This is a genomic window from Photobacterium profundum (assembly GCF_003026285.1).
In the GTDB taxonomy this organism is placed as follows: domain Bacteria; phylum Pseudomonadota; class Gammaproteobacteria; order Enterobacterales; family Vibrionaceae; genus Photobacterium; species Photobacterium profundum.
In genome coordinates this window covers 518829-561276 of record NZ_PYOD01000003.1, presented here as the reverse complement: position 1 = coordinate 561276, position 42448 = coordinate 518829, and the positions used below count along the sequence as shown (strand labels likewise).

Below are 42448 nucleotides of genomic sequence, written 5' to 3'. Positions count from 1 at the left end.
ACTATATAGGATTTTGTACCAAAGTTTCTTGTATAAACGGTATAACAAAACATTGCTATCGCGATGATTGTAATCATAAGTTCTTTATCTCGCGTTTACTTAATTTTTCAAATTATCTAACATGTTAAACGATGGCATTTATTGAAAGCTCTTACAAGCTTTGCTGGTGATAGTATACAGCGCTATCATTTTCTCACCTATGTATATAAGTGATACTAACTAAAGTTAGTAACTTTTCATCAAGCATGCTAGCTACTTGTAACGCATGCATAACAAGGCAATGAAATGGACACTATTACTCGGCAGTTTGGGTTCAAATTGGTTTAATGATTACGGTTATTAGTTTAAGAGTGGCGTAAAATAGTGCCACTTATTGCAGGCGTTATGTTTTTATCAGGTTTCGTAAATTTAACCAAATTATTAAATAGCGAGTAGTGAGGAATTATATCGATGGGGATTTTTTCAAAAGATCACGTAGGAGCTCTGACTTGGGAGTCAATTAAGTCGAAAGGGAACAATGGTGGGCCACAATATACTTATCGAGCCAAAATTCATGGCGGTTGGTTAGTTGAAACTGAAAACTATACAGGTCAATGTGGGGGGCTTACTTTCGTGCCTGACCCTAATCATGATTGGCAACTTGAAAGACTATAAATTATAAATAGGTTGAGTGGTGGGAGCTGTCTCCTATATTCCAGCCCTCAAACATAACAATGCTATCAAGGTGATGCATTACACTCGGCAGTTTTGGTTTGAAGTTCGGTGTACTTGGCTAGTTCAGTGTGGCACACCTTATTGCAGGCGTTAGCCCTCTATTCATCTCATCATTGAGGTATATTATGAAAACAATTCTTTCAATTATAGGTATCCTTTTTTTGGTTCTTATTGTTGTTGTCGCCAGTTTTATCGGTTATGCAGCGTATCAAGGAGCCGGGCTAGATAAGGCTAGTAAAATATATGTGGAAAACAACGTTCCACTAATTATTTCTACGTGGTCTAAAGACGAATTATTAAACCATTCATCACCACAGTTATTGAGAAAAATAAACGAAGATCCAGAGCGGTTTAGTCAATTGTTCGAGTTGTATTCAAAGCTTGGTAAAATACGGAGTTTTGGCAATGTAGAGGGGGATTCAAATATTTCTTACTCGTCTGAAAATGGTAAGGTCACGACCGCAGGATATATGGTTACTGCAATATTTGAAAATGGAGACGCGCAAATTTCCGTTAAATTAATTCAGTTATCGGATCAGTGGCAGTTCTTGTCATTCTATGTTGATTCGCCATTGTTTCTTCAAGGGAAAGAGAGCTAACAAAAACATGAAGTTGACACGTTTTACTCCGCAGTTTTGGTATGGAGTTCGGCGCGCTTGGTGAATTAGCCGTGGTGCAACTTATGTTAGACGTTATACATTATTTTATAGTATCGAGGGTATATGAAAAAAATTATTATGGCAGTGTGTTTAGCATCACTATGGGGGTGTGCTGATTCACATAGTTTAAATGTTACTGAATCGAATATAACGACAACAATCAATTCAACACAATCCGTTTATATTGCTCTGTCGAAAGATGGTTCATATGGTAACCATCATTATAATGGTTCTGGAATGATGTTAAGTCAGACTATTCAAACTAGCTTAATTAAAAGGTTACATAACGTTGAGATTGCAGGGAAGCCAGAGTTATTCCCTGAGGCTTTAAATTCAGCAAAGCGTGGTGGATACGATTATTTATTTTATCCCACAATAATGCATTGGGAAGATCGAGCAACAGAATGGTCAGCTAAACCTGATAAGGTAACGGTCAAAATTGCAGTCATAGATGTAGATACTCAAACCGAGATTAAATCAGCTGTTGTTGATGGAAAAAGTGGGATAGTAACATTTGGTGGTGATCACCCGCAGGATCTTCTTCCTGAACCAGTTGAAAAATTCACAGCACAATTGTTTAACTAACCATATAAATTAATTCATAACAAAAAACATGAGGTTGACGCATTTTACTCCGCAGTTTTGGTATGGAGTCTAGTGTGTTTGGTTAGTTAGTTGGTCCTGGCGCAACTTATGTTAGACGTTAGGCCTTCTAGTTACATCATCAAAAGGTATTTTATGAAATATATTTTTCTGTTTTTTATATCGTTCCCAATATTTGCTCAAGTTCAAGTTCAAGATCAAGTTCACTTTTCTTTTGGCTATAAAGCTAATACGAAAACAACAATTGAAACGGAAACTTTAGCAGATATGGAAATGAGTATACGAGGTGACTTCGATACATTACCGAAAGAAGTGGTAGATCGATTTCCTGTAAGGGTTATAAGTAAGAATATAAAAATACAATCTGCATCAACAGGAGATAAAAATGGAAATGGTATATATCCTATAGAATCTTATGTGTCAAAAGACAGGAACTATTACTCCGTTAATGGTTCAGAGATGATAGAAAAGTCATCAGGTGTTGTATCAATGGAAGGGTTAAAAATAAAAGGAGAAGGATTACCCAATGGGAAAATAGTTTTCTTGTCAGCAGAAGGTGGAAATGTTACGGAAGAGCTTAAAGATGTTATAAAATCTGTATTCACTCAGGGTGGCGAATTAAATGATCTAAATAATAAAACTGTAAAAATCGGTGAGAGTATTTCGGTTAATATTCCAATTGCGATGCCAATTAAGTCTGGGGGGCAAATTTCCTTTGATATGGAAATGAAATACACATTAAATAGAATTGACTCTGATATTGCTTATTTTGACATCGCGTATTTTGCAGCAATGGAATTTGAAGTTGAGTCAGGGCGTATCGATGTTAATGGCTCTGGATATGGGACAATGCTTTATGACATTGAAAATACATACATGCCAGAGTTAGAGACAGCGATGACAATGGAGATGCTTATTCCTAATGGTAGTTACAGTTTTATAACTAATACTACAAGCAGCACTAAGATGGTAACACATTTTGAATCAGGCCTAACAAAGGCATCAAATTGACGCGTTACACTCGCTGGTTTGATATGGATTAGGGGCGTACCCCGTCTAGTAATACGGGGGGAAAGGTTTGGTATATACTCACAGCCAGTAAATAGCTACGTCAGCTTTCAGTGGTTGCGCTGTTACTTTTAGATATACGATCTTAGATCGTTGAATACAATGTTAAGTAGCAAGGAGAGTACGTGAATAGCTCAGAGCTTTTCGAACACATTATGGTTGATGATACTGAATCCAGAGGGTTGTTTTTAAGCGACTTTAGGAATGAGGTTGAGGAACTTTCAGATATATTTTCACAAGCATTTAATCTTCTGGAAGAGTCACCTTGCAATAATGAACCGTCTATTCGTGCTTCCACTGTTTCAGGCTACATATACTTAGCTATTGAATCAGCAGTCACAGCAACTCAGCTGCTATCACTTGGTCACGTAGCTCCTGCTGGTAACTCAATGCGTATTTCTTATGAATCTCTTTGTTTTTCTGCATTGCTTAAAAGAGAGGACAAATTAAAGGTGGCTAATGGCAAGCATCAATTTAACTTTTATGATGACTACAAAAAAAAATCTGCCCACACTAGGGCTGACAAAGTAATAGACTTAGTTATTGAAAATAAAGAGCGACTCGGTTTAAACCAAGAGGGAGTTGCCTTTTTGGTAGGCGCCAAAAAATTTTACAATAGTTATAGTCATGCTTCTTATATGCTGCTGCACTCAAAAATAAAACCATCAACTAGACAGCTATACGTTGCAGGTGGCTATGACATCGAAAGGAAAGACTTTTTTAAAAAACAGCTTGAGTTTATCAAACGGTATAGCAAAAACCTCAATGGCTGGATACAGGCAGTGGCTTACAATGCTACTTAACAAAAACATCAAGGTGACGCTTTACACTCGGCGGTTTTGGCATGGAGTGCAGTGTGCTTGGTAAGTTTGTCGTGGCGCACCTTATGTTAGACGTTAGCTGTTTAAAGAGTTCGAGTACAATGATAAGAATTGCTGAAAATAAAGACTATGCTTCATTGGTTTCCTTATTTATCGAGGAAAATGAGCATAACAATGACGTTGCACCTGACCGAGTTGCGAATACAAGGGATGTGTTATCACAAGCTGAACTTGAGGAAATCATTAGTGATACATCGACCTATTTAGGTGTATATGAACATGACGGTGAAGTGTCTGGGTTGATACTTGGTACACATCATACAATTGAAGCTAAAAGGTGGTTGCCAGAACGAAACTTTGTGTACTTAGAAGAGTTGATTGTAACTAAAAGTATGCGTGGCAATGGAGTCGCCTTCAAATTAGTAAAATCATTAGAAACTTGGGCTGAGACTTTCGGTGCAAATTGCATTGATTTACATGTTTGGTACAAAAATGATTTAGCCAGAGATTTTTATAAGCGCTTAGGTTTTGAGGATAAGCAAGCATTAATGTCCATACGAATCAACAGCTAACAAAAACATCAAGTTGACACGTTTTACTCCGCAGTTTTGGTATGGAGTTCAGTGCGCTTGGTGAGTTAGCCGTGGTGCAACTTATGTTAGACGTTATGTGCCATTGATCGCCTTAAAACTTAACAAGTTACTGCACTCTATACAGTTGTCTTGGTTTTTGCTTAGAAGCAACAACAGGTCCAATTTTTGAGACGTTAGCTTTAAGTAAGGAAGAAATATAATGATAAAAATCAGAATACTAAAAAAAGGTGATGAATTAGAATTGTGGCAACTCAAGGTGAGCACAATTTGGAAAGTAAACATCAAAGACTATTCTCAAGAACAGTTAAATGTATGGGCTCCAGATGAATATAATCCAGAGAAATGGTTAAAACGAGTTCATGGCATGAATCCAAATATCGCTGAAATAGATGGGAAGATTGTTGGTTTTGCTGATATTCAAGATGACGGCTACATTGACCACTTCTTCTGTCATAACGAGTTTCAAGGGCAAGGTGTAGGTAAAATGTTAATGCAGAACTTAATAAATAAGGGTAAAGAAAAATCAATACCTCGTATTTATTCACATGTAAGCATAACGGCTAAACCTTTCTTTGAAAGGTTTGGATTTCATGTGGTTAAACAGCAAGCTATGAATATTGGAAATCAAGCATTAACCAATTATGTCATGGAGAAAATAAATAAATAATCAACATGGGATCTCACCGAAACTGAGCACTCATTTCAACCTGCTAGCACATAACAAAGCACTCAAACTGACCTCCAACACGTGGCACTTTTGCTTCGCAAAATTATAGCCACATGTTTCCGGCAGCTTAGTGCGGCGTTAGCCCTCTATTCATCTCATCATTGAGGTACATTATGAAAACAATTCTTTCAATTATAGGTAGCCTTTTTTTGGTTCTTATTGTTGTTGTCGCCAGTTTTATCGGTTATGCAGCGTATCAAGGAACCGGGCTAGATAAGGCTAGTAAAATATATGTGGAAAACAACGTTCCACTAATTATTTCTACGTGGTCTAAAGACGAATTATTAAACCATTCATCACCACAGTTATTGAGAAAAATAAACGAAGATCCAGAGCGGTTTAGTCAATTGTTCGAGTTGTATTCAAAGCTTGGTAAAATACGGAGTTTTGGCAATGTAGAGGGGGATTCAAATATTTCTTACTCGTCTGAAAATGGTAAGGTCACGACCGCAGGATATATGGTTACTGCAATATTTGAAAATGGAGACGCGCAAATTTCCGTTAAATTAATTCAGTTATCGGATCAGTGGCAGTTCTTGTCATTCTATGTTGATTCGCCATTGTTTCTTCAAGGGAAAGAGGGCTAACAAAAACATGAAGTTGACACGTTTTACTCCGCAGTTTTGGTATGGAGTTCGGCGCGCTTGGTGAATTAGCCGTGGTGCAACTTATGTTAGACGTTATGCCGAAAAGGAGTCAAAAATCATGCCTGAAGTCGACCCATCTAGAATCAAGACATTTAAAACACCAATAAGTCTCCGCGATTGGCTGGAGTCTAATCACGCCAGCGAAAGCGAATTGTGGGTGAAAATGTTCAAGAAAAATTCAGGGCTACAAAGCGTTACATGGAACGACGTAGTTCTAGAAACTTTATGCTGGGGTTGGATTGATGGAATAAAGAAATCTATTGATGAGCAAGCTTACCTTCAGCGTATAACACCTAGAGCTGCTAGGAGTAACTGGTCCAAAAAGAACACCAAGCATGTAGAACAATTAATAAATGAAGGCCGAATGCAGGAATCAGGTCTTGTTCATGTTCGGGCAGCACAGGCTGACGGAAGGTGGGATAATGCTTATGTAGTGAGTGAAATGGATGTTCCTGATGACTTCCTTTCGGCACTTGAAGTAGAGCCTAAAGCAAAGGCGTTCTACGAGAGTCTCACGAAATCAAATCGTTATGTTATTGCTTATGGTCTAATAAGTGCGAAAAAAAGTGAGACTAGAATCAAGAGGTTTGAAAAATACATGAATATGTTAATTCAGGAAGAGAAGCCTAAATAGGTGAGATTCGGCATAACAAGCAATTCAAGCAGACTGTCAACGCGTGGTATTTTCAGTTCCAATTGAGTTTTAGTGATTATGATACGTTGCTTTAGGTTAAGTATTGCGTTGTCAGCGGCTTAATTGGGCGTTAGGCATCGATACGAGGATCACTTTAACAAATGGTTATTCTCAATAAATCGAAGAAGCGATAATATGAAGCTCAAAGCTCAAAGCTCAAAGCTCAATAGTCATGGAGAACTCATGATGAATATAGTGAAAGTAGACGACAGTAATGCTCATGTTTACGCCAACCTTTACCAAGGCTATGGCGCAGAATTTTCTAAAATTATCGACGATAAACCAGATGCCAATGGGTTGTTTGATATTTATCCAAAACTCGAAGGTAGCGTTACTGGTTACTTACTTTATTTGGATGGCGTTCCTGCCGCTATAACTGCAATTGATGAAAAGCCCCCAAGAGTGTATGAAATCTGTGATTTTTACGTATTGCCTTGTTTCCGTAAAAACAAAGTAGGGAAACGTTTTATTTCCAGTTTATTTGAACGCCTTGGTGGCTCTTGGGAGATCAAGCAAGTTGCAGGTGCAGATCATGCCATTAGTTTTTGGCGTGACGTAGTGAGTGACTATACATCTGACAACTATGTCGAAGACGTATACGAAGACCATAAGTGGGGAACGGTCACTAGGCAATGTTTCACGCACGAGAAAAATGCCTAACAAAACAATCAAGGTGATGCGTTACACTCGGCGGTTTTGATATGAAATCCAGCGCGCTTGGTTAGTTCAGTGTTCGCACACCTTATTGCAGGCGTTATACGCTTTCAAGGAAATATTCCTATATGAACAAAGTAGTATTCAGAAATTGTGATGAAAACAGTCAGTATTGGATCGCTTTAGAAAGGTTGTTTCAAAGTGAATGGTCTGATTTTTTGTTCGTAGACACTTACAAACAAAAAGCCCAACTTCCACCAGTTATCGTTGCTCTCAGGGATAATAAAGTCATTGGTGGTTTAGCTTACTCTCGCTATCAAGAACCTCATGGCAATAGTGAGGTTATTTGGTTTAATGCGGTCTTTGTTTCTCCAGAATGGCGTGGTCAAGGGGTAGCAAGCGAGTTGATTAACCAGGGTGTTAAACAAATACCGGAAAACATTCAAAATCATCTTTATGTGTATACCAATGTCGCATCACTTTATGAGGCTTTGGGTTGGTCTATCGTTGATATTGAAAGTGAGCCGAATCATAGCGTAATGTGTATCTCGCTCGAGCCTCAATCACGCGTATAACAAGAAATTTAAGCAGACTGCCAACGCTTGGCATTTTCAACTTGGTTTAGTTTCAGTGATTTAGGTAGTAAATTTGAGTGTATTAGTAGCGTTGTCAGTTACTTAATTGGGCGTTATGGCATTCATAGTAACAGGCTTATACACTCAAGATGCTAGAGGGAAGTTGTAGTATTATGCAAGAGTTTAAGATCGATAAAAAACTCATCACCTTAATGAAAGGGTGTTTGGTTTTCTTTCTAGCATTTATAGTTTTTGGTTTTTTGTTGCCGTTTTTCCCTGATAATGAAGCAGAAACGTCAGGTACTGCTATTAGAACGACAATTTTATGCACTGTTGTGTTTGGTGTTTTTTCAATCCTTACATGGTTAACTATAAGAAAACTTCCATATGTAGATGTTGTTATTGATGATGATGGTATTTGGTACAAGCATTTAGGAAAAGAACAAGGCCTAATTCCTTGGAAGAAGATATCAAAGGTTAAGGAAAGGGATCTTTTACAATGCTTATATTTATTAGACTCTAATGGTATTAAATTACTTAGAGTTGAATATCAACTCATTGACTTTGAAATACTTAGATATCACCTATTTGAAAAAATCAACACAAAACCCTCTGAGTTAGAGTGTTCTAGGTTTACTAAAGGTTACCACTATCATATGTTTAACCTTTTTGGTGTTATAGCTTTCACTGCGTTAGGTTTGTATCTTGGTACAAACGGAAACCATTTATTAGGCTACGGTGGTATGAGTTTTTTAGTTGTTATTACGATATATGATTATGCTATAACGGCGTACGGTATCGAGATTAATAATGGTGCCATCAAAATATACTATCCGATAGGAAATAAGAACATTTTAATTTCGGATATTGCCGGTGTTCATATTGTCGATGAATTTGAAAGAGGCAGCCGTACCCCTGAGGTCTGGGTTATATCACGTCAGTCTAAGAAGCCATTTAAGCTTAAAAAATTAGGTGTTGATTCAAATCTACTTTTTGCTGTAATTAGAAAGGCTGTCCAATTGCCATAACAAAGTAATTAAGGTGGTGCGTTACACTCGGCAGTTTTGGTTTGAAGTTCAGTGCACTTGGTGAGTTCATCGTGGCGCAACTTATGGCAAGCGTTATGTATTTATAGGAGTTCAATGAAAACTTTCGAAATTAAATGTCTTAGCTCAGTCGGTCCAGTGCAACTTGGTATGACAATGGGTGAAGTTATAAATGTTCTTGGTGAACCAGAATTTATCAATGGAAAACGTTACTGTTTTCTATTTGGTTTAATGGTCGACTTCGACAGTAATGATTTAGCCCAATTTATAGAAGCTGCATCTTCGGATTTATACACAATTGTTTTCGAAGGCAATGATGTCCATAGAACGCAGGCATCAAAAATGATTGAACTAGTTTCATTAAAGGATGACTACGATCGCGAAGATCCAGAGTTGGGATATAGTTACATTTTCAAAAGTTTTCAATTATCACTTTGGCGTTCAGTTATACCTGAAAATGAAAGCGACCTCGAAGGGCGTTACTTTGAGTCTGTAGGTATTGGTTATGAAGGCTACTTTGAGTAAAATACATAACAAAAACATCAAGTTGATACGTTTTACTCGACGGTTTTGGTATGGCGTTCGGTGTGCTTGGTCGGTTCAGTGAGGCACACCTTACCGCAGGCGTTATACGAATTAATTAACGTGTTGAATTGTGAGTTATAAAACCGATATGGTTAATCGGTTTTACATTAAAAACTGTGTTTTTCATCAGGGAAGGTTTTCTGTTTTACTTCTTCTATATATTTTTTCACAGCTGCTTCAATCGATCCTGTTTCAGCTAGAAAATTCCTTGAAAATCTTGGAATGTAATTGGCGGATACGCCTAAAATATCATGCATAACTAAAACTTGGCCATCGGTATCCTTACCTGCACCAATTCCTATTACTGGGATATTTAATTCTAGTGTAATTTGTTGTGCTAATTTAGCGGGGATACATTCAAGTACTAATGCCTGAGCACCAGCGCGTTGCAGTTGTTGGGCATTTTCTAGTATTTTTGTGGCTTGTTCTTCTGTTTTTCCTTGAACCTTATATCCGCCATATATATTTACGGCTTGTGGCATTAAACCTAAATGAGCACAAACTGGTATCGCTCGCTCAGTTAATATCTTAACTGTATTTATTAACCAACTACCACCTTCAATCTTTACCATATTGGCACCAGCTTTCATTAATTTAGCGGCTGATTCGCATGCTGTATGAGGGTTGTGGTAGCTCATGAAAGGTAGGTCTGAAATGATGAAAGCATTTGGACTTCCTGCTCTAACGCATTTTGTGTGATAAACCAAATCATCAATACTTACATTCAAAGTTGTTGGTTTACCTTGTATGACTGAACCAAGTGAGTCACCTACAATCAACACAGGCATGTTTTGCTCTTCAAATATTTTTGAAAAACTAGCATCATAAGCGGTGATAGATGCAAATTTTTCACCTAATGCTTTCCAGTTATTTAAATCTGAGATGGTGATTTTTTTCATTAGTAACTCGATTATTGTCTTAAAAAAATGATGCTATCATGTCTCCACGCGTACATACATTCCTATTAAGACAGTGCATCCTTCTTATGTGACATCATGATTTATAATATATAATCTCATGCTCATTCTATTTGTATAACAAATTCATCAACACGATTTGCTACATTTGGTATTGTAGATTGTCTTTGGGTTTACCGTATTAAGTGGTAAATTTAGGCTTAATCTGCATGGTAGCAAACGTGTGATGCCGGCGTTATGTTGCTTTTTGGTATTATACAAATTACTGATTTTACGAAAATAATCCTTACATATAGGGCTGTTTTCTTGTTGCTCTATATCAGGGTCATCGTTTAGTGTCACTCCCAAGATTTGCTTACATAAGAGTACAAAATGATGCATATATCTATGTTTATCGAGCTGAATTCAGTGATAAGTATGTTGCTGATTATAATCGTGGCATATTTTGTTTTTTCGTCAGAGAGGGTACCTAACGTAAAGTTTCAAAAAGTCAGTGAAATTTCGTTTTACCTTTCTATTTTGGTATCAGCAGGGTGGCTAATCTATTGGCTTTCACATATCGAGAGTACAAAGTAAGTAGGGTTCATATTGGCGTATCCAAGCCAGTTATTACTTTATATATCGACGCTTAGAGCTGTATCAATATTGAGTGATCATTTTTCCAATAGTTCCGAAACATAACAGATAAGGATATGTGTCGCGAAGCCGATACCTATCCGAAGTGTTGAACAAGCCCGAGCTGCCTTATATAGGGAAATATTACGAGTAAGTGGAAGGGCGATTATTAATAAGCGGTTATATTGAAGCGAACACAGACCTTGGTTCAAAACCAATCGACATAATATACTGATTTTAATGTTTAATTATGGTTGCCTCCTCAAGTAAAAACCGAACCATTATCCTTATATCACGGTATATTATTTCGGTCGAAATACGCCAAGGCAGCGCATTAAATGATGACAACAAGGACACAAGTAATCCGCTTTCGGCGGACGGGGTTATTTTCTAGTGCTGGCAATGCTACTGGCTATAACCGTTTTGTTCGGTGTGGCAGGTAAGCATAGCGTGAATCGCCTGAGAGGTGTTTTTACGTGATATATCGGTGAGGTGGGTGTTACGCGCGGTGGTGTTTAAACTGTTATGTCCGAGTTGATGTTGAACAGAACGTAAATCAAATACATGCTTGAAAAAGAACTGTAAGCCATTACGATCCCCCCTGACAGCACTCCAAGAATAGGTATTGATCAGTTGAGCAAAATATTGTTTCAGATCGTCGGTTGAAAGGGGATCGGGTGCTTTATCAAAGTGGTGGATAATGCGACGCACCGCACGTGAATAGGCGTCAATGGTTGCAGGGCGTTTACCTTGCAGTTTTAAGTTAGTAAGCTGTTGTTCATAAAGAAAATCGGTGCGAAGTTGTTGTTCGGCATTCATTATAAATACTCCGTAGTAATTAGAGTATTAAGGGTAGTTTGAGGGTGTTTTCACTTCACTCTGCAGCGCAGCGGCTTCGTTCAACAAAGTAATCAACACTATTTAGAGTATAATTGGCGCGGTACATATAGCGTTTAGCCGGTGTTATGCCTTTCAGAGGAAATATGAAATTTTACAGTGCTGAACAATATCAAGCGTCTTGTGAAGAACTGTTTCTTCGATACGAGCGTGAAATACTAAAGTTACTTCCTAGTGCAAGGGTTGAGCATGTAGGGGCATCTTCAATTCCTTCAGCTATATCGAAAGGCGATCTGGATATATTTGTAGGTGTAGACGCTCTCGAATTAGAGTGTGCAGCCCAGTTGCTTACGACGCTAGGCTTTCAGGAGAAAGTCGACACATTACGAACCACTGAACTTTGTATGTTGGAGTCGACGTCTACTGACGATGTCGCATTTAAAGTTGTAGCTAATGGCTCGGAGTTCGAGTGCTTCTTGATGTTTCGCGATAAATTGCGTGCGAATACCTCGTTAGTCCTGAAGTATAATGACCTTAAAATGTCTTGTGAAGGTTGGTCTCAAGATGAATATCGTCAAATGAAGTTTGCCTTTGTAGAGCACGTTTTGGCACTGGCGTAACAAGTTTCTTAAGACTGATTTGTAAACACGTGCCACTTAGCAAGGTGCTACAACCTCTATCTTAGCCTTAATCTTCATGGTTTGTTCTTCGGCAAGTGGAAGCACTTCTCATCTCTTTTTAGTTGAAATACAGTGAGTCTCGTTTGTCGGCTATTTCGGTTCAAATTTTGTGGCTCAAAATTCATTGCCAAGTGTGCAGTGTACTTCTCAATATTCGCATGTCATAACAATAATTATCATCTGTATTGTGTTTGGGTTCAGTGTTTACTAAGTCGCTTTAAGTGATAATTTCACTTGTGATTATTGAATAGTGTCGAGTGAATCGCAAATAAGAAATGATTAGTTGTTGTTGAAAGTTATGCTCATATGCGATCCACCTAACCACCAAGACTTGGCACTTTTGCTTCGCAAAGTACCTGTGGCAGCTTAGTGCTAAGTTATGGCTTAAAAATATTTAAGGGTCTAAAAATGAAACAAGCGCCAATTAAAGAATTAATTACATTTGATGATTTTGAAAAACTAGATATACGAGTGGGCACAATAACAGTTGTTTCAGAAGTTAAAAAATCTAAAAAACTGATGAAGTTGACTGTAGATTTTGGTGATCATGTTCGTTCAATTCTTGCTGGCATAAAACAAGAACGTGAAAATCCATACGAAATTGAAGGTAAGCAAGCTCTATTTGTTGTTAATCTACCAGATCAGAAAATGGCAGGAGAGATTTCTCAAGGAATGCTGTTTGATATTGGCTATGCAGACAAGTTGACTCCTTGTTTAGCGATGCCAGAAACTTCAGTACCCAATGGTAGTAGAGCCGGCTAGGCACTTGTTGAAAGTTAAATCCATTTTAAAAATATTAGGTTGATGGGTTTTACTCTGTAGTTTTGCTATGAGATTTAGTGTGCTTGATTAGCCGTGGCGCAACTTATGTTAGACGCTGGGGCCGTAAGTGCTCTCGAGCTTTTGGTCGCTTCTTATGCATTTAAGTATTACGAAAGCCAGCATTAGTCATTTAATTGGGATGACAACAGTGATTGTTACCTAATAACGATCTACAACGCTATATTAAGCATCAACATCATTGCTTTGATATAGTTCTAGCTATTTTTCTTTTATTTATTTTCTGCGAACAGAACCACTGAACAGTAAGATAATACACGGAAGTGGTTCTGTTCGTCGGTATGTTTTTAAATGATTTAGCATTTTTATTACTGTTTCCCCTCCTTTTCTTTCTGTCTTATTTTGTTACATTTATCAAAGTAGAGTATTCACTTTAGATTGTTGATCTTAGTGTTCATTCAGCGTACAGTTGTACTCTGAATTGGCTTACACGTGTACGCTGAATTTGTTGGTGATGAAGTGTATATAGTAAAAATCAATGGCTTAAGTTGTTTTCACTATGAAATATATCAACATGGCTGTAGGTAAGGTTTATCTATAAGGAGTAATGAGAATGATGCAAAAAATAAAAAATTGGTTAGAAGTTAGAGCTATTCGCAGAAATAATGATTGGGAGTCAGACTTCTTTTCACTATATTTTTAACTTTAAGCATGCTGAATGAAGTGTGGTGATACGTTTAATCAATATTGTGGGTTAAAGAATATTTTTACGTCAGTCCTAAATGGTCAAGTTTGTCGTAGAGGTGAATTTGACCAGCAACATGTAATGAAAGTGGATGCTGGCCGTGTTTCATATTATTTATTAAGATGATTAAACGATCTTATTTAATAAATCAGCTTCAAATTGATCAGTAGAAATTGTTAAATTTTGCGACATAATTTGAGAGTCTAATTTGGCAATGTCTTTTTCTAATGTTGGTAATGTAAGTGAGTTGTTATCTAGTAAGTAAACTTGCTTTAAACTCGCATAATAGAATTTTAGTATTATTAATGCATTAATGTCATGTAATTCTGCTCTGTTTTTTATCTTAGTCAGTTTTCGATAAATTTTATTGTGTAGTTGCTTTAATTGCCAAACGTAATAGATCTCCTTTAGATATGGGACATCTTTGAATCGATTTAGTACACTGACACAAACGATAGCTGCCAAAGCTACCCCGCTCAAATTGAGATAAAAATTGCCTGTAGATCCAGATGGGTCAACTGTTTCTGCACCAAACACCGCAATTAATACGGCACCAAACGTGAGAGATAATACGGCTAAACTGCCAACAAAAAAAACAATCACTCGATTGATATTCTTACGATAAACAGCCTTATCAATTTCCATGATCTTCATATTTAATTTGCATCCATGTGGTGATACTTAACATGGGGGCATTCTACGTATTTTTTGTCGCAAGGGGAGAGTTATGTGTGAATAAAAGGATTTTATTGTGATGTGTATTGGATCAAAGAGGGAGAGTAAATTGAAACCTCTCTCCCTCATTAGTTAATATCACAAAAGAAAAGGCGGTAGAAGAGTACAGATAACCTATTGTTCCTGTTCTTCTTGCTCGTCTGCTTTTGCGCTTTCATGCATCCATTCATTAAACAGTTGGTACCAAATAGCCAGTATAACAGGGCCGATAAATAGCCCTAGTATGCCAGACGACACCATTCCGCCTATTGCTCCCAGTAATATTACAGGCATTGGGATATCTAACCCACGCCCCATTAATAAGGGTTTTAAGAAGTTGTCACTAAGCCCTGCAAGTAAGGTCCATACTGCAAATATGGTGGCAGTTGTAGAATCATGAATGGAATATACATAAGCAATAACGGGTGCTACAACTAATAGTGCAGGTAGCTGAGCTATTGCGAAGACTAGAACCAAAATGGTAATTAACCCAGCGGTAGGTAAACCAATGGCGAAAACACCAATACCCACTAAAAATGCCTGAATACAAGCAACCCCTACAACACCCAATAGTACACTACGAATGGTCGCAGTACATAGCGTTGCCCATTCTTCGCCGTGTGCCCCTGCAATACGAACGGAAAGGGTATTGACGGACTTTGAAATACTAGTGGCATTCGCCATAAAAGCGGCTGAAATTAACAGTGAAATAACAAACATCAAGATACTGACGATACTGTTACCAACAACCGATGCCATCATTGCCAAACCGGATGTTAGTTGTGGTAAGAATTTTGTGAAGGCTTTTTCTAGATTGGTCGAAAAAAGTTGCCAAACATCGAAAATTTGCTGGCCAATAATGGGAATATTTGCAATTCGCTCTGTCGGGCCTGGAATCTTCAATGTACCTGAGCTGATGGTGCTGGTGATCCCCTCTACTGATTCAACCATTGAAATAGAAAACATAACAAAAGGAACGGTAAGAATTAGAATGCCAATAAGTGCAATAACGGTGGCTGATAAGCCTCGCTTGCCTTTCAACATATTTTCGAGCTTAACTGTTAATGGCATGAGGGCTACGGCAATAATCGCACCCCACAGAACGGGAATTAGGAAGGGTTTTACGATACCGTAAGACCACGCTAATAAAATAAATAACAAGCCAACACGTATTGCTGACTCGACCATGTTATTGATAAAAAATTGACTTTGTTTCTTGTCGTCGGACGTTTGATTATTCATTGAGTGTCCCGTCATTAATAATATGTGGAATGTTGTTGTTCGTTTGCAAGGCTAGAAAATATAGTCGATAGAGATAATCTTAGAACATACTTGAAGGTTTTGTTTAAAAGGAAAATCGACGCATATGTTGATTCTGGTTGGCTACACTATTGTTAAAGTATTTATCTTTAATGCTGTTTAAATAATGAAGGAAAATAATATGGATGGATTCATAAAGACGTTACCGAAGATTGAATTGCATTTACATATAGAAGGAACCCTAGAGCCTGAACTTATGTTTGCGTTAGCCAAACGCAATAACCTTGATTTACCCTATGAAACTGTAGGTCAAGTACGAGCAGCCTATGATTTTGATGATCTACAATCTTTTCTCGATCTTTATTATCAGGGCGCTCAAGTGTTGCTAAATGAGCAAGATTTTTATGATTTGACGTGGGCTTACTTAAAACGATGTAAAGAGGAACACGTTATTCATACCGAGATCTTTTTTGATCCCCAAACTCACACAGCCCGTGGTGTGTCTTTTGATGTAGTTATTAACGGTATAACTCGTGCGTTAGAGGATGGCAGAGAACAACTTAATATCAGTAGCCACACTATTATGTGTTTTCTACGGCATTTAACCGAAGAAGAAGCAATTGAAACCCTTCAACAAGCATTGCCATATAAAGATAAAATCATTGGTGTTGGTTTAGATTCATCAGAGCAAGGTCATCCACCTGAAAAGTTCAAGCGTGTTTTTGAACAAGCAAAAGAACTTGGTTTTTTAACGGTTGCACACGCAGGTGAAGAAGGACCCGCAAGCAATATTTGGGATGGGTTAGACATGTTGCATATTTCTCGTGTCGATCACGGAGTAAGGTGCGTTGAAGACGAATCTTTAGTACAGCATTTAGCGGAAAAGCAAATACCACTTACTGTCTGTCCGTTATCAAATGTAAAGCTTAAAGTGTTTGATCATATGCGAGATCACAATATTGTTGAGCTATTGCGCAAAGGGTTATGTGTGACGGTTAATTCTGATGATCCTGCTTATTTTGGCGGCTATATGGGAGACAACTTTCTTGCTGTCGCACACGCTCTTAACCCATCAAAACGTGAACTGGCTAAGTTTACCGAGAATGCAATCGAAGCAAGCTTTCTTACATTGGAAGAGAAAACTGTCTATAAAGAAGTGCTACAACATTATATTGATAAGCAATTAAAGCCCATTCTATGAATATATGTATTGTGAATACGGGTGTGTCATGAATGTTTGTATCATGACACATTCGTTTTTTCTTTCAAATATCAATATGCTAAAAGAAAGAACGTTGTAACCACTGTTTCATTTTATCCACCATGCTGGTGGTTTGCTTATTCGCTTGCGCGCTATCAATACTAATATAATAAGCTTGCATAAAATCAGAGCGAAGCGTGTCGGAATGTATAAAAGAATCACTTTCTTTATCATCTGATAGCAGGTTAGCAACCTCTGTTGCATGATCATTTGCGTAGCTAAAATCAATACCTTGATAGCCTTGAATGAGTAACCACAGTGTTGTAATAACAATAAGTTGGTTACTGTCTGTTGGTATTAACTTATCAGCATGTTCTTTGCCGACTGTTTTTTTAAAGACTTGTTGCATATTATGAAGGCTTTGGCGCTTTTGCTCAAAATCCAGTTGAGCTTCGTTCTGAGCCTTGGTCATTACACCTAGTAGTAAATCATTACGAGGGGTATCAGGCTTTTGCTGGCATACAGAGTCAAAAAAAGGCGAACAAACCGTAATAAACTGGTCAAGTTCGAGGCGTTGCTGATCATCAAAGGTGAGTTGCTCTAAGCCTATTGCTTTTAGTTCGGTTAGTAAGTCTGTCATGCTCTAAGTCATTAAATGCAAAAATCTTTCCTCATTATACGTGATTGGGTTGGAAAAAGAACGAATTAGATATTTGACTCTAGAATCACTTGCTATAGTGGAAGCAGAATGGCTTTTTAATCCCCATATACGTGTGAGAATGATGATGACGACTTTTTATGACATATCAGCAGATAATATACGTGGTGAAAGCGTATCGATGAATGAGTTTGCAGGCAAGTTAGTGCTTGTTGTAAACACGGCGAGTGAGTGTGGCTTTACACCTCAATATCGCGGATTACAAGATTTGTATGCAAAATATAAAGACCAAGGATTAGTGATTATTGGTTTCCCATGTAATCAATTTGGTGGGCAAGAACCTGGTGAGAATAAAGATATTGCCGAATCATGTTTGATTAATTATGGTGTCGATTTTCCAATGTTTGCGAAAGTGGATGTAAATGGTGCAGATAGCCACGCGTTATTTCAATATTTAGTAAAAGCACTGCCGGGTACATTTGGTTCTAAGGTGAAATGGAATTTTACTAAATTCATGATTAGCCGTGATGGTAAACCATTAAAGCGTTTTGCACCTACTAAGAAACCTGAATCGATGGAAGCTGATATTGTTCGAGCGTTAAAGGCATAATAATAAACTTACTATCGTCAAACCATCGAATGTTAAATAATGAAAACGCCGTTAGATATTATCGAGAAGAGACAGTCTAGGTGGCGTCATTCGCTTGTTGTAGACGGTAGAGCGTAAAGTGCATCATAGCTTTTAATATTTGTTGAATCAGTGAATTGTGAAAGTTGCGTTATGATATCTTGCTTCGTTGCGAGGTGCACTTTTTGGGTGATAGTAAGTAATTGGTCGACTGCTAGATACCGGTGACTGGTGGGTTTACGAGCGGTTAAATAGTCAGCTAAGAATATCTGCTGAACGGAAGAGTCATTAAATAACCCTAAGCTGTCTTGTAATACTTTTAATGTGGAAATTTGTTTGGTAATAATTTCATTTGAAAATAGGGGAGAGAAATACGCCAGTAGGTAGCGTAATTTTTTACATTCTATACGCAGATGATGAATGTCCTCATCGCTACTGTCTAAGGTTAATGCTTGGCACATAATCAATACTTTATGGTATCGATTATTGATCATTTTTTTTCCATATATCAGGCTCGGCTTTTTCCCCATATCTAATGGGTTCTGTTTTAATTGTTCAATAACCCCTTTTAATTCTAGGCACTGTTGCTGATAGCTATCTGTTTTTATCCATTGCTTTACTTCTTTAAAGCTTTTTCTGCGTTGGCTTTGTAAATCATCAAAAAAACGTGCTAACCCTTGATGATGTTTGTGTTCTAAACAATCAAAGTAGTCATCCATCTTCAGTAGGTAGACATCTAGATCGCGGAGTCGATTAGTTTTTTGCATCAATATTTTTAGGTTACTGGTTAATGCTTCACTATGTTCTGGTTGAAAAATGCCTTTCATTAACGTTGTGATAGCACGGCATCGACGAAGCGATACTCGGTATTGATGTAAAAACTCACTGTCATCATCTCTTAGTAATCCAGGCTCATACTGGCGTGCATGATTAAATTCAGCTAAGAGATAAGAATGAATGGGAAGATAAATATTCTTTTTAGCTGATAGTTTAATTTTGTCTTTCTTACGTGTAGGAAGTGTTAGTTTATCCCTCTTCGTTACATTCATTACTACCCCTTTTTATGCATTGCTAAGTATAAGAATACACCCTTAAAAACATAACGCTGTAAACCTAAGCAAACTGATAGCAAAACTGCATAAATAAAAATTGTGTTAAATATACGAAATGTTAATTAGCACAGTGTAGTGAACTCGCTTTAACCTTTGTTTTGTTGCGTGAAGGGTTTGTCTCGTCTGCGGGGATATTGGAGTCGAATAGAGTAAGCCGCTATACAGTTTTTACTCGAAAGAGTATTACTGTATAGCGGCTTGTTATCGTTATTTATTTTGAATAAGTGCAGCGCTTAGCTTTACTTAAGGTAATGACTGATCACATCGCCTTCTGCACCTTCACCAATCCCTACATCAAATGGGAATGTAACAAAGTGAGAGCGTGTTGTGGTTGAGTCATCATGAATGGCAACGTTGAAGTTGTACGTGCCACCAATTTTCATGATTTTATCGTCTTCTGGGCTACCTGTATCGAATTTACGTTTAAAGACAACTGTGTATCTTCCGTCTTTAAATTCTGATGCGATACCGCTATTGTCACCCGCTGAGCCATCAGGCATGCGTAGTAAACGACCTTGTAGCATTTGACCTGGCTTAATTTTACTTGCGTCATATGGCATGGTGTTAACACCTTCTACTAACGCAATTTGCTTAGTCAGGTCATTGTTATCTTCACGATTAATTGCGTAGAAGCCAGTTTTCTCGATATCATACATGTATTTTGGAATCATCGTTTTACGATCGACGTTCCAAGTAAAGACTGTTTTACCGCTGTCATTCAGACGATATTCAAACACATAACCATCATCAGCATACCCGATAGGGCCAGAGCGTGTTGAACGCCATTGCATAAGATCAACAAATTGCCCTTTTGCTTTTAGACGGTCGATTTCTTCTTGGGATTTTGGTTTATCCCAGCTTGAACCATCGGTGCGAGATTCCGGTAGATACTTACGTATATCATCCTTATTCAAACCATGAAGACCAATTACCGGTAAGGCAAGGCTTTGCTCTTTGGTTGCGGGATCTAAATCACGTTCACCTGCATGGCAAGACATGAAGCAGCCTTGTTCGCCGAACTGAGCAACGCTTCCGTCATCGATCATAAAGCTGAGACGATCTTCATAAAGAGGATCTTCAGGCTTAGACATGCGATCACCACCAACCGATTTCCATTTTTTTCCGTCAAATTCAATCATATTGTGCATACGACCAGGGTGGCCCGATTGCGCTGCCCATTCGGTTCGAATATATAAATATTCATCATCATGAGCAAACTGCATATCTGCAACAACGGAACCATTTTTATCTTTTAACTGAGGAACATCACTTTTAACTAGCATATCGCCTAAACCACGTTCTTCATCAATGTGGCATGCGCTACATTTACGCGTTTCAAAGTTCTTGTGGCTTGTGCCTTTGTGTTCTTCAGAGTTTAACCATGCATAGGTCACTTTTCCTGGGAAAAATAATGATTTTTGAACCATTGGAACGGTGTCCCAATTGATGTCTGATTCAATCCCGTCAAGTGTTAGGTTTTCGGCATGGGCTGTGGCTACCATTAGGCTCAGAGCTGAAAGTGTTAGTAATTTGTTCATTGAGGGTTCCTTATTTTGCTGAGCCAAACATACGGGTGATAGTTGCATCTTTAATGATGAAATGATGGAACAGTGTTGCACCTATATGCCCAAGCAAAAGAGCGTATGTGAAGTACGAAAGGTATTCGTGAACAAAGCTAGAAAGCTCGATAAGTGAAGAGTTACGCTCAGCAAAACCAGGGATAGTAAAAATACCGAATACGTCGACATCTCTCGCTTTAGCCATAGTAAGTGCTAGACCTGATAAAGGCATTGCGATCATGGTACCAACAAGCAGTGCGTAGGAAAAATTTGCACTGAATTTTTGCATCGGGGTACCTAATGCGTTGGGCTTGCCTGACTTTTTAATCCATATTAAACGTATAGTTAGTAGCAGAAGAGACAGTACACCAATTCCGCTGTGTAGATTCACAAAGCTTACGTCACCTGCAGGGATTGTTTGTTCATATAATATCAATGCAATAGCACTGAAAAATAGAATTAAGTAGCTATGGTGAATGACGCGACTGACTGCACCGAAGTTCCATTTGCTATTGTGTGGTTGCATATAATTCCTTATTCAGCTAAATGTTGTAATCAAGTTTTATTTGAAAGTATGAAGCTTTATTTGTTTTTATTATCCAATATAAAATGTTGTGTATGTTGATAATGATCAAATAACATCTCAAGTGGTTAGCTGTGAGAGGCGAACTAATTAATTTTGATTTTTTATACAAATGGATTGTGAGTTAAGAGGTTGATTTAATTTGTTTTATTTTCGATGTTTGCTGGTGTGGAAGATGGTTGTTTTATTTGTAAGGATGTGTTTCAGTATGTTTGTTAATATCGACGTTGTTAATTAATATTATTACTTCTGCTAATTGATGAGGTCAATTAATGTGAGTGGGTTGAATTTGTAGTTAATATATATAAGTGAGTTTTATTATCATTTGATGTTAGGTTGTGATAAAGCTTTAACGAGTGTGAGCTATCTCTATTGTAATAACTAATATAATTATTATTAAAAACTTATATTAGTGGATATGTATTTATCTTATATGTCGAATTGACTCTCAATAGCCACTACGGTGATATCGAGATCCATCTAGAATAATATGAAGCTTATGTTTTATTGTATAACGGGTGTTATGCGACATTGCCATAGACTCTCATCGCAGAAAGCAGGTTAGCTCATTCAAATCAATGAATGGCAAGCCATCTTTACGCTGTGTATTTACATTTCATTAACATTGTTTTGTCGTGTAACTTCTCATCATCAGTTAATTAATGCTAATCCTATAAGTAGTAACGAAGATTGATAAAACAATTGAGTGGCTAACATTAATGCCAACACAAAGTGAGGATAAACGGATGGAAAACACTAACTTTAATCCAATGGGAACGGATGGCTTTGAGTTTGTCGAATATACAGCGCCAACCCCAGAAGGTATTGCTAATCTAAAAAACCTATTTCGATTAATGGGTTTTGCTGAAATTGCAAAACATAAACATAAAGCAGTGTGGCTATTTCGACAAGGTGATATTAATTTCATCGTAAATAGCGAAGGCCATTCACAAGCAGCAGGATTTGCGAGTACGCATGGTGCAAGCGTAAATGCCATGGCGTTTCGTGTAGTTGATTCTAATGCAGCATTGGCTTATGCGGTAGAAAAAGGTGCAACAGCATGTGCCGCGCAAGCAGGGCCAATGGAGCTGAATATTCCAGCCATTTATGGCATTGGCGAATCGCTTATTTATCTGGTTGATCGTTTCGGCAAGCATGATATTTATGAAATCGATTTTGATTACTATCCTGATTATAAGCAGCGTTTAGCCAGTTTAGATGCTGGTTTAGAAAACTTAGATCACCTTACCCACAACGTGAAACGAGGCAATATGGATCTTTGGGCGAGTTTCTATGAGAAAATTGCCAATTTTCATGAGATCCGCCATTTTGATATAAAAGGTAAATCGACAGGGCTACTGTCGCGTGCCTTAACCGCGCCATGCGGTAAAATTCGCATCCCAATTAATGAATCACATGATGATAAATCACAAATTGCAGAATACCTTGAGAAATACAACGGTGAAGGTATTCAGCATATCGCGCTAAGTACCCAAGATATTTATAGTACAGTCAAAAAGCTGAAAGAGGGGGGATTACCCTTCATGGAAACACCTCATACTTATTATGAAGGGGTTAATAAGCGAGTGAAAGGGCATGAAGAAGATGTGGCAAAGCTAAAAGATCTCAATATTCTGATCGATGGCGATGACACTGGTATTCTTTTACAAATTTTCACGAATACTGTTATCGGGCCTGTGTTCTTCGAGATTATTCAACGTAAGGGTAATGAAGGGTTTGGAGAGGGTAATTTCCAAGCACTGTTTGAGTCTATCGAATTAGATCAAATACGTCGCGGTGTGATTGATGCGACATAAACTCGTGGATAACTAGAAAGAATAAACGAGTCGAAATATATCAAGGTAAGAGTAAGTATAATTGCTTGCTCTTACCTTAAACTAAAGGTGTTTTTCTATTGGGAGTAACCCTGAGAACCAAGCCCCAAATCGTAACCAAATACTGGTGTCGGGTTCTGTGTCGTACTGCTTTCCTGTTACATCATCTACCCAAGCAATGTCACCATCGTTATCAAGCTTTAGACGATAAGTTGTCCTCTTTAAGGCTGATGAGATAGCTTGCTCTGTCTGCTCTGCAAATTGAGGAGAATCAACGAAAACACCCATTTCAGTATTTAAATAAGCAGAGCGGGGATCGAAGTTATAAGATCCAACAAAGGTTTTATACTGATCTATGATGAAGACTTTTGCGTGTAAACTGGTGCGTGAACTACCTAGCCAAGAATGTTTTTTATCCAGCTCTCGTTCCACTTTGACTTCATAAAGTTTAACACCACTGTCTAATAATATTTTACGCCTTTTCGCATACCAGCCATGTACAGAAAATACGTCATTTGAAGCTAATGAATTGGTAATCACTGTAATGTCTATCCCTTGGCGTGCAGCTTCTGCTAAAGCTTTTGCCCCATCTTCTGTTGGAACAAAGTAAGGAGAAATAATGAGTAAACTTTTTTCTGTTTGTTTAAGAACCGCAGAAATCTTATGTAGTAATAAGCCATCGTTAGATTGATTGGTAGGATTGTCTGTATCCACTTTGTTTGGAGAGTCGTAACTTAATTTAGCATCACTCCAGTACAGCGGAAGAGAATGCTCCAGTAGTTGTTGTATAACAGGGAGTTCTTTTAGCGATTTAGCGTAGTCAGAACGCGTTAAGTAAATCAGTTTGGACTCTTTCCATGCTTCTAAATCAGCTTCTGTTACTGGATTTATATTATCAACTAAGTGTTCAACGGGTGTCGCAGGTTCACTGTTCCAATATACGTCAAATTGCAGGGCAATATCAGGGATAACTTTACCTAATAGAAACAAGTCCATATCACCGAATTCAACATTGTTATTGGCCGAAAAATATTCATCACCGATATTACGTCCGCCAATAATAGCGAAAGCGCCGTCAGCAATGATTGCCTTATTATGCATGCGTCGGTTTAAACGATTAAAATCACCGATAAAGCCTACAGCTCGCATACTTCTATTCTCAAAAGGGTTAAATAAGCGGAGTTCTACATTAGGGTGGTCAGCAAGTTTTGCTAATGCAGCATCATTACGAGCTTGCATGTCATCTAAAAGAATTCTAACGCGAACACCGCGCTCTGCTGCTTGATATAAATACCATGTCATCAATGAGCTTGTACTGTCATCTCGATAAATATAGTACTGAATATCAACACTTTTTTCTGCACTATAAATCATAGCAAGTCGCATAAAATACGCTTCTTTACCGTCACTTAACGGATAGAATCCTGTTTTATCGGGGTGTGCAGCAATATAAGGAGCAACATATTTTGAAAGCTGTGTATGCTTATCGGCAGGGATTGAATACATTACGTCTTTTTCTTGTTCTATATGCTTAGCGCAACCTGTTAACGCTAAAATGCTACACACGACTAACCAAATAGATGATAATTTTAAAATGAGTGATCTAGGTTGAACGCATTTAAGAAAAAGCATACTAAATAGTTATCTTCGATATTTATAAGACTAATGAAAGTGTAACGATGTTTACTTGATTCTTGGTGTTTTTTTATTTGAGATATAAAAAAGACCCATCAATCTGATGAGCCTCTTTTAGAGTATTGCTTGAGTATATGTGTATTAACTTTCTGTTAAGCCATGCCATTGGTAATGATTATTCGGCTTTTTACTGACAAAACCTTCATCAAGTAACTGCTTAAAAATACCATCTACATCATCGCTGCTTGTTTTAAGGAACCTTGCCATTGCGCGTTTACTGCAATTCACTTGGTTTCTACTCAATGCATCGACCGCTTGTTCGTATAACGTCTTAGGTTCAGCGTCTTCCTGCTCTTTCGCGGCTGCTTCCATCATTTCTGCATTGATCTCGCTGGTGCCAATATCAGATGGATTCAGTGTATGTGTTAACAGCTCTGGGCTTTTAGGTTCAGTATTATTGAAAGCATCGATAGTGATCGGGTTGATTCGACGGAATTGGTTACGAAAACGTTGTTCTTCACCAATTAAACCGACAAAGAATGCAGCAAAGAAATCGAGGAGTACCGATAGAAAAATGACCAAACCAAGTTGAGCGGCTTGTGTTCCAATATTCAGCGACTTTGCCAAACTATCGATTAAACCAAGCACCGAACCTTGCCCTACAATCGGCAAGCTATCACGTTGCATTGCCAGTTCTTGTTGTTGAATACGCAGCTTTTCATTTTCTTTTTGAATGCGTGCAACGCCCATCGCAATACGTTCCATTTGGATGTATTTTTCTGCGGCATCATTATTCAATGCTATTTGTTGATCAATAGATTCAATCTGCATGTTAAATGCATTGATTTTACTTTGTTGTACATTAACGTGACCTTGTGCTTTATTCGTCGCACTGTTAATGCCCCCGACAGAGCCGCCAATCGAAATTGCAGCCAGAACTGCATAGAATGTGAAGGCAGAAAAGGTGCCGCTGTAATTACGACGAGATTTACGCTCGCCAACTTCATACCAAGCAAAAAACTTACCTAGTTCAAAAATAACGGCTAAACCACCAAATAACACCTTCATCAATGGATCGTCATCAATTGACAAGAATAGAAGCAGAGAAAAGACAATAGACGCAAGGATAGATGCGCCAGTGAAGCTATAAACCGTCCACATTGCGAACGTCCCTTTCGGGTATCTTACTGGTAAATTTTCGTTGTAAAGCATAAGAGGCTATCTGTATTTAGGGCAAAATGCACACAAGCCTGACGGCTATACCGGCAAGCTATAAAAAGGGAACGTAGGATACCCTAAAAAACACCCTAAGCCCTTATAAAACACGGGTTGCAGTGTCTTCTCGGTGAAAATTCACACGCCGCTTTCATAACTGTTCAAAGCTTAATCAGTTAATTGAGATAAGTGCCTCCATAACATTTATTTCGTGCTACATCGTAAGCGAAATACAAGGTGATACTAGCTTATATACTGTATACAAAGTGTGCTGCACACTATTGAAACACACTTGTTGTAAATTTGTTAAATCAAAGCTAGATTAATTACTTCAAGCGATCGTTTGAATTTTAAAGCGTCGCACTTGAATAATTTCATCAAATGATAGCCATTAACTGATGTTCATTAAAAGCAAGGAGCTAACATGATTGATATGCTGAAAGGTTACCCAGTTATTACAGAAATCCCTGTAGCATGGGGGGAGATGGACGCGTTAAATCACGTGAATAATGTGGTGTACTTTCGTTATATGGAAACAGCACGTATTGATTACTTTAATAAAGTACAGTTGATGGAAGATATGAAGTTGACTGGTGTTGGCCCTGTCTTGGGTGAAACAACATGTCGCTATAAGCTACCAGTCACTTTTCCAGATACGCTCTATGTTGGTTCTCGCGTCTCTGAAATTAAAGATGATCGCTTCACTATGACGTACGAAATTTATAGTAAGAAGTTAAATGCAATAACGACTGTCGGTAGTGCAAAAGTTGTCATGTTTAATTTCAAGAACAAAAAGCCAGATAATCTATCCCAGCATTTGCGCGATACCATTATAGATATTGAAGGGGATGCATTGAAAGTGGTAGAAAACGTATAAAGCTCTACACAGCGTGTATATCGACGTGATTTATCGTTTCATGGCTAACAAGAAGTTATGTAGCAGTCTCTAAAGGCACTGCTACATGACTAGTTACAGGTTATCTGCATAGCACGCTATTTTATTCAGCATTCACCACATCGGCACTCACGAGTTTAATTGTTGGCCACACTTTTTCAGCAATAACGATGTTACCCGATACATCTTCTAACCAGCGTTTTTGAACATCTTTATTGAGATTCAGATACAGCTTGTTATCGACAATGCGCCAAGCCGTTGGGTCGGTATCAAGTTTTTTATTCAGTGATACACCCATTGCACAATAACCGCCATACTGAGGGGCATATTTAGTGGGGTCACTGCGAAAAGTATCGCGGTTTTCTGCACTTACAAAATGGTAAATGGCGTTTTTATAGGTTGCGCTATATTGTGCGTTTCCTTTTGTGGGGTTACTGTCAGTGAAGTAAGCAATAGGATCATACCCTTGAATAGCGAGGTCATTTTTATCTGCGCTCATATCAATGTCAGCAGAAAAAGCGAAACTACTAAGAGCAAGTGATGAAGCAATAGTCGCGGTTTTCAAAAGAGTACGTAATTTCATCATATTATCCTTGAACATCATTATCGGTATGACAGTACTGTGTAAGCTCACCTTGAGCATTAAACAAAACTGTGTTGTCCTTACTGATTAACTATATTGGTAACAGCAACAGAGAACGGTTCCGATCGTCTCTGATTACAAACCAATCATCCAAATGTAGAGTTATGGACAATCTTTCAGAAGTAATTAAGCGCTTGTCATTTCGCGCAGAAGTATTTTTTAGTGGCAATATGTGTGGCATTCACGCTATCGGTGGGGATAGTAACCAACAAGCACATTTACACCTGCTTCAATCAGGCGTGCTGACATTAAAAAGTGTTGAAGGGCATAAAATTATTCTCGACCGACCCTCTATTATTTTTTTACCGCATAATACTGTTCATCATATTATTGCGAATGAATCTGAGGGGGCTCAACTTGTGTGTGCCAATATCGGCTTTGATAGCGGGGTAAATAGCCCTTTAGTGAATAATCTGCCTAAATTTATCAGTTATCCTGTCGATGATGACAGCTCACTAAGCCAAATAGCGCGATGGATATTTGACGAGGCCTTTACACAAAAATTGGGCAGAGACCCAATGATTGATTGCTTATGTGATGTATTTTTGATTCAAATGCTGCGCAGATTATTAGGTAGCGATGATATACAAACTCAAGCACAGGTAACATTGCGAGAAAGTGTACTTCAGCAAGGCTTATTTGCTGGTCTTGCGCATTCTCGTTTAGCCAAGTTAATGACCGCATTACATGATCATCCAGAACAGGTATGGACACTGGAAAATATGGCAGAGGTGTCTGTAATGTCTCGTTCAAAATTTGCAGCTTTATTTAAAAGCACAGTGGGGCAGCCCCCAAATGATTATTTGACTGATCTTCGTATAGCTAAGGCACAGATTCTTTTACAAGAAGGCACATCTGTTAGCGTGGTGGCTAATTTAGTGGGGTATGAACATGGTTCTGCTTTAGCGCGAGCATTTCGAAAGAAGCTAGAGATGTCACCTAAAGAATGGTTGGCTAAACGTTTGATGGAATAGATAAAAAAGAAGCGTAATGTGCGTTGTTACCTAGTAAATAAGCCTTATATATCAGGCTTCGATATAAATTGGAATATCGAAGCCCAATAATCGAAAGTTACGTTCAAGCTAGTATTGCTTAGCCTAAGTTAACGCTGTTTAAATTACATCGCCGTTTACACTTACTTTTACATCAATGTTGTTACGCACTGCATTTGAGTATGGGCAAACTTGATGGGCCTTTCTAACCAGTTCAAGCGCTTCTGCTTGTTCTAGCTGAAGTTTAACGGCTAATTCGACAGATAAGCTAAAACCGCCCGTTTCATTTGGTGAAATACCCACTGTTGCCGTTGTTGGCGCTTCAGCTAATTTTAGCTTTTGCGTCTGAGCAACAAAAAGAATCGCATTAGAAAAACACGCTGAGTAACCTGCTGCAAATAACTGTTCAGGGTTAGTTGCTTCACCTGTACCGCCCATTTCTTTTGGATAGCTCAGTGCCAGTTCAAGTTTTGCATCGTCAGTTTTAACCATGCCGTTACGACCTGCAGATGCTGTTGCTGATGTGCTGTATAAAGTTGTCATGGTTCATCCTCTATATTTAGTAATTGTTGCCGCTCTAGCTAATGTTAATTAAGTTGTGCGCTATTTAATTGCTAGCAACTATATGTCGTATGTACGATGAAAAGCAAGTATATTGTGCGCAATGTAATTAAATGATGAATAGAGTTAAAACTGTTATGGCTGATTCTCAAGATTCGCGTTCCGACTTACAGCTTGATAAACAAGTATGCTTTTCACTTTATAGTGCTTCAAATGCGATGGTACGAACGTACCGCCCGTTGTTAGATAAACTAGATCTGACTTACTTGCAGTACATTGTGATGATGGTGTTGTGGGAAGTGAAATGTGTAAATGTAAAAACACTGGGTGAAAAGGTACATCTTGATTCAGGTACGTTAACCCCATTACTGAAGCGATTAGAAGGGAAGGGCTTAGTACTGCGTCGTAGAAGTGAAACTGATGAACGTGTTAGAGAAATAAGCTTAACGGAAGAAGGGAAAGCGTTAAAGCTGCTAGCTGAATCAATACCCGGTGAAATGATGTGTAAAGCCCATATGTCGATCGATGAACTAATAGCATTGAAAACAGCTTGCGATACATTGCTGCGTAATTTAAGTAATAATGCCTAAGTCGCCTTAAGCACAACAAAATAAGCTGATGTGCAGTTATTTTAAGCAATGTCGACGCTAAACGTTATCCATGAAGCTAAAGATGAACTTTTGCGGTTTACTGACATCTTACATTCACATTTCCTCGATACTGTATTCACAATAACAGCGTTGGCGGAAATCTATTAAGGTCCGTAAACCAATCAATTGCACTTTTAGGATGAGATAACGCGTGAGCAATCAACCTCAACCTGATGCAACGGAAAGCATCGCACACAGGATAAAGGATCGTACAACTCAGATTTATTACACAGAACGTGAACGTGTTATGTATGAACGTTTAGGGCAGGCGTATGCTTGGTATCAAGTACTGTGTGATGAGATTAAACCCATTGAGCAATCATTGCTTAGTGCGCATTATGAGGTTTGGCCTCAGTTGACCAAGTTTAAATTTAAATCGTTTAACCAACTTCTTGTTAATGAAAGCCATGTTTTATTTGAGGTTGAGCGCATTCAAAAAAAATCCTCAGCAACCGTTGGACAGCGTGCACATATTGATTCACTCAATCAGAAACGTCGTGCTATTTACCCTGAATGGAATCGTGCAAAAAAAGCATTAGATTATATCGAATCTGAAAAAGCATATTTACGTGCCTTAAAAGATGTAGCCGTTTCGCCTTTATAGCGTCTTATAATCGATACTTTTTTTGCTTTAGCGGCTCTTTCTACATTTTATATTCTTGGCTTCTATACTTTATAGAAAAGAGAGAGTGCGCTATGTTTATTGCTATTCAACATGAAATTACCGATCCTGAAACATTCTGGCAAAAGGCGAGTGGTGCGTTAACTCATCCACCGTCAGGTATGCGAGTACACTCGACTATGCTTAGTCAGCGAGAGGGGCTTTGTCAGTGTATGTGGGAAGCTGAATCTATCGATAGTATCCGTGAATTTCTTGAGCCAGAATTAGGTGACTCTTGTGTAAATACCTATTATCAGATTGACCCTGATTTAGCGATTGGATACTAATACCAATCTAGACAAGTATCTGACTATTCACTTACCCTGAATGGTATGAAAGGTAAACTACTTGTACTTATTGTCGATGAATTTGGTAATTAACGATGTAATTGTTAAAGTCGTAAATAATCAGTAAGTCATCGTCTTTACTTTGATTTTATGTTCGTTAAGCTATTGGTTGCACCTGTCTACTTTGCTATACAGATCACTATTTGAATATTCATTTAAGTGATATCTACCACAAAAGTATTATTACATCAGACTAGAATTCTGGATTAATTAAATAACTCCAGATGAATCTCTATAGGTGTATAACAATGAAAAATAATCCAATTCGCTTAGGAATGGTTGTTGCTGGTTTGTGCTTCAGTACATTTTCTTTTGCTTCTGCCGATTTGCCGAATATTAAAATTCTGGCAACTGGCGGTACGATTGCAGGCGCTGGCCAATCAGCAACAGAATCTAACTATACATCAGGTAAAGTGGGGATCGATGAGCTGATCGCTGCTGTACCTGACATGACAAAAATTGCGGATATTAGTGGCGAACAAGTCGTTAAAATTGGCTCTCAAGACATGAATGATGAAGTTTGGCTAACACTGGCAAATCGAGTTAACGCATTACTTGCACAAGATGATGTAGACGGTGTCGTTATCACTCACGGTACAGATACTATGGGTGAAACCGCTTACTTCCTTGATCTAACAGTTAAAAGCGATAAGCCAGTGGTACTTGTTGGGGCGATGCGTCCGTCAACTGCTATGAGTGCTGATGGACCAATGAACTTATACAATGCTGTTGTAACTGCTGCTGATAAAGATTCTGAGGGGCGTGGTGTATTAGTTGCGATGAGCGACAATGTATTCGATGCTCGTGATGTGACTAAAACCAATACAACATCAGTTGATACGTTCCAATCGCCAAACTTTGGTACGCTAGGTTATATCCACAATGGTGATGTAAAATATCAGCGTAGCCCAGAACGTAAGCATACATCTGATACCGTATTTGATGTATCTAAGTTAAAAGAGCTACCTAAAGTCGGTATCGTATATAACTATGCAAATGCTTCAGATTTACCGGTAAAAGCACTGATAGATGCGAAGTATGATGGCATTGTAAGTGCAGGTGTGGGTAACGGTAATATGTACCACACTATTTTTGATGAGCTAGTAAAAGCGAGTAAAGATGGCACTATGGTAGTCCGTAGCTCTCGTACACCAACGGGTTCAACCACTCTTGATGCAGAAGTGGATGATGCTAAATTTGGTTTCGTGGCATCAGGTACATTGAACCCACAAAAAGCCCGTATTTTATTGATGTTGTCTTTAACACAAACTCAAGATTACAAAGAAGTTCAAAAGATGTTCCAATTCTATTAAGCCACTCTTCTAGCCAGATATTGATGTTAGAGTTGATTTTAGAATAATGAAAGCCGCATTTTTGCGGCTTTTTTGTATTATGAAACCCGTCCTGAAACCTGCAATAAATATGGCTAGCCCTAAATATGACCAGCTCTGAGCTCTGATAATTAATTAATACCTAGGCTATTGCTTCTTCATCTAAATCAAACGAAGCGTTGATCAAATTTTTCGTGTACTCATGCTGAGGATTATGGAATATCTCTTCGGCTGTGCCTTGTTCCATTACTTCCCCATTTTTCATTACTAATACTCGATCAGACAGCGCTTTGACGACAGAAAGGTCATGGCTAATAAACAGAAAGCCTATATTGCTTTTGGCTTGAATATCTTTAAGTAAATCAATCACAGTGAGTTGAACAGATCGATCAAGTGCTGATGTGGGCTCATCCAGTAAAATAAAGGATGGATCAAGAATCAACGCACGAGCAATCGCTATACGTTGGCGTTGTCCCCCTGAAAATTCATGAGGATAACGGTTAATTGAGTGTGGATCTAGGCGAACCTCTTCAAGTGCTACACGGGCCTTTTGCAAACGCTCTTGTTTAGACAAATGAGGCTGATGCACCGTTAAACCTTCAGTGATGATTTCTCCTACCGTCATACGAGGTGACAAAGAACCGTAAGGGTCTTGGAAGACCATTTGTACGTCTTTTTTCAGTTCAAAGCGTTCTTTATCTGTGAGTGAACTAAGGTCGATTCCTTTGTAAGCAATTTTACCCGTAGAGGGAAGTAAGCCAATAATAGCTCGACCTAGTGTTGATTTACCGGAGCCAGATTCGCCTACAATCCCTAAGGTTTCACCTTGTTTTAGTGTGAATGAAATACCTTTTACTGCTTCAAAGTACTGATTCCTACTTTTAATGAAGTGAGATTTTATTAGGAACTTCACACGAATATCTTCAGCATGAAGAAGGTCGGGAGCATTGGCTTTGATGGGATCTTTCTGACCTTTGGGGATTGAGTTGATCAACATTTGTGTGTATTCATGTTGCGGGGCGTGGAAAAGTTGTTTTGTTTTGCCTTCTTCCACTATCTCACCTTTGCACATTACCAGTACGCGGTCAGCAAAGTGCTTAACAATACCAAGGTCGTGAGTAACAAACAGGATCGCCATTCCCATTTTAGTTTGGATCTCTTTGATTAAATCGAGAACTTCAGCTTGAACCGTCACATCTAACGCAGTAGTCGGCTCATCAGCAATTAAAATATTGGGCTCATTGATAAGGGCCATTGCAATCATAATACGTTGCAGTTGACCACCTGAAAACTCGTGAGGGTACTTAGTATAAGCTTGTTCAGGGCTGGGTAAATGAACAAGCTTAAAAAGCTCTAAAACACGGATTTTTGCCTGAGATTGAGATATACGACGGTGACACATAATCGCTTCTGCAACCTGAATGCCCACCCGTAAATAAGGATTCAGAGAGGTCATCGGTTCTTGGAAAATCATACCAATACGCTCGCCTCGGATAGACTGCATTTGACGTTCGGTTTTTTCTAATATTGGTTCACCGTCAAAAATAATGCTCGATTGTGAAGAGATAATGGCATTGTCTGGTAATAGACACATTAACGCATTACTCGAGACAGATTTACCTGAACCGGATTCCCCTACAATGGCAAGTGTTTCGCCAGCGTGTAAATCAAAGTTGATATTTTTCACCGCATCGACCATTCCATCATTAGTGGTAAAACTGACAGAGAGGTTACGAACTTTAAGAATGGCTTGGTCTGGCATGATATATCCTTATCAATTGATGAGATGCGTTGGGTGGAATGAATCTGGGGTTACTTTCAATTGGGCAAAGTAATGGTGTGCCTTTTGTAGTTGTTCGTATTCTGCCATCCATTGAGAATCACTTTGTGCGATACAAAAAGCCCCCATATAACGCAAAAGATCGTCACTTTGTTTATCGAGAGTCGAGCTTGTGCGTTGAATCAGAAGGTTTGTTTCAAGAGAGATAAATTGCAATAAGGCGTAAGATTGATTCAATATTGCAAATGCCCTCTGATATTGCCCCATTCGATTAAGTATTGATGATTGTGCGACAGTTGCATCACTTAATGCGATTAATAAGCATGAGAATTGACAGGGTTTAATATTCTCGTCTTCTAAAGCGAGATGGATATGTGTAGGAAGATTATTTAACACTTCACTGTATAGGTGATGTGCTTCAGGCCAATGGCCTTGCTCCATAAGTTGCTCTGCTTTTAAATAACGGACCCAACATTGCTGCAATTCCATAACTAACCTCGCTTTATAAGAGCTTTAATCGTAATGATATTTATTATCATTTGCAAGGTGAATCAATTTCCTTTTTGAATATGAGTGGTGTGAGTGGGCTTTTTTCGGATTAATGACGGCAGAATAGGGAAGGTATTTGACTATAGATTTTTTAATATATGTTATTAAAAAAATAGACCACAATTGTGATCTATTTTTGTGTGTCAGACTAACTCACTGTTGCTTTATTTACCCGCAATACTCAAACGGGCAAAACGAATTTGTGGTGCAAAGAAATCACGCTCGTAATCGTTGCTCAGGGTGTTACTTACGGCATCAACTTCTTTCAGCATTTGATAGAAGTTACCAGCAACGGTAATACCACGAACAGCTTGAACGCGTTTGCCGTCGCGGCATAAGAAGCCACTCGCGCCGAACGAGAAATCACCGCTTACAGCATCTGCACCAGAGTGAACGCCTTGAAGCTCGATAAGCTCAAGGTATTCGCCAGCCGTAACTTCTGCATCAGAACTTGTACCAGCAGCAATAACAGTATGACGAGGTGATACGCCTAAACCGCCTTTAGCTGAACGTGCTCCATTGGCTGTATTCTCAATGCCAAAGAAGTTAGCTGTATGGCTATTATGAAGCATGTTCTGTAGCTTGCCTTCACCAATTAAAATGGTGTCACGTGCCGCAAAACCTTCACTGTCGAAGCTCTTAATTGCAAAACCACCTTCAACAATCGCCTTGTCAGAAATTGTTAAGAGAGAACTGGCCACTTGCTGTCCTAATAGGTCGCGCCAAGGGTTAATCCCTTTCATTGCAGATTGCCCCGACAGGCTCATGCTAAATGCACCAAACAGGTTACTTAGCGAGCTAAGGTCGAAAACAACAGAGTAGTTTTGAGTCGTAATAGGGCCACCATCAAGCAAAGCTTGAGCGATGTCATAACCATGATTGATACAGAAGTTTGCATCGAGTTGGTCAAAGCGACGTCCTGAAGACATGCCACCATGCATTGATTGCTTACCGTCTTGCTCGTACAAGGTGTATGCATAGCAATAGGTAGAACGTTCTTGATGATGACAAAGCGTGCCTTGGCTATTTGCAAGAATGATTTGACTGTCAGATTCAGCGAAACCATTGTATGGCGAGCTAGAAGCGTGAGGTTTTGATACCACACCGTTTTCAAGCGCTAACGCCATTTCAATTTTATCATCAACTGTTGCGTTATCTTGTTGATAGATTTCGGCAATGTTAGTCGTGATTTTACTGTTAATACAGCTAATAGCTTGATGCTCATCTTGCTGAGAGAACTGAGCATTTTGCAGTGCTTGTTCAAGCATGATATCAAGGCTTTCTGGTGCTAATGATTCAGAATAGCTGGTGGCTACCCGCTGATCTTTCACTACGCGTACACCAATAACTTGACCAGATGTGACTTTATATTCTGCAAGTTCACCGTCGTTGGCTTTCAGTGAAAAATTGTTACTGCGGTTGGCAATAACATCGGCTTGTGCACCCGCCGCTTTTACTTTTTCTAATACGTGGTCAATCGCATTCTGAAGTTTGTTTTGATCAGCCATTAGTTACCACCCCCAACAAGAATATTGTCAACTTTTAGTGCCGGTTGGCCAACAGTTGTTGGCACTGAACCACTTATAGAGCCACACATGCCAGCTGCTAATGCAAAGTCATTACCTACCATGCTAATTTCTTTCAATACTTTAGGTCCAGTACTGATCAATGTAGCTGATTTCAATGGCTTAGTGATCTTACCATTTTCAATTAAGTAGGCTTCTTGTACGGCAAAGTTAAATTCACCAGTACCTGGTTGAACAGAACCACCGCCCATCTTCGGCGCATAAATTCCGTGCTCAACACTGGCTACCATTTCATCAAGCGAGCTGTTGCCTGCTTCAATGAAGGTATTACGCATACGAGACGTTGGTGCGTATTTGTATGATTCACGACGACCAGAACCTGTTGGCGCATAGCCAGTTTTCATGCCGCCTAACTTATCAACCATAAAGCTGGTTAATTTACCGTCTTTAATCAGCTGGGTGCGTTGGGTTTCCATGCCTTCATCATCGATGTTGATAGAACCCCATTCGTTCGTCATGGTGCCGTCATCAACTGCGTTGACCACAGTATTGGCAATCATTTCGCCCATCTTATCGTGGAAAACCGAGGCTTTCTTTGCTACCGATGTGGTTTCAAGTAGGTGACCACAGGCTTCATGGAAAATAACCCCGCCAAAACCGTTACCGATAATCACCGGCATTTCGCCTGACGGACAAGGATCGGCAAATAGTTTAACCATGGCTTGTTTAGCTACGTGTTGACCAAGATCTTTCGCATTTACGCTGTTGTGAAATTCCCAGCCCGTTAATGCGCCCGGTGCTTCAAAACCGGTAGATTGGTCGCTACCATTTTGTGCAATTGCAGTCGCTGCTATACGGGTATAATGACGGGTATCACCAATATGAAGACCTTCAGAGTTGAAGATTTCGATTTGTTGTTCACGTTGCAACATACGGCCAATGAACTGAGAAATTTTGTCGCTTTCAGCGCGGGCTGCATGGTTCACTTCTTTTAAGAAGGCAATTTTTTGTGCAAGCTCTGCACCTTGGCTCAGTGGGTACTGGCAAGTATGTTTATTGGTGTAACGGTTAAGATTTAGTGCTACGCCATCAATGATTTGGTCGCGTTTATCTTTTGCGGTAAGTAGGCTAGTAACACGTTTTAATTCTTCTTCTTCTGTGCTGTTGGTGTAACCGTAAAGTACTTTATAACCAAAAAACAAACGGATACCGATACCAAAATCGATACCTGAATTGACTTTATCAACTTCACCCGAGACTAATTCTACAGAGCTTGATTGATGATGTTCTACAAATAATTCGGCAAAATCAGCCCCAAGAAAGAGGGCATGATCGATAACTGCTTTAGCAGTAGCAGGGTTTAGCATGGTTGCTCCTTGCTGAATAAAATAACCAGATCAACCTATCACTAATCGATAACGTGTTCACATTATTAGTGTGATAAGTTGATTCTATGAATTATAAAGACTCTTTTTTAACTATTGAGCACAAAATACTCTCTAGTTCATCCCAAGGCAGAAGCTCTTTGTCGATAAACTCGATACGTGATTCAAAGCCATCTAACGATAATTCATTGATAGATACCACTTGGTTTACCACGTTAAAGGCAATACAACCACGTTCAGTGTTAACAACGGCTTTAACGCGTTGGGCACTTATATTTGAGAATAGTGTAAATAACTTAGAAAAATCGAAAATTTGATCGGCAGCAAAAAACCAGCCACAGCTGCGATAGCCCTGACCGCTATTTTCCTTACGAATAAAAATTTGCCCTGGGGCTAATTCAAACTCAGGTAACGGCGCCATATCGTCACTGTCTGAGTGGTGATGATGGTGGCTATGTTGCGATTCTCGTTCAAGGCGTTCAATGTCTAGCCAGCTAAGTTCAAGCTCACCTTGCTGAACCTTACCAATCGCTGCTTTTGCTGGTTGGCAGCTTTCAAAAAAATGCTCAAATGCGATGAGGTCATACTCTGTACTTTCATCTATTTTGTTGGCGACAACCACATCAGCAAGCGCGAGCTGATCTTGGAAATTAGAATTGTCGGTATACGCGGTATCTGCAAAATGGCGAGGATCAACAACAGTGATGGTTGCACGAAGGTCGATGTAATCTTCATACATGCCTGACGTAAGCTTCGTAATGACTTCTTTTGGGTGACCTAAGCCTGTTGGTTCGAGTAATAAACGGTCAGGCTTTTGTGCTAATAAAGCATTGATACCCACAGACATAGGCAAGCCTGCGACACAACACATACAACCCCCTGGCACTTCTTTAATGATTGCCCCTTGTTGAGAAAGGATTGCACCATCGACGCCGACGTTGCCAAATTCATTAATTAACACTGCCCATTTTTCATTTTCAGGTTTTCGAGCCAGTAAAGATAAAATCGAGGTCGTTTTACCTGCACCCAAAAAGCCCGTGATGATATTAGTAGGAATGCGTTTCATGTTGTGACAGATCTCCTTGGGAACGACGGGGTAACCGTCTTCAATGTATCCATGTTACTTAAAAAGAGCCATCGGTAGAAGAGAGGCATTTTTTGCATGACCAAAGCGGTCGAAAAATAGGCTGATTTAGACGAAAGTGTGCTTAATTGGCCATATTCCAATGGCTAGTTGAATACTACTCTAGTTCTTTTAGTCCTTTATACTGTTCTAATGCGGACGGGTTCGTCAAGGCCCCTATATTTGTTACTGGTAAATTATGTACGATATTACGCACAGCAAGTTCTACCAACTTTCCTGATTTAGTTCTTGGTATATCGAGAACGGGCAAGATAACCGCAGGAATATGGCGAGGAGAGCAATGTTGTTTAATTCGCTGGCGTATTGTGGCTTTTAGCGCGTCATCTAATATGCAGCCATCGGCTAGTTGAACAAATAGCACCACACGTACATCATTTTTCCAGTTTTGTCCTATTACTACTGAGTCGGTAATTTCATGTAATGGGTTCACTTGGCGGTAAATTTCTGCTGTACCAATACGTATACCACCTGGGTTTAATACTGCATCAGAACGGCCAAAGAAAACCATGCCACCTGTACTGCTTAATGCGACAAAATCACCGTGATGCCATGTATTCGGATAGGTATTCCAATATGCATTGTGATAGCGCTTTCCTTCTGGATCATTCCAAAAACCAATCGGTTGATTTGGGAAACTATTACAACAAACAAGCTCACCTTGTTGGGTTAATTCTGTTTGACCCTGTTCATTAAAAACACGCACATCCATACCTAATGCTTGGCTCTGGCATTCTCCTTTATAAACCGGATTCAACGGATTGCCGATAGCAAAGCAACCACAAATATCTGTACCACCAGAAATAGACGCAAGCTGTAGATCAGATTTGATATAGCTGTAAACATAATCAAATTGTTCTGGTGCAAGTACAGAACCAGTTGAACATAATGTTTGTAGGTGTGGTAATGAATAGAACTGGTTTGGGCTGTAATTTTGTTTTTCGAGTGCTTCTAAATATTTGGCAGATGTGCCAAACAACGAAAGCTGTTCTTGCTCTGCCATATCCCATAGCACACTCGCATCAGGATAAAACGGTGAACCGTCATACAGTACGACGGTAGCCCCCGATGCTAGCCCGCTGACTAACCAATTCCACATCATCCAGCCGCATGTTGTGAAATAGAAAATGCGATCGCCAAACTTTACGTTACAATGTAACTTGTGCTCTTTAAGGTGATTTAATAATACCCCGCCTGTGCTGTGCACAATGCACTTGGGTTTGCCTGTAGTGCCTGATGAATACAAAATATACAGCGGGTGGTTAAAAGGCACAGCTGTAAATTGAATATCTGTTGGTTCGTATGGATCTAATGCATCTTGCCAAAGGGTTTGTGTGACACTTTTGGGGGTAGAAGCGGTAAATGCACGTATATCTATCTGGGTATAGGGAATAATAACCAATTGTTCAACGCTGGGAAGTTGAGCGAGCATTTGCGTGATATTGCCTAAGCTGCTGTGTGATTTTCCGTTATAAAAATAGCCGTTTGCCGTTAATAATACTTTGGGTTTAGTTTGTCCAAATCGTTCGATAACACTATCTGCACCAAAGTCGGGTGACGTCGATGTCCAAATTGCGCCCAATGCCGATGTAGCTAGCATGGCAATAATAGCCTGAGGTATGTTGGGTGTGTATCCTGCAACTACATCACCTTGTTTAACCCCTTTAGCGGCGAGAAATTGGGTAAGTTGTGATGTTTGACGATAGAGCTGTTGCCAGCTTATACGTTGCTGTTGTTCTTTTTGCCCTTCACTGTGAAATACGATGGCATCTGCAGCTGCATGCCGATTCCAGTTTTTGAGTAAATTTTCTGCAAAATTTAGCGTTGCAGTAGGAAACCACTGTGTCTCTTTAGCTGATAACTTTGATTTCGGGGGGATAAAGCTAATGGGCTCGCCTCTATGACCTATCACATCAGAAAAATCCCAGACTTGATCCCAGAAGATATCGCTGTGGGCAACAGACCAGTGATGCAGCTGGTGGTAGTCATGGAACAGTGTATTTTGTTGCTCACTCAATTGAACCATAAATTGATAGAGTAAGCTGGATTGAATACGCTCCCGTGAAGGGCGCCACAGCATTTGTGGATCGTCGGTATTTACTGTCATTGATTAAACCCTCCGTGTGTAACGTCGTTATGTTTATTATTGTTTTGTGCTGCTTTGCTTATCTTGCTCGGTTACTGTTACTTGCTTACTGTTGATCAGGGTGTGCATGTTTGAATGCGTCTATTTGTTGACAATGCTGCTCAACGAGCGAGAGATTAGGGTATTTAGTCATATCAAAATCAAAACGTTTAGCATTGTAAATTTGTGGAATTAAGCAAATATCAGCCAGCGTTGCGTGGTTGCCAAAACAGAAAGCCTGTTCAAACGATGGGCTACGACTCAACATAGCTTCTAATGCCTGAAACCCGCGTTCAAGCCAATGAAAATACCAAACCATTTTTTCGTTCTGATTAACACCTAAATCGCTGTTTAAGTAGTTCAGCACACGTAGATTATTCAAAGGGTGAATATCGCAGGCAATCAATAGGGCAAAAGAGCGACACTGTGCTTTTTGCCAAGGATCGTTAGGTAGCAAAGGAATATTTGGGTACGTTTCATCAAGGTATTCAATGATCGCTAAAGATTGACTTAAGATGCCATGGTCGGTTTTCACGCTCGGCACTAAACCATTAGGGTTTACCTTGGTATAATCACGACTGTTTTGTTCGTTATCAATCAGTGAAATAGGGCACTGTTTGTAGGCTTTTCCTGCATCCAACCCTTTTAAATTTAATGCAATACGCACACGGTATGAGGCAGAAGAACGGTAATAATCGTATAGCGTTATTGCAATTGCATCATCCATTGTTATTCCTGCCCTTTTTATTTAAACGGGTTTATGGCGATCTAAATCTTGTTCATCATAGACGTTAGTGTATTTAACAACCTTTTGCTCTATTGCCCCGAAAATAGAATTCCCATTGTCATCAAACATTTCTATTTTCACGGTATCGCCAAACTTCATAAAGGGGGTTACGGGTATGCCATTTTCAATCGTTTCAAGCATACGTCTCTCAGCTAGACAGCAAGAACCACTTGTGCGGTCAAGGTTAGATACAGTGCCTGAACCAATGATTGTTCCTGCCCCAACATGGCGGCTTTTCGCGATATGTTGCACCAATTCAGCGAAGTTAAATGTCATATCTGTACCCGCATGAGGTTGCCCAAATAATTCATTGTTTAAATGAACCGTTAAACGGTGATGTACTTTAAAATCATGCCAGCTGTCATTTAATTCATCGGGCGTTATTGCTACCGGTGAAAAAGCGGATGCGGGTTTTGACTGGAAGAACCCAAACCCTTTGCCAAGTTCATTAGGAATAAGGTTACGTAACGACACATCATTCACTAACATCAGCAATTTAATGTGGTCGTGTAATTGTTCTGTGCGTGTCCCCATCGGAATATCGTCGGTAATAATGGCTATTTCACCTTCAAAATCGATTCCCCATGCTTCATCGGCTGCTTGTATATCTTGATAAGGACCAAGAAAGCCATCAGACATACCTTGGTACATTAAAGGATCGGTCCAGAAGCTTTCAGGCATTGCTGCCCCACGGGCCTTTCGAACCAATTCAACG

At 39.1% G+C, this 42448-nt stretch carries 43 protein-coding genes and 1 pseudogene (1 of these 44 running past the window's edge); 24 read left to right on the top strand and 20 right to left on the bottom strand.

The annotated features are described in order from the left end of the window. The first annotated feature begins 450 nt into the window (after window positions 1-450). The 13 genes from C9J48_RS12110 to C9J48_RS12050 all read left to right on the top strand — a co-directional run bounded on the left by C9J48_RS12110 (window position 451) and on the right by C9J48_RS12050 (window position 9326). Window positions 451-654, top strand: coding sequence for a hypothetical protein (locus C9J48_RS12110; RefSeq protein ID WP_006229508.1), 204 nt, complete (start codon window positions 451-453; stop codon window positions 652-654). 185 nt (window positions 655-839) lie between these two features. Then, window positions 840-1313: a hypothetical protein gene (locus tag C9J48_RS12105; protein ID WP_006229509.1), complete on the top strand. Its 474-nt coding sequence runs from the start codon at window positions 840-842 to the stop codon at window positions 1311-1313. 123 nt (window positions 1314-1436) lie between these two features. Continuing rightward, window positions 1437-1958: a DUF4823 domain-containing protein gene (locus tag C9J48_RS12100; RefSeq protein WP_006229510.1), complete on the top strand. Its 522-nt coding sequence runs from the start codon at window positions 1437-1439 to the stop codon at window positions 1956-1958. A 153-nt stretch (window positions 1959-2111) separates the two neighbouring features. After that, entirely contained in the window at window positions 2112-2987 is an 876-nt protein-coding gene (locus C9J48_RS12095) for a hypothetical protein (RefSeq protein ID WP_006229511.1), read from the top strand. Between the two features lie 182 nt (window positions 2988-3169). Further along, window positions 3170-3847 carry a hypothetical protein gene (locus tag C9J48_RS12090; RefSeq protein ID WP_006229512.1) on the top strand — a complete coding sequence of 226 codons (678 nt, stop codon included), beginning with the start codon at window positions 3170-3172 and terminating at the stop codon, window positions 3845-3847. A 119-nt stretch (window positions 3848-3966) separates the two neighbouring features. Next, on the top strand, window positions 3967-4437 hold the full coding sequence (locus tag C9J48_RS12085; RefSeq protein WP_036802985.1) for a GNAT family N-acetyltransferase: 471 nt from the start codon (window positions 3967-3969) through the stop codon (window positions 4435-4437). Window positions 4438-4657: 220 nt separating this feature from the next. Then, window positions 4658-5125 (top strand): GNAT family N-acetyltransferase, encoded by a 468-nt coding sequence (locus tag C9J48_RS12080; protein ID WP_006229514.1) that lies wholly within the window; start codon window positions 4658-4660, stop codon window positions 5123-5125. A gap of 173 nt (window positions 5126-5298) precedes the next feature. Continuing rightward, complete coding sequence (locus tag C9J48_RS12075; RefSeq protein WP_006229515.1) at window positions 5299-5772, top strand: hypothetical protein; 474 nt, start codon at window positions 5299-5301, stop codon at window positions 5770-5772. A 118-nt stretch (window positions 5773-5890) separates the two neighbouring features. Beyond that, entirely contained in the window at window positions 5891-6466 is a 576-nt protein-coding gene (locus C9J48_RS12070) for a YdeI/OmpD-associated family protein (RefSeq protein WP_006229516.1), read from the top strand. 246 nt (window positions 6467-6712) lie between these two features. Continuing rightward, entirely contained in the window at window positions 6713-7186 is a 474-nt protein-coding gene (locus C9J48_RS12065; RefSeq protein ID WP_036802987.1) for a GNAT family N-acetyltransferase, read from the top strand. Window positions 7187-7308: 122 nt separating this feature from the next. After that, window positions 7309-7755: a GNAT family N-acetyltransferase gene (locus tag C9J48_RS12060; RefSeq protein ID WP_006229518.1), complete on the top strand. Its 447-nt coding sequence runs from the start codon at window positions 7309-7311 to the stop codon at window positions 7753-7755. Between the two features lie 173 nt (window positions 7756-7928). Further along, window positions 7929-8783, top strand: a complete 855-nt coding sequence (locus C9J48_RS12055) for a hypothetical protein (protein ID WP_006229519.1) — start codon at window positions 7929-7931, stop codon at window positions 8781-8783. 114 nt (window positions 8784-8897) lie between these two features. Next, window positions 8898-9326: a hypothetical protein gene (locus C9J48_RS12050; protein WP_006229520.1), complete on the top strand. Its 429-nt coding sequence runs from the start codon at window positions 8898-8900 to the stop codon at window positions 9324-9326. A gap of 167 nt (window positions 9327-9493) precedes the next feature. On the opposite strand, the gene panB is transcribed toward C9J48_RS12050, so the two are convergent. After that, window positions 9494-10285, bottom strand: coding sequence for a 3-methyl-2-oxobutanoate hydroxymethyltransferase (gene panB / locus C9J48_RS12045; protein WP_006229521.1), 792 nt, complete (start codon window positions 10283-10285; stop codon window positions 9494-9496). Between the two features lie 1188 nt (window positions 10286-11473). Next, window positions 11474-11737, bottom strand: a pseudogene (locus C9J48_RS28420) (site-specific integrase); the annotation flags it as partial. A gap of 164 nt (window positions 11738-11901) precedes the next feature. Here C9J48_RS28420 and C9J48_RS12030 point away from each other — a divergent pair. Next, the gene (locus C9J48_RS12030; protein WP_006229523.1) at window positions 11902-12375 is read left to right on the top strand and encodes a GrpB family protein; all 474 of its coding nucleotides are present in this window, start codon (window positions 11902-11904) and stop codon (window positions 12373-12375) included. A gap of 468 nt (window positions 12376-12843) precedes the next feature. Continuing rightward, window positions 12844-13197, top strand: a complete 354-nt coding sequence (locus C9J48_RS12025; protein WP_006229524.1) for a tRNA-binding protein — start codon at window positions 12844-12846, stop codon at window positions 13195-13197. Window positions 13198-14086: 889 nt separating this feature from the next. Here the strand turns inward: C9J48_RS12025 and C9J48_RS12020 are convergent. Both C9J48_RS12020 and C9J48_RS12015 read right to left on the bottom strand, forming a co-directional pair. Continuing rightward, window positions 14087-14605 carry a DUF3087 domain-containing protein gene (locus tag C9J48_RS12020; RefSeq protein WP_242610801.1) on the bottom strand — a complete coding sequence of 173 codons (519 nt, stop codon included), beginning with the start codon at window positions 14603-14605 and terminating at the stop codon, window positions 14087-14089. A 204-nt stretch (window positions 14606-14809) separates the two neighbouring features. Next, window positions 14810-15916 (bottom strand): AI-2E family transporter, encoded by a 1107-nt coding sequence (locus tag C9J48_RS12015; protein WP_006229527.1) that lies wholly within the window; start codon window positions 15914-15916, stop codon window positions 14810-14812. A gap of 199 nt (window positions 15917-16115) precedes the next feature. Between C9J48_RS12015 and C9J48_RS12010 the strand changes: the two genes are divergently transcribed. After that, window positions 16116-17135: an adenosine deaminase gene (locus C9J48_RS12010; protein WP_006229528.1), complete on the top strand. Its 1020-nt coding sequence runs from the start codon at window positions 16116-16118 to the stop codon at window positions 17133-17135. A 79-nt stretch (window positions 17136-17214) separates the two neighbouring features. Here the strand turns inward: C9J48_RS12010 and C9J48_RS12005 are convergent, their stop codons facing one another. Beyond that, window positions 17215-17775 carry a hypothetical protein gene (locus C9J48_RS12005; RefSeq protein WP_006229529.1) on the bottom strand — a complete coding sequence of 187 codons (561 nt, stop codon included), beginning with the start codon at window positions 17773-17775 and terminating at the stop codon, window positions 17215-17217. A 145-nt stretch (window positions 17776-17920) separates the two neighbouring features. Here C9J48_RS12005 and C9J48_RS12000 point away from each other — a divergent pair, with 145 nt between their 5' ends. Continuing rightward, the gene (locus C9J48_RS12000) at window positions 17921-18403 is read left to right on the top strand and encodes a glutathione peroxidase (RefSeq protein ID WP_036802991.1); all 483 of its coding nucleotides are present in this window, start codon (window positions 17921-17923) and stop codon (window positions 18401-18403) included. An 86-nt stretch (window positions 18404-18489) separates the two neighbouring features. On the opposite strand, the gene C9J48_RS11995 is transcribed toward C9J48_RS12000, so the two are convergent. The 3 genes from C9J48_RS11995 to C9J48_RS11985 form a co-directional block, all read right to left on the bottom strand. Next, window positions 18490-19470, bottom strand: a complete 981-nt coding sequence (locus C9J48_RS11995) for a CHAD domain-containing protein (RefSeq protein WP_006229531.1) — start codon at window positions 19468-19470, stop codon at window positions 18490-18492. 302 nt (window positions 19471-19772) lie between these two features. Beyond that, window positions 19773-21071, bottom strand: coding sequence for an ethylbenzene dehydrogenase-related protein (locus tag C9J48_RS11990; RefSeq protein WP_006229532.1), 1299 nt, complete (start codon window positions 21069-21071; stop codon window positions 19773-19775). Between the two features lie 10 nt (window positions 21072-21081). After that, the gene (locus C9J48_RS11985) at window positions 21082-21618 is read right to left on the bottom strand and encodes a cytochrome b (protein ID WP_006229533.1); all 537 of its coding nucleotides are present in this window, start codon (window positions 21616-21618) and stop codon (window positions 21082-21084) included. Between the two features lie 803 nt (window positions 21619-22421). Between C9J48_RS11985 and hppD the strand changes: the two genes are divergently transcribed. Further along, complete coding sequence (gene hppD / locus C9J48_RS11980) at window positions 22422-23492, top strand: 4-hydroxyphenylpyruvate dioxygenase (protein WP_006229534.1); 1071 nt, start codon at window positions 22422-22424, stop codon at window positions 23490-23492. An 81-nt stretch (window positions 23493-23573) separates the two neighbouring features. On the opposite strand, the gene C9J48_RS11975 is transcribed toward hppD, so the two are convergent. Together C9J48_RS11975 and C9J48_RS11970 are read right to left on the bottom strand one after the other, a co-directional pair. Then, on the bottom strand, window positions 23574-25076 hold the full coding sequence (locus C9J48_RS11975) for a phospholipase D family protein (protein ID WP_258191561.1): 1503 nt from the start codon (window positions 25074-25076) through the stop codon (window positions 23574-23576). A 210-nt stretch (window positions 25077-25286) separates the two neighbouring features. Next, entirely contained in the window at window positions 25287-26306 is a 1020-nt protein-coding gene (locus C9J48_RS11970) for a hypothetical protein (RefSeq protein ID WP_006229536.1), read from the bottom strand. Window positions 26307-26784: 478 nt separating this feature from the next. On the opposite strand from C9J48_RS11970, the gene C9J48_RS11965 reads away from it, so the two are divergent. Further along, on the top strand, window positions 26785-27237 hold the full coding sequence (locus C9J48_RS11965; protein ID WP_006229537.1) for an acyl-CoA thioesterase: 453 nt from the start codon (window positions 26785-26787) through the stop codon (window positions 27235-27237). A 121-nt stretch (window positions 27238-27358) separates the two neighbouring features. Here C9J48_RS11965 and C9J48_RS11960 read toward each other — a convergent pair whose 3' ends face one another. After that, the gene (locus tag C9J48_RS11960; protein ID WP_036802652.1) at window positions 27359-27841 is read right to left on the bottom strand and encodes a YHS domain-containing (seleno)protein; all 483 of its coding nucleotides are present in this window, start codon (window positions 27839-27841) and stop codon (window positions 27359-27361) included. A gap of 161 nt (window positions 27842-28002) precedes the next feature. Between C9J48_RS11960 and C9J48_RS11955 the strand changes: the two genes are divergently transcribed. Beyond that, entirely contained in the window at window positions 28003-28872 is an 870-nt protein-coding gene (locus C9J48_RS11955; RefSeq protein WP_006229539.1) for a helix-turn-helix transcriptional regulator, read from the top strand. Between the two features lie 138 nt (window positions 28873-29010). Here C9J48_RS11955 and ohr read toward each other — a convergent pair whose 3' ends face one another. Then, window positions 29011-29433 (bottom strand): organic hydroperoxide reductase Ohr, encoded by a 423-nt coding sequence (gene ohr / locus C9J48_RS11950; RefSeq protein WP_006229540.1) that lies wholly within the window; start codon window positions 29431-29433, stop codon window positions 29011-29013. Window positions 29434-29564: 131 nt separating this feature from the next. On the opposite strand from ohr, the gene ohrR reads away from it, so the two are divergent. The 4 genes from ohrR (at window position 29565) to ansB (ending at window position 32422) form a co-directional block, all read left to right on the top strand. Continuing rightward, window positions 29565-30041, top strand: coding sequence for a transcriptional regulator OhrR (gene ohrR / locus C9J48_RS11945; protein WP_006229541.1), 477 nt, complete (start codon window positions 29565-29567; stop codon window positions 30039-30041). 211 nt (window positions 30042-30252) lie between these two features. Continuing rightward, a complete protein-coding gene (locus C9J48_RS11940) occupies window positions 30253-30705 on the top strand; it encodes a hypothetical protein (RefSeq protein WP_006229542.1) in 453 nt (150 codons plus the stop codon). Between the two features lie 92 nt (window positions 30706-30797). Continuing rightward, window positions 30798-31049, top strand: coding sequence for a hypothetical protein (locus C9J48_RS11935; RefSeq protein WP_006229543.1), 252 nt, complete (start codon window positions 30798-30800; stop codon window positions 31047-31049). A 308-nt stretch (window positions 31050-31357) separates the two neighbouring features. After that, window positions 31358-32422, top strand: coding sequence for an L-asparaginase 2 (ansB, locus tag C9J48_RS11930; RefSeq protein ID WP_006229544.1), 1065 nt, complete (start codon window positions 31358-31360; stop codon window positions 32420-32422). Between the two features lie 160 nt (window positions 32423-32582). Here the strand turns inward: ansB and C9J48_RS11925 are convergent, their stop codons facing one another. From C9J48_RS11925 to C9J48_RS11890, 8 genes are all read right to left on the bottom strand, one after another. Further along, a complete protein-coding gene (locus C9J48_RS11925) occupies window positions 32583-34202 on the bottom strand; it encodes an ABC transporter ATP-binding protein (RefSeq protein ID WP_006229545.1) in 1620 nt (539 codons plus the stop codon). A gap of 12 nt (window positions 34203-34214) precedes the next feature. Beyond that, on the bottom strand, window positions 34215-34709 hold the full coding sequence (locus tag C9J48_RS11920) for a hypothetical protein (RefSeq protein WP_006229546.1): 495 nt from the start codon (window positions 34707-34709) through the stop codon (window positions 34215-34217). Window positions 34710-34933: 224 nt separating this feature from the next. Then, a complete protein-coding gene (locus C9J48_RS11915) occupies window positions 34934-36277 on the bottom strand; it encodes a TldD/PmbA family protein (RefSeq protein ID WP_006229547.1) in 1344 nt (447 codons plus the stop codon). Next, window positions 36277-37662: a TldD/PmbA family protein gene (locus tag C9J48_RS11910; protein ID WP_006229548.1), complete on the bottom strand. Its 1386-nt coding sequence runs from the start codon at window positions 37660-37662 to the stop codon at window positions 36277-36279. The genes C9J48_RS11915 and C9J48_RS11910 overlap by 1 nt, the downstream gene beginning before the upstream one ends. A 91-nt stretch (window positions 37663-37753) precedes the next feature. Continuing rightward, entirely contained in the window at window positions 37754-38746 is a 993-nt protein-coding gene (locus C9J48_RS11905; protein ID WP_006229549.1) for a CobW family GTP-binding protein, read from the bottom strand. 175 nt (window positions 38747-38921) lie between these two features. Beyond that, window positions 38922-40928 (bottom strand): acetoacetate--CoA ligase, encoded by a 2007-nt coding sequence (locus C9J48_RS11900; protein ID WP_006229550.1) that lies wholly within the window; start codon window positions 40926-40928, stop codon window positions 38922-38924. 85 nt (window positions 40929-41013) lie between these two features. After that, complete coding sequence (gene maiA / locus C9J48_RS11895; protein WP_006229551.1) at window positions 41014-41673, bottom strand: maleylacetoacetate isomerase; 660 nt, start codon at window positions 41671-41673, stop codon at window positions 41014-41016. A gap of 21 nt (window positions 41674-41694) precedes the next feature. Continuing rightward, window positions 41695-42448 carry the 3' portion of a fumarylacetoacetate hydrolase family protein gene (locus C9J48_RS11890; protein ID WP_006229552.1) on the bottom strand. The gene runs 269 nt beyond the window's last position, so 754 of the gene's 1023 nt are visible here — the last part of the coding sequence; its start codon lies beyond the right edge, outside the window — the gene reads right to left on this strand; it ends in the stop codon at window positions 41695-41697.

Excerpts from the sequence above, each read along its gene's own strand:
- C9J48_RS11915 (WP_006229547.1), bottom strand. The coding sequence starts at position 36,277 with ATGGCTGATCAAAACAAACTTCAGAATGCGATTGACCACGTATTAGAA.
- C9J48_RS11960 (WP_036802652.1), bottom strand. The coding sequence starts at position 27,841 with ATGATGAAATTACGTACTCTTTTGAAAACCGCGACTATTGCTTCATCA.
- C9J48_RS12060 (WP_006229518.1), top strand. The coding sequence starts at position 7,309 with ATGAACAAAGTAGTATTCAGAAATTGTGATGAAAACAGTCAGTATTGG.
- C9J48_RS12025 (WP_006229524.1), top strand. The coding sequence starts at position 12,844 with ATGAAACAAGCGCCAATTAAAGAATTAATTACATTTGATGATTTTGAA.
- panB (WP_006229521.1), bottom strand. The coding sequence starts at position 10,285 with ATGAAAAAAATCACCATCTCAGATTTAAATAACTGGAAAGCATTAGGT.
- C9J48_RS12065 (WP_036802987.1), top strand. The coding sequence starts at position 6,713 with ATGAATATAGTGAAAGTAGACGACAGTAATGCTCATGTTTACGCCAAC.
- C9J48_RS12110 (WP_006229508.1), top strand. The coding sequence starts at position 451 with ATGGGGATTTTTTCAAAAGATCACGTAGGAGCTCTGACTTGGGAGTCA.
- C9J48_RS12075 (WP_006229515.1), top strand. The coding sequence starts at position 5,299 with ATGAAAACAATTCTTTCAATTATAGGTAGCCTTTTTTTGGTTCTTATT.
- C9J48_RS11925 (WP_006229545.1), bottom strand. The coding sequence starts at position 34,202 with ATGCCAGACCAAGCCATTCTTAAAGTTCGTAACCTCTCTGTCAGTTTT.
- C9J48_RS12020 (WP_242610801.1), bottom strand. The coding sequence starts at position 14,605 with ATGGAAATTGATAAGGCTGTTTATCGTAAGAATATCAATCGAGTGATT.
- C9J48_RS12070 (WP_006229516.1), top strand. The coding sequence starts at position 5,891 with ATGCCTGAAGTCGACCCATCTAGAATCAAGACATTTAAAACACCAATA.
- C9J48_RS12100 (WP_006229510.1), top strand. The coding sequence starts at position 1,437 with ATGAAAAAAATTATTATGGCAGTGTGTTTAGCATCACTATGGGGGTGT.
- ohrR (WP_006229541.1), top strand. The coding sequence starts at position 29,565 with ATGATGAATAGAGTTAAAACTGTTATGGCTGATTCTCAAGATTCGCGT.
- C9J48_RS11990 (WP_006229532.1), bottom strand. The coding sequence starts at position 21,071 with ATGAACAAATTACTAACACTTTCAGCTCTGAGCCTAATGGTAGCCACA.
- ohr (WP_006229540.1), bottom strand. The coding sequence starts at position 29,433 with ATGACAACTTTATACAGCACATCAGCAACAGCATCTGCAGGTCGTAAC.
- C9J48_RS12055 (WP_006229519.1), top strand. The coding sequence starts at position 7,929 with ATGCAAGAGTTTAAGATCGATAAAAAACTCATCACCTTAATGAAAGGG.
- C9J48_RS12015 (WP_006229527.1), bottom strand. The coding sequence starts at position 15,916 with ATGAATAATCAAACGTCCGACGACAAGAAACAAAGTCAATTTTTTATC.
- C9J48_RS11910 (WP_006229548.1), bottom strand. The coding sequence starts at position 37,662 with ATGCTAAACCCTGCTACTGCTAAAGCAGTTATCGATCATGCCCTCTTT.
- C9J48_RS11905 (WP_006229549.1), bottom strand. The coding sequence starts at position 38,746 with ATGAAACGCATTCCTACTAATATCATCACGGGCTTTTTGGGTGCAGGT.
- C9J48_RS12010 (WP_006229528.1), top strand. The coding sequence starts at position 16,116 with ATGGATGGATTCATAAAGACGTTACCGAAGATTGAATTGCATTTACAT.
- C9J48_RS12080 (WP_006229514.1), top strand. The coding sequence starts at position 4,658 with ATGATAAAAATCAGAATACTAAAAAAAGGTGATGAATTAGAATTGTGG.
- C9J48_RS12030 (WP_006229523.1), top strand. The coding sequence starts at position 11,902 with ATGAAATTTTACAGTGCTGAACAATATCAAGCGTCTTGTGAAGAACTG.
- C9J48_RS12105 (WP_006229509.1), top strand. The coding sequence starts at position 840 with ATGAAAACAATTCTTTCAATTATAGGTATCCTTTTTTTGGTTCTTATT.
- C9J48_RS12085 (WP_036802985.1), top strand. The coding sequence starts at position 3,967 with ATGATAAGAATTGCTGAAAATAAAGACTATGCTTCATTGGTTTCCTTA.
- C9J48_RS12000 (WP_036802991.1), top strand. The coding sequence starts at position 17,921 with ATGACGACTTTTTATGACATATCAGCAGATAATATACGTGGTGAAAGC.
- C9J48_RS11995 (WP_006229531.1), bottom strand. The coding sequence starts at position 19,470 with ATGAATGTAACGAAGAGGGATAAACTAACACTTCCTACACGTAAGAAA.
- hppD (WP_006229534.1), top strand. The coding sequence starts at position 22,422 with ATGGAAAACACTAACTTTAATCCAATGGGAACGGATGGCTTTGAGTTT.
- C9J48_RS11900 (WP_006229550.1), bottom strand. The coding sequence starts at position 40,928 with ATGACAGTAAATACCGACGATCCACAAATGCTGTGGCGCCCTTCACGG.
- C9J48_RS11970 (WP_006229536.1), bottom strand. The coding sequence starts at position 26,306 with ATGTGGACGGTTTATAGCTTCACTGGCGCATCTATCCTTGCGTCTATT.
- C9J48_RS11935 (WP_006229543.1), top strand. The coding sequence starts at position 30,798 with ATGTTTATTGCTATTCAACATGAAATTACCGATCCTGAAACATTCTGG.
- C9J48_RS12005 (WP_006229529.1), bottom strand. The coding sequence starts at position 17,775 with ATGACAGACTTACTAACCGAACTAAAAGCAATAGGCTTAGAGCAACTC.
- C9J48_RS11955 (WP_006229539.1), top strand. The coding sequence starts at position 28,003 with ATGGACAATCTTTCAGAAGTAATTAAGCGCTTGTCATTTCGCGCAGAA.
- C9J48_RS11920 (WP_006229546.1), bottom strand. The coding sequence starts at position 34,709 with ATGGAATTGCAGCAATGTTGGGTCCGTTATTTAAAAGCAGAGCAACTT.
- ansB (WP_006229544.1), top strand. The coding sequence starts at position 31,358 with ATGAAAAATAATCCAATTCGCTTAGGAATGGTTGTTGCTGGTTTGTGC.
- C9J48_RS12095 (WP_006229511.1), top strand. The coding sequence starts at position 2,112 with ATGAAATATATTTTTCTGTTTTTTATATCGTTCCCAATATTTGCTCAA.
- C9J48_RS12050 (WP_006229520.1), top strand. The coding sequence starts at position 8,898 with ATGAAAACTTTCGAAATTAAATGTCTTAGCTCAGTCGGTCCAGTGCAA.
- maiA (WP_006229551.1), bottom strand. The coding sequence starts at position 41,673 with ATGGATGATGCAATTGCAATAACGCTATACGATTATTACCGTTCTTCT.
- C9J48_RS11985 (WP_006229533.1), bottom strand. The coding sequence starts at position 21,618 with ATGCAACCACACAATAGCAAATGGAACTTCGGTGCAGTCAGTCGCGTC.
- C9J48_RS11965 (WP_006229537.1), top strand. The coding sequence starts at position 26,785 with ATGATTGATATGCTGAAAGGTTACCCAGTTATTACAGAAATCCCTGTA.